Origin of the sequence: Kitasatospora sp. NPDC008115 (assembly GCF_042957205.1) — a bacterium.
GTDB lineage: Bacteria > Actinomycetota > Actinomycetes > Streptomycetales > Streptomycetaceae > Kitasatospora.
On the sequence record NZ_JBIBHU010000001.1, the window covers coordinates 415335 to 471164 of the forward strand.

Below are 55830 nucleotides of genomic sequence, written 5' to 3' on the forward strand. Positions count from 1 at the left end.
CCGGGGGGGAGAGCGGGGGTCGTCTATCCACGGCCCGACTCGGGGGGGAGGAGCCGGACCGGGTTAGCACGGTCGCGAACGATCCGTGACTTCCATGGTGTACCCGAGCGGCCAGAAACACAAACCCGCACGCCCACGAGTACGCCGAATGGCGGGCTGTTTTGCGGCGCCCTCTATCCTCGGTTCCCGTGGACACCACCGAGAACGCCGACGAGCACGCCGACGAGTCCCCGGACTCCACCGCCGCAGCCGCCGGAACCGACGGGACACCCGGGCCCGAGGGGACGGCCGTGACCGCCGCACGGCCCGGAGCGCCCGCCTCCGGCCCGTCCGGAACCCGTCCGCCGGCCGTTCGGCCGCGCACCGCGGGGCCCCGCACCGCCGCATTCTTCGACCTCGACAAGACGATCATCGCCAAGTCGAGCGCCCTCGCGTTCAGCCGTCCGTTCTACCAAGGCGGTCTGATCAACCGTCGGGCCGTCCTCCGAAGTGCGTACGCCCAGTTCGTCTTCCTGGTGGGCGGCGCGGACCACGACCAGATGGAGAAGATGCGGGAGTACCTCTCCGCGCTGACCCGGGGCTGGAACGTGCAGCAGGTCCGCGAGATCGTCGCCGAGACCCTGCACAACCTGATCGACCCGATCATCTACGACGAGGCCGCCTCGCTCATCGAGCAGCACCACGCGGCCGGCCGTGACGTGGTCATCGTCAGCAGCTCCGGCTCCGAGGTGGTCGAGCCGATCGGCGCGCTGCTCGGCGCGGACCACGTGATCGCGACCAGGCTGAAGATCGAGGACGGCTGTTACACCGGCGAGATCGAGTACTACGCCTACGCCGAGAACAAGGCCGCCGCGATCCGGGAGTTGGCCGAGGTCGAGGGCTACGACCTGGCCGAGTGCTACGCCTACAGCGACTCGTCGACGGACCTGCCGCTGCTGGAGGCGGTCGGCCACCCCTCGGCGGTCAACCCGGACCGGGCGCTGCGCAAGGAGGCGGTGGCCCGCGAGTGGCCGGTGCTGGTCTTCGACAAGCCGGTGGAACTCCGGCGCCGGCTCCCGGAATTCTCGGCGCCGAGCCGCCCGGTGCTGACGGCGGTGGCGGTCGGCACGGCCGCGCTGACGGCCGGGATCATCTGGTACGCGGCCCGGCGCCGCCGCCCGGCGGCCTGACCGCACACTTTGGACAAAACGGTCAAAAGCCGAAGACGTCGCTTTTCGGGTTCCCCTTTCGCCCGAAACGCGATACAAATGAAGCACGGCCCGCGAGACCCGGTCAGGACCGAAGAGGTCAAACCGACAACGCAGTTCAGGCCACACGGACCGTCGTGCAGATGACCGAGCACCCACATGCAGCCGACCCGCTGTCGGGCCGCCGGACCAGACGAACGGGCAGGATCCCCGTCTGATCGGCACTTCCGGTGCATGCATGGTCACCCGGCATCTGTGCCAGCGGCGGCACCTGGCAGGATCAGGTGCCGCCGCATCTCGTCGTCGGGCGGTCGATCAGCCGGACGGCCCGGACGCTCAGACCATGCCGCGCTGCATCGCCTCGCAGACCGCCGTGCTCTCCCGCACCCCGAGCCGCAGCGCCCGGCCGCAGTGGCCGATCCAGGCCGCCAGGCCCTCCGGGGTCCCCGCCAGATAGCCGGCCAGCGCCCGCCGGTAGGCGTCCGTCCCCAGCTCGACCAGGCCGACCTCGGCCGGGCAGATCGACTTCGGGTCGAGCCCCTCGGCGATCAGCACGATCCGCTGGGCGGCCCGGGCGATCAGGCCGTTGTGCGCGCCGAACGGCCGCAGCGCCAGCAGCTCGCCGTGCACCACCGAGGCGACCACCAGGGCGGGCGTCCCGACGCCCTGGCCCTCCGCGCGGGCCACCAGCAGCCGGGAGAGCTGGTCGAGCCGGGCGGCGACCTCCTCCGGACCGGGCGCCGCCGGCAGCGCGGGCACCGGCCCGTCCGCCACCGCGCCGACCGGTTCGGCCGCCGGGCCGTGGTCCGCCGCGACGCCCTCCACCGGCTTCAGCTCCAGCGGGAACAGGTCGTCGGCCGGCTCGCCGCCCTGTCGCGGGCGGCCCGCCGCCGGGTCGGTGTCCCCGAGCGCCAGCAGGTGCAGCCGCGCCAGCACCTGGAGCGGCGAGTGCCGCCAGACGCTCAGCAGCTGGCCCGCCTCGGCCGCGATCCGCAGCGCGGCGCCCATGCCGCGGGTCTCGGGGTCCGCGCCGAAGTCGCTGCGCCGCCGGACCTCCTCCAGCGGCCAGTCGGCCCCGGCCAGTGCCGCCGAGGCGCGCGCGCCGCGCAGGGCGGACTCGGAGGTGACCTCGGCCGCCCGGCGGCGCATCACCCGGTGGCCGTAGAGGCGGTCGACGGCCTTGCGCACCTCGGCCACCGCGTCCGGCACTCCGGGAAGCTGGGCCAGCGGGGCGAGGGGATCTGTTCCAGTGCTCACCTACCCGAGAGTAATGACCCGGGCGCCCCGGCCGGAACAGCAACCTCGCATCACCCGTTAGAGGCAATCGTCACTTCCCTCCTGCCGGCGACCCGAAACCCCCGATAGCATGACCGCTGTCGAAGACGATAACGATTTCCACCTCGGAAGATCGTCGGCCTCGCCGTGGCGCGCAGCCGCGACCGCGGCGGGCCCAGGAGCGAGAGCCGGAGTCCCAAGATGAAGATCGCCTTCGTCGGCAAGGGCGGCAGCGGCAAGACCACGCTGTCCGCGCTGTTCATCCGCCACCTGGCCGCCGCGGGCCGACCGGTCCTCGCCGTCGACGCCGACATCAACCAGCACCTGGGCCCGGCGCTCGGGCTGACGGACGACCAGGCCGCCGCACTGCCCGCGCTCGGGGCCCGGCTGCCCGAGATCAAGGAGTACCTGCGCGGCAGCAACCCGCTGATCCGTTCCGCCGAGGAGATGATCAAGACCACCCCGCCCGGCCGGGGCTCGCGGCTGCTGCGGATCGTCGAGGAGAACCCGGTCTACACGGCCTGCGCCCGCCCGGTCGCGCTCGACGAGGGCTCGGTGCGGCTGCTGGCGACCGGCGCGTTCACCGAGGAGGACCTCGGCGTCGCCTGCTACCACTCCAAGGTCGGCGCGGTCGAACTGCTGCTCAACCACCTGGTCGACGGCCGGGAGGAGTACGTGGTGACCGACATGACCGCCGGATCCGACTCCTTCGCCTCGGGGCTGTTCACCCGCTTCGACCTCACCTTCCTGATCGCCGAGCCCACCCGCAAGGGCGTCTCGGTGTACCGCCAGTACCGGGACTACGCGCGCGACTTCGGGGTGCGGCTTCGGGTGGTCGGCAACAAGGTGCAGGGCCCCGGCGACCTGGACTTCCTCCGCCGGGAGGTCGGCGAGGACCTGCTGACCTCCTTCGGGCAGTCCGACTGGGTGCGCCGACTGGAGCAGGGCGCCAGGCCGCCGCTGCGCGCCCTCGAACCCGCCAACCGCGCCGTGCTGGACGAGCTGCGCGCGGCCGCCGACGCCGCGTACGAGCTGCGGAACCCGCGCCGGTACACCGAGCAGGCCGTGCTCTTCCACCTGCGCAACGCCGAGAGCTGGGCCAACGCCAAGGTCGGCACCGACCTCGCCGCCCAGGTCGACCCGGACTACGTGCTCGGCGCCGACACCGCCGCCCCGGCCGGCGGCACCGCCCTGGCCGGCGAGCCCACCGCCGCCGGCGCGGCCGTCTGAGCCGGAGCCCCGCCGCACCACCCACGGGCCGCGGTCCCCCGCACGGGGACCGCGGCCCGCGCGCGTTCCCGGCAGGCCCGCCACCAGCAGATTCCCGTCCGTTCGACCACCACCCAATGGAGTGAATCAGGCCGTTATTCACTGGAGCTCCGGATGACGCTGTGCAAAGCTCTCATTACCCTCGGTTTACCGAGTCTTGATGTTCCGCTTCCGCCCCGGCGCCCCTTGCCGTGGGGCCTGGCTCCTCCCAGTGCCCCGCCGAGCGGCCGCCGGGCGGCCCGATGGACCAAGGCCCGGCCGGTGACACCCGCACTCCCGGCCCGACCGCGCCATCCCGCCACACCGTCGCGACCCACGACAGCCGATCCGCTTCATCGAGCCCGCGCCGGACTCACCGCCGGACCTGACTGCGTTCGTTCCCCCGGACAGACGGGAAAACCCATGACCCCCGACATCTCCAGCGCCCCCATCGCCTCCGACACCACCGACCACGCCCCACCGGGCCGACGTCCCCGCGCCGCCTGGGCGAGGGACCTCTCGGCCTCCCTGGTGGTGTTCCTGATCGCCGTGCCGTTCTCCCTCGGCATCGCCCTGGCCACCGGCGCCCCGCTCACCGCCGGCCTCGCCGCGGCGGCCGTCGGCGGCATCGTGGTCGGCCTGTTCGGCGGCACCCCGCTGCAGGTCAGCGGCCCCTCCGCCGCGCTCACCGTGATCACCGCCGGACTCATCACCCAGTACGGCTGGCGGACCACCTGCGCCATCACCCTCGCCGCCGGCCTGCTCCAACTCCTCCTCGGGGTGCGCCGGGTGGCCCGCACCGCGCTGGCAGTCTCGCCCGCCATCGTGCACGGCATGCTGGCCGGTGTCGGCCTCGCCATCGCGATCGCGCAACTGCACGTCGTCCTCGGCGGCTCGCCGCAGAGCTCGGCACTCGCCAACCTGCTGGCCCTGCCCGCCCAGTTGGCGACCCCTCACCCCGCCGCCCTCACCGTCGGCGCGGTCACCGTCGCGGTACTGCTCGGCTGGCCCCGGCTGGACCGGCTCCCCGGCCGGTACGGGGAGTTCGGCGGCCGGCTGGCCAAAGTGCCCGGCCCGCTCGCCGCCGTCGCCGCCGCCACCGCGCTCGCCATCGCACTGGACCTGCGGCTCGCCCGGGTCGAACTGCCCGCCTGGCAGCCGCACGGCCTCGCCCCCGACCTGCCGCACGGCCCGCCGCTCGCCCTCCTGGCCGCCGTGCTGACCGTCACCGCCGTGGCGAGCGTCGAGTCGCTGCTCTCCGCCGTCGCGGTCGACCGGATGTCGCGCCGCACCGGGGACCTCGACCGCGAACTGCGCGGCCAGGGCCTCGCCAACATGGTCAGCGGACTGGTCGGCGGGCTGCCGGTCGCCGGCGGCGCGGTGCGCAGCACGGCCAACGTCCGGGCCGGAGCGCGCAGCCGCCGGTCCTCGGTCCTGCACGGGGTGTGGGTGCTGGCGGCCGCGCTGGCCCTGAGCGGCGGCCTGCGCCGGATCCCGCTCGCCGCGCTCGCCGCGCTGGTGCTGGTCGTCGGCCTGCAGATGGTGAGCTTCGCGCACATCCGCAAGGTGCACCGGCACCGTGAGTTCCCGGTCTACCTGACCACCGTGGTCGCCGTGGTGCTGCTCGGCGTCCTGCCGGGGGTGGCGCTGGGCGCGGCAACGGCCGTACTGCTCGCGCTCTACCGACTGACCCGCGCCCATGTGGACGTCATGGCCGGCCCCGACGGCTCGTTCACCGTGGAGACGCACGGCCCGCTCACCTTCACCGCGGTGCCCCGGCTCAGCCGGGCGCTGGCCGGAATCCCGGCCGGCGCCGAGGTCACCGTCGTCCATGACGGCTCCTTCCTGGACCACGCCGCGTACGAGACGGTGCACAGCTGGCGCAGCGGCCACCAGGCGGGCGGCGGGCGGGTGTCGATGGTGACCCGCCGCCAGGACGACGAGGTGCTCGACCCGGACGGCACCGTCCGCGCCGGCAGCTCCCCCGGCCCGCACCGCTGCCGCGCCTGGACGCCCTGGGTCGGTCACCGCTGCATCGAGCAGCAGGAGGACCCGCACGGCCGGCTGCTGGACGGGGTCCGGGTGTTCCAGCTGCACACCGCCCCGCTGGTGCGGCCCGAGCTGGCCCGGCTCGCCCGGGAGGGCCAGACACCCTCGCAGCTCTTCCTGACCTGCGCCGACTCCCGGTTGGTCACCAGCATGATCACCAACAGTGGACCGGGTGACCTCTTCACCGTGCGCAACGTCGGCAACCTGGTGCCGGCGCCGCACGAGCCGGGCGCGGCCGACGACTCGGTGGCGGCGGCGGTGCAGTACGCGGTCGAGGTACTGGAGGTGCGGTCGATCACGGTCTGCGGGCATTCGGGCTGCGGGGCGATGAAGGCCCTGCTGGACGGCGTGCACGAGCAACCCGGCCGGCCCACTCCGCTGGCCCGCTGGCTGCGCAACGGCCGGGGCTCGCTGGACCGGCTGCGCCGGGCCCCGGCGGAGTTCGCCGACCGTCCGGCGGTCGACCTGAGCGAGCAGCTCTGCATCACCAACGTGGTCCAGCAGCTGGACCAGCTGATGGCCAACCCGGCGGTGGAGCGACGGGTGGCCGAGGGCACCCTGCGGCTGGTCGGCATGTACTTCGACTTCGCCACCGCGCAGGCCTACGTCCTCGACCGGGAGAGCGGCCGGTTCGGCCCCGTCGAGGCGGCCGCCCCGCGGCAGGAACGCGACACGCCCGGGCGCGCGAATGAATTCGAACAGGTTCCGGCCACCGGTACCGCCGTCGCGGATCCGGCCCGGGGCGGAGGAGGTCCCGGTCTGGCTGCCTGAGCGGCGGGCCCGCGTCCGCCCGGCGGGCCAAGGACGCGGGCCCGTCTCCCGCCCCGCCCCCGGAGCTCCGGCGACCTCGGGCGACCGTTCGACGCCCGATCAAAGGTCTACACCAATTACCCGGAGCCTCTTGTCAACTGACCTCTTCGCCTGGTGAGCTGTGCGCTGGGACACACGGGACAATCCCCACGCACGGGAAACGACCCCGATCATGACTCATGAGGAGTGCGCGTTGAGCAACGAGAGCCTGGCCAACCTGCTCAAGGAGGAGCGGCGCTTCGCCCCGCCGGCAGAGCTCGCCGCAGCCGCCAACGTCACCGCGGCCGCGTACGCTCAGGCCTCCGAGGACCGCCTCGGCTTCTGGGCCGAGCAGGCCCGCCGCCTCACCTGGGCCGTCGAGCCCACCCAGACCCTCGACTGGTCCAACCCGCCGTTCGCCAAGTGGTTCGCCGACGGCACGCTCAACGTGGCCTACAACTGCGTCGACCGGCACGTCGAGGCCGGCAACGGCGACCGGGTCGCCATCCACTTCGAGGGCGAGCCCGGCGACGGCCGCTCGATCACCTACGCCCAGCTCAAGGACGAGGTCTCGCAGGCCGCCAACGCGCTGCTGGAGCTCGGTGTCGCCAAGGGCGACCGGGTCGCGATCTACCTGCCGATGATCGCCGAGGCGGTCGTCGCGATCCTCGCCTGCGCCCGGATCGGCGCCACCCACTCGGTGGTCTTCGGCGGCTTCTCCGCCGACGCCGTGGCCTCCCGCATCCAGGACGCCCAGGCCAAGCTGGTCATCACCGCCGACGGCGGCTACCGCCGCGGCAAGCCGTCCGCGCTCAAGCCGGCCATCGACGAGGCGCTGACCAAGGTCGAGGGCGTCGAGCACGTCCTGGTCGTGCGCCGCACCGGCCAGGAGATCGCCTGGACCGAGGGCCGCGACGTCTGGTGGCACGAGGCCACCGCGCGCCAGTCCACCGAGCACACCCCCGAGGCGCACGACGCCGAGCACCCGCTCTTCATCCTCTACACCTCGGGCACCACCGGGAAGCCCAAGGGCATCCTGCACACCTCGGGCGGCTACCTCACCCAGGCCAGCTACACCCACCACGCCGTCTTCGACCTCAAGCCGGAGACCGACGTCTACTGGTGCACCGCCGACATCGGCTGGGTCACCGGCCACTCGTACATCGTCTACGGCCCGCTCTCCAACGGCGCCACCCAGGTCATCTACGAGGGCACCCCGGACACCCCGCACCAGGGTCGGTTCTGGGAGATCGTCCAGAAGTACGGCGTGACCATCCTCTACACCGCGCCGACCGCGATCCGCACCTTCATGAAGTGGGGCGACGACATCCCCGCGAAGTTCGACCTGTCCTCGCTGCGGGTGCTGGGCAGCGTCGGCGAGCCGATCAACCCCGAGGCGTGGATCTGGTACCGCGAGCACATCGGCGCCGGCAAGACCCCGATCGTGGACACCTGGTGGCAGACCGAGACCGGCGCGATCATGATCAGCCCGCTGCCGGGCGTCACCGAGACCAAGCCGGGCTCCGCCCAGCGCGCGCTGCCGGGCATCGCGGCCACCGTGGTCGACGACAACGCCGTCGAGGTCCCCAACGGCTCCGGCGGCTACCTGGTGCTCACCGAGCCGTGGCCGTCCATGCTGCGCACCATCTGGGGCGACGACCAGCGCTACATCGACACCTACTGGTCGCGCTTCGAGGGCCGCTACTTCGCCGGTGACGGCGCCAAGAAGGACGAGGACGGCGACATCTGGCTGCTCGGCCGGGTCGACGACGTCATGCTGGTCTCCGGCCACAACATCTCGACCACCGAGGTCGAGTCGGCCCTGGTCGGGCACCCGTCGGTGGCCGAGTCCGCCGTCGTCGGCGCCACCGACGCCACCACCGGCCAGGCGATCGTCGCCTTCGTGATCCTGCGTGGCAGCGCCACCGACAGCCCCGAGCTGGTCGAGGAGCTGCGGGCGCACGTCGGCCGCACGCTCGGCCCGATCGCCAAGCCGAAGCAGGTCAAGGTGGTCGGCGAGCTGCCGAAGACCCGCTCCGGCAAGATCATGCGCCGCCTGCTGCGCGACATCGCCGAGGGGCGCGAGGTCGGTGACACCACCACCCTGGCCGACTCCACGGTGATGAACCTCATCCAGGCCCAGCTTCCGGCGGCGGGCAGCGAGAGCTGACCCACGGCGGGCAGCGAAGGCTGACCCGCATCGGAAGACGTGCGTGACGGTGCCCCGGGCGGTCGTGACCGCCCGGGGCACCTCCGTGTCCGGACCACCACGCGCCCTCCCCGGCGCACCCGGGACCCACCCCGGCGCACCCGGCCGCCGTGCGCAACGGGCCGCAGGCGGCTAAGTCCTATAGGAGGACGATCCGGTTACCGCTTTGTCGCCACGCTACAATGTCAAAGACGCATCAAGATCCGCGTCACAGGGCGAGCCGGGAAGTCTGGTCGGCGGTGCACCACCGGTGCATCCTCACACCGTCCCCTTGCCCCCAGGAGGCCGCGCGTGGCCAGCCAGCCGCCCGTTCACGAGCCGACACCGACGCCGACACCGACGTCCCAGCGCCGCCAGTTCCTCGGCAGGCTGCCCCTCCCCGAGCGGAGCTACCTCGCCGACGCCCTGCGCACCGAGACGGTCGGCGGCGTCCTGCTGCTCGTCGCGGCCGTCGTCGCACTCGTCTGGGCCAACGTCTGGCCGGACGCCTACCAGTCCGTCCTGAACTACACCGTCGGTCCCTCCGCCCCGCTCCACCTGGACCTCACCCTGGGCACCTGGGCCAAGGACGGGCTGCTGACGGTCTTCTTCTTCGTGGCCGGCATCGAGCTCAAGCGCGAGTTCGTGGCGGGCGAGCTGCGCAACCCCCGCGCGGCGATGCTGCCCGTCATCGCCGCCGTCTGCGGAGTCGTGCTGCCCGCCGTGCTGTACACCGTCGTCAACGCCGGTCCCGGCGGGCACCCCAGCGGATGGGCCGTCCCGACCGCCACCGACATCGCCTTCGCGCTCGGCGTGCTCGCCGTGGTCGGCAGCCACCTGCCCTCCGCGCTGCGCGCCTTCCTGCTCACCCTCGCGGTGGTGGACGACCTGATCGCGATCCTGATCATCGCGGTCTTCTACAGCTCCGGCATCAAGTTCTGGGCGCTCGGGCTGGCCTTCGCCGGGCTCGCGCTGTTCTGGTTCCTGCACCGGCGCGGGGTGCACGGCTGGTACCTGTTCGTCCCGCTCGCCTTCGTGATCTGGGCGCTGATGCACGAGAGCGGCGTGCACGCCACGGTGGCGGGTGTCGCGATGGGCCTGATGCTCCGCTGCCACCGGGAGGGCGACGAGAAGCACTCCCCCGGCGAGCACATCGAGCACCTGGTCCGGCCGATCTCGGCCGGGGTGGCCGTGCCGGTCTTCGCACTGTTCGCGGCCGGGGTGGGGATCTCCGGCTCGGCCCTGCGCGAGGTGTTCACCCAGTCCGCCCCCTTCGGCATCGTGCTCGGCCTGGTGGTCGGCAAGTCCGTGGGTGTCTTCGGCGGCACCTGGCTGACCGCCCGCTTCACCCGCGCCGAGCTGAACCCGCAGCTCAAGTGGGCCGACATGTTCGCCGTCTCGGTGCTGGCCGGCATCGGCTTCACCGTCTCGCTGCTGATCGACGAGCTGGCCTTCCCGGACGACCCGGCGCTCGCCGACCGGGCCAAGGCGGCCGTCCTGGTGGGCTCGCTGATCTGCGCGCTGGCCGCCACCGTGCTGCTGAAGCTGCGCAACCGGCACTACCGCGAGCTCTGCGAGGAGGAGGACCGCGACCTCGACGGTGACGGCATCCCCGACGTCTACCAGCTCGACGACCCCGCCTGGCAGGCCCGCATGGCCGCACGGGCGCAGCCGGCGGAGGCACCGGCACAGCACACCGAGGCACAGCCCACCGAGGACCGACCCACCGAGGCACGGCCCACCGAGACCCAGCACACCGACCCGGGCCCGACACGCCCGGCCGTCGAACACCGTGACGAAGGCCGCGGCACAGCCCCCTGAGCGCCGCACCGGAGCCCCCTTGAGCGGCCCGCACGCCGGAACACGTCCCTCCGGCGGGGCCCCGGAGTGGTGTCCGCTCGTCCGGTAGGGGCATGATTCTGAACTGTCGACAGTCCACCGGAAGAGGAGAACCGCTGATGCCCGCAGGAGCCGCAGACCCGTCCAGCAACGGCCGGGCGCCCTACGAGGGCGAGCGTTCGGTGGGGCAGCTGTTCGCCGCGGCCACCGCCGACCTGTCCGCCCTCGTCCACGACGAGATCGCACTCGCCAAGGCCGAGATCCGCGCCGACGTCAAGCGCGGCGTCTCCGGCGGCGTCTCGCTGGGCGTCGCGGGCGTGGTCGCGCTGGCCGCCGTCCCGATGCTGAGCGCGGCCGCGGCGTTCGGCATCCACGCGCTGGGCCTGTCGCTCGGCTGGTCGTTCCTGATCGTGGCCGGCGCGTACCTGCTGCTGGCCGTGCTGCTGGGCCTGCTGGCACTGCGTTCGTTCAAGAAGATCGAGAAGCCGGTCCGGACCATCGAGGGTGCGCAGAAGACCGCCGACGTGCTGAAGAACGCGCGGCCGCGTCCCGCCACCAAGGAGGAGATCGACCGCGCCCTGGGCCGCATCCCGTAAGCCTCCTCCGCCCGAAGGCCTTCCCGCCCCGAAAGGCCACCCGCCCCGAAGGCCACCCTCGCACGCCAGGGGCGCGCCGGGAACGCGCCAGGCACGCGCCGGGGTCTCCGCGGGGGACGTGCGCCCGGTGCGCGGCGGGCCGGAGGGGCCCGAGTGCGAGTGCCGGGCGCGTGTCCGGCGCGCGGATGTGACACGCTCTCGGTATGTCGCTCGACCAGAAGCCCGTGCCCGCGCAGCCGTCCGCCAGCTCCGGCCTCAACACCCCCGGCGACGCCCAGGACACGCCCCCGGCCGCCTGGGACGTCCGGCAGGCCGGACCGTGGATCCACCGCGACCTCGCCGCCAACGGCGCGCGGTTCCACATCGCCGAGCTCGGCGAGGGCCCGCTGGTCCTGCTGGTGCACGGCTGGCCCGAGTACTGGTGGGCCTGGCGCCACCAGCTGACCGCGCTGGCCGCCGCCGGCTACCGGGCCGTCGCCGTGGACCTGCGCGGCATCGGCGGCAGCGACCGCACCCCGCGCGGTTACGACCCCGGCAACCTCGCGCTGGACATCACCGGGGTGATCCGCTCCCTCGGCGAGGACCGGGCGCACCTGGTCGGCCACGCCTCCGGCGGCACGCTGGCCTGGGTGGCGGCCGTGATGCGGCCCTCGGTGATCCAGAGCCTCACCGTGGTCTCGGCCGCGCACCCCCGTGACCTCCGCCGGGCGCTGCTCACCGACCGCAAGCAGATGGCCGCCTTCGAGCACGTGCTGGGCTTCCAGCGTCCGTGGATACCGGAGCGCCGCCTGGTCGCCGACGACGCCGCGCTGGTCGGCCGCTACCTGGACGCCTGGACCGGCCGCAACCAACTGGACCGCGCGACGGTGGCCGCGTACCGGCAGGCGATCCAGATCCCCAGCACCGCGCACTGCTCGATCGAGCCGTACCGCTGGCTGCTGCGCTCGATGGCCCGGCCGGACGGCATCCAGTTCGCCCGCCGGATGAAGAAGCCGATCACCGCCCCCACCCTGCACGTCCAGGGTGCGGCGGACCCGGTGCTGCTGTCGCACACCGCACTGGGCGGCGGCGAGTACGTGGCGGCGCCGTACCGCTGGCGGCTGCTGCCGGGGGTCGGGCACTTCCCGCACGAGGAAGCGCCGGAGCAGTTCACCGCCGAGCTGCTGGACTGGATCGGCCGGCACAAGGACTGAGGGACCAACGGCCTCCCCCGGAAGAGGGCACGGGGCCGAGGGTCCCGGCGCCCGGATGGGCGAACGGGGTCGAAGGTCCCAACTCCCTTGATATGACGTTCATATGACAAACGCATAGGCCACGTTGGTGGCCCACCGGGCGGTTACCCCCGTCGGCCCAGGGGCATCCATTGCGGTATGACCTGGATGCCCGATCGCGGCGGCGCCCCGCGCGGCCGACAGCACAGCAACAGCCCGCAGCGTTCCGCCGCCCACCGCCCCGAGTGGGCGGACGACCACGGTTACGACCGCAGTCACGACGGCGGCTACGACACCGGCTACGACGCCGGTTTCGAAGGCGACTTCGAAGGCGCGGGCGGCGGCCACCCGCGCACCGCGCAGCGGCAGCTCGGCATCCCGCACATCCTCGGCCGCCGCGCCCGCTGGGTGGGCGCCCGGCTCCGCCGCGACACCTGACCGGTCCCGGCTCCGCCCGGTTCCCCACCCTCCTCCACCCTCCTCGCCCGGCTGCCGGCCGACCACGACCGGCAGCCGACCGCCCGAGCTTCGGCCGCCGAACGCCGGCGCCCGACCGGACGACCGGACGACCGGACGACCGGACGAGGTCAGAGCGCGCAGCCCTGGGTGTCCACCCGGCCCGTCGCCGTACTGCCCTGCTCGGCGTCCTGCCGCACCTCGGCCGCGGTCAGCACGTACCCGGTGTCCGCGCTGTCCAGCGACTTCGCGAACACCATCCCGTACACCTGGCCGTCCGGCGTGAGCAGCGGGCCGCCGCTGTTGCCCTGGCGGACCAACGAGCGCACCGAGTAGACGTCCCGGACGACCTGGCCGCGGTGGTAGATGTCCGGACCGTTCGCCTGGATCCGGCCACGGATGCGGGCCGGCTGGACGTTGAAGGCGCCGTTCTCGGGGAAGCCCGCGACGATCGCGCTGTCATTGGTCTTCGCCTCGCCCGCGAAGGCGAGCGGCGGCGCGTTCAGCTTGGGCACGTCGAGGACGGCGATGTCGCGCTGCCAGTCGTAGCTGACCACGGTCGCGTCGTACAGCGGGCCGACGCCGCCGACCTGCACGGTCGGCTCGTCGACGCCGCCGACCACGTGGGCGTTGGTCATCACCCGGTGCGGGGCGTAGACGAAGCCGCTGCCCTCCAGCGTCTTTCCGCAGGCGGTGGCGGTGCCGACCACCTTGACCAGGCTCTGCCGCGCCTTCGCCACCGCCGGGCTGGCGGCCAGCGCCGGATCGGGGGAGTCGACCTGGGTGATCGGCTCGTGCTCGAAGGGGTTGAACACCTGGGGGAAGCCGTTGCGGGCGAGCACCTTGGAGAAGTCCGAGAACCAGTTGGGCGCGTCGGAGGGCAGCGCGTCCTGGACGCCGCCCAGCACGGCCGAGGTGCGGACCTGCTTGGAGACGGTCGGCAGGGACGTCCCGGCGAGCGCCGAGCCGATCAGCCAGGCCACCAGCAGCATCGAGATCACGTTGACCACGGCGCCGCCCGCCGCGTCCAGGGCCCGGGCCGGGCGGCGGTCGATGTGGCCGCGCAGCTTCCAGCCGAAGTGCGTGGTGATCGCCTGGCCGGTCGCCGCCAGCACGATCACCACCACCACGGCGATCACCGAGGCGGTCGTCCCGGGGCTGAGGTGGTCGAGCAGCAGCGGCAGCAGTTGGACGGCGAGCAGGCCGCCGCCCAGGAAACCGAGGACCGACAGCACGCCGACCACGAAGCCCTGCCGGTAGCCCGAGACGGCGAAGCCGATGGCGGCGGCGATCAACAGCACATCCAGGACGTTCACCCGAACACCCTCCCACGACGGACCACCCGACCGGGGGAACGAACGCCGAATCCGGCCGCGACCCCGCGGAGGCCGGCCCCGCCCGCCGCCGTAGCCCCGCAGGGAACGGCCCCGCCCGCCGCCCGGTGGTTCACAGCGCCCCGGCGTCGCGGCCGAGCAGCGCCCGGGACCGCTCCAGATCGCCCTGCACCAGCTCCAGCGCCTCGTCCGAGAGGTCGACGATCCGGTCCGCGTCCCACGGCCGCTCCAGGCCGCTGTGGTGCAGCACCCGGTCGATCACCCCGGCGGTGAAGCCCCAGACCAGCCGCCCGCCGACCGCGAAGGCCGGGCCGAGGTGCCCGGACGGGTGCCGCAGCCGGGCCCGGTTGCCGGGGTCGGTCAGCTCCGCGATCGGCACCCGGAACACCGCGCCGGTCTCCCCCAGGTCCACCGGGCGGACCGGCGACTCCTCTCGCCACCAGCCGAGCACCGGGGTCACCACGAACCGGCTGACCGGGATGTACAGCGCGGGCAGGGTGGCGAAGACCTGCACGCCGTCCGGCTCCAGGCCGGTCTCCTCCCAGGCCTCGCGCAGCGCCGCCGCCACCGGCCCGGGCCCCGCCGGGTCGCCGTCCTCCGGGTCCAGCGCGCCACCCGGGAAGGACGGCTGCCCGGCGTGCGAGCGCAGCGAGCGGGCCCGTTCGATGAGCAGCAGGTCGGGCCCGGACTCGGCCTCGCCGAACAGCATCAGCACGGCGGCGGCCCGGCCGCCCTCGGCGGGCGGCAGGAAGCGGCTCAGCTGCTCGGGCAGCACCCGCTCCGCGGCCTCCCGGACCGGCTCCAGCCAGGCCGGCAGCCCGTCCCGCTCGACCCGCTGGTCAACCCCTCGCTCAACGACTCGCTCAATCCGCCGCCCGACCTGCGGCTCCCCCAGCGGCTCCGCACGCCGTTCCCCGCGCCCGCTCATTCGGACACCGCCAGGTCGGCGACCTGGCCCTGGTGTGCGGCGGCGTCCGCGCGGGCACCGGCCTCGCCCGGGAAGTCGGCGGGCGGCCGCAGCCGCTGGCCCGGGTGACCGCCCAGCTCGTACTTCAGCAACTTCGCCGCCTTCTCCGGGTCGGTCTCGCCCTCCCCGTAGGAGGGGCAGAGCGGTGCGATCGGGCAGGCCCCGCAGGCCGGCTTCTGGGAGTGGCAGATGCGCCGGCCGTGGAAGACCACCCGGTGCGAGAGCATCGTCCACTCGGACTTCGGGAAGATCTCCGCGACCGCCGCCTCGACCTTCACCGGGTCGTCCTCGGCGGTCCACCCGAACCGGCGGGCCAGCCGCCCGAAGTGGGTGTCCACGGTGATGCCGGGGACTCCGAAGGCGTTGCCGAGGACGACATTGGCGGTCTTGCGGCCGACGCCGGGCAGGGTGACCAGGTCGGCGAGCCGGCCGGGGACCTTCCCGTCGAACTCGTCGCGCAGCGCGATCGACAGGCCGATCAGCGACTTCGCCTTGTTCCGGAAGAAGCCGGTCGGCCGGATGATCTCCTCCAGCTCCGCCGGGTTCGCCGCCGCCATGTCCTCCGGCGACGGGTACTTCGCGAACAGCGCCGGCGTCGTCTGGTTCACCCGCAGGTCGGTGGTCTGCGCCGACAGCACGGTGGCCACCAGCAGCTGGAAGGGGTTGTCGAAGTCCAGTTCCGGGTGCGCGTACGGGTACAGCTCCGCCAGCTCGCGGTTGATCCTCCGGGCCCGCCGCACCATCGCCAGTCGCGACTCCGGCTTGCGCACCACGGCCGCCCTGCCCGCCGGCTTCGCCGCGGACGCGGTCTTCCGGACCTTGCTCTCTGCCATGCGTGAAGGCTACGCCGGACGGCCGTGCTCCTGCGGCGGATCGGCCAGGCCCGCCGCCCCTCCATCGGCCACGCACCGGCCGCCCGTCGGTCGCGCCTCGGCCACCGCACCGACCGCGCGCCGACGGGCATGTGTCAGGGGCAGGTGACGACCTGCCCGGCCCAGGAGAGTCCGCCGCCGAAACCGAGCAGCAGGGCGGGGGCGCCACCGGGCACCTCGCCGCGTTCGACCAGCTTGGCGAGGGCGAGCGGGACGGAGGCGGCCGAGGTGTTGCCGGACTCGACGACGTCGCGGGCCACCACCGCGCCGGTGGCGCCGAGGCGCTCGACCAGGGCCTCGATGATCCGCAGGTTGGCCTGGTGGGTGACCACCGCGCCCAGGTCGGCGGGGGTGAGTCCGGCCCGGCGGCAGGCCTCCTCGGCGATCGGCGCCAGGGTGCCGGTCGCCCAGCGGTAGACGGTCTGGCCCTCCTGGCGGAACCGGGGCCGCCAGCCGCCGTCCAGCCGGACGGCGTCGCCCTTCGTCGGGTCGGAGCCCCAGACCACCGGCCCGACGCCCGGGCGTCCCCCGGTCGCGGTGTCCGGGCCGAGGACCGCGGCGCCCGCGCCGTCACCGAGCAGGACGCAGGTGGAGCGGTCCGTCCAGTCGGTGACGTCGCTCATCCGCTCCGCGCCGACGACCAGCGCGTACCGGGCGGCGCCGGCCCGGACGGCGTGGTCGGCGGTGGCCAGCGCGGTGCAGAAGCCCGCGCAGCCGTTGTTGACCTCGAAGCCGGCGGCCTCCGGGATGCCCAGCCGCCCGGCGACCCGGGCACCGGTGTTCGGGCAGCGCTCGATCGCGGTGCAGGTCGCGACCACCACCAGGTCGATCTCGTCGGGGGCCAGTCCGGCGGCGGCCAGCGCCTTGCCGGCGGCGGTGGCGGCGAGGTCGGTGACGCTCTCCTCCTCGGCGATCCGGCGGGTCACGATGCCGGTGCGCCGGCGGATCCAGTCGTCGCTGGTGTCGACCAGCCGGGCGAGGTCGTGGTTGGTCAGGACCTTCGCGGGCTGGTGGTGGCCCAGCGCGACGATGCGGGAACCCGGCATGGCTGCTCCTCGGCTCATGGGCGCTCCGTGATGGGGCGTCAGCATGCCGGACTATAGCGTCCGAACGGTCGGACGCTAAACCCCTCGCGCTCGCTACACTGGCGCGGTGAGCCCGAGAAGATCCGCCGCCGACACCCGCCGGACCCGTGCCTCGATCCTGGTCCGCGGCCTGGACCTCGCCTCGGTCGAGGGACTGCAGGGCCTGACCATCGGCCGGCTCGCCACCGACCTGTCGATGAGCAAGTCCGGTGTCCTGGGCCACTTCGGCACCAAGGAGAGCCTGCAACTGGCCGTCGTCGACGAGGCGGTCGCGCTGTTCGTCCGCGAGGTGGTGCGGCGCTCGGAGACGAGCGGGGCCGCGCCGGGCCTGCCGCTGCTGCTCGCCCAGTGCGAGGCCTGGGTCTCCTACCTGGAGCGCGACCTGCTGCCCGGCGGCTGCTTCTTCACCACCGTGACCGCGGAGTTCGACGACCGGGAGCCCGGGCCGGTCCGCTCGGCGGTGACGGCCCGCAACGCGCTCTGGCAGCGCAGGGTCCGGCACCAGGTGGAGCTGGCGGTGGCCGCCGGGCAACTGCCGGCCGGGACGGAACCCCGACAGACCGTCTTCGAGCTGACCGGCCAGGTGCTCGCGCTGAACCACGCCCGCCGGCTGTACGGCGACCGGGGCGCCGCCGACCGCACCCGGCGGGCGATGCGGCGACTGCTCGGACTGCCGGACCCGGGCGCCGGGCAGCCGACGGCGCTCGCCGAACTGCCCGCGCCCCAGGAGGCCTGACGCGCGCCCAGCCGGCCACCGCCCCCGTCAGCCCCGGAACAGCGCGTCGACGTCGCCGAAGCCCAGGGCACCGGCGGGCGCCGTCAGGGTGCCGGGGCCGAGCAGTTCCGCGGCGGCCCGGCGGGCGGCGGTGTAGGCGAGCTGCGCCACCGCCGTACCGGCGCTGATCCGGCGCACCCCGGCGGCGGCGAGTTCGGCGACGGACGGACCGCCGGCCACCGCCATCGCGTTGACCGGCAGCGGCGAGCGCGCGCAGAGTTCGGCCAGCGCGTCGAGGTCCAGCAGGCCCGGTACGAAGAGGCCGTCGGCACCCGCCGCCGCGTACGCCTCGGCCCGGGCCAGCGCCTCGTCGAGCCCGCCGAGACCGAACAGGAAGACGTCCGTGCGGGCGTTCAGCAGCAGCTCCGGCAGGCCCGCCGCCTCCGCCGCCGTCCGGGCCGCGCGCAGCCGGGCGGCCTGCTCGTCCACCGCGTACAGCGGGCCGCCGACCGCCGTCGAGTCCTCCAGGTTGACGCCGGCCGCGCCCGCCCCGACCAGCGCCCGGACGGTCCCGGCGACATCGGCGGGCGCGGGTCCGTAACCGCCCTCGGCGTCCACGGTGACCGGCAGGTCCACGGCCGCCGCCACCCGGTGGGCGGCCTCGACGGCGCTCGCCCGGTCGAGGCGCTGGCCGTCGCCCCGGCCCAGCGACCAGGAGACGCCGCCGCTGGTGGTCGCGATCGCGGCGGCGCCCGCGGCGGCGATCACGGCGGCGCTGCCGGCGTCCCAGGCGTTCGGCAGCACGAGCACGCCGTCGGCGACCAGCGCCCGCAGGCGTTCGGCCTTGGCGCGGAGCGCGGCGGCGGGCGGGAGCGGGAGCGGGGTGGAGGTGGTCATGCGGGGTCACCGGCCTTCGGGAATCGGCGTGGATGGTGCGGCGACAGCATCCTGCGCGCCCCGGGCGTCCCGGCTCCAATGATTAAGCTGGAGCCGAATCAAAGAGGCAGGGGGCACCGATTGCGGACCGAGCTGGCGCTGTCGGCGGACGACCTGGCGCGCACCAGGTTCGCCGTCTCCCCGATGTGGGAGGTGGTGACCAGCCTCCGGGTGCTCGCCCAGCCGGTCGTCCCCGCGCCGCACCGGCACTGGGCCGCGCAGGTCCGCCCCCGGCTGGCCGCCGCCGGGCCCGCCGTCCGGCGGCTGGCCGCGATGGTCCCGCCCACCGGTCACCTGCCGGACTTCCTCAACCCCGTCCCCTCCACCGCCGCACCCGCGCTCGCCGACGAGCTGGCCGCGATCACCGCGGCCTCCCCGGAACTGGTCCGCGCCGACCTCGCCGTACTGGCCGCCGAGCGGGGCGGCCGGCTGCCCGCCGAGCTCGAACCGCTCCACCGCGACCCGGCCGCCCGGCTGCCCCGGCTCGCGGCCGACATCGAGGCGTACTGGGAGCTCGCGCTGGCGCCGTACTGGGCCCGGATCCGCGCCCTGCTCGACGCCGACGTACTGCACCGCGCCCGTCAGGCGGTCGGGCACGGCACCGCCCGGGTGCTCGACGACCTGCACCGGACGGTCCGCTGGGACGGCCGCGGGCACGGGGCGCTGCGGCTGGAGCAGCGGCACTGCGCGGTCGAGCGGCTGGACGCCGGGGCCGGCCTGGTGCTGGTGCCCTCGGTGTTCGCCTGGCCACGGGTGCTGACCCGCGCGCTGCCGCCGGACCCGCCGCAGCTCGCCTATCCGGCGCGCGGGATCGCCACCCTCTGGGAGCCCCGCCCGGCCGCCGGCGCCCCGGACGCGCTCGCCGCCGTCCTCGGCCGCTCCCGGGCCCGGCTGCTCGCCGGACTCGACGCGCCGGCCTCCACGACCGAACTGGCGCGGCGCACCGGGCTCTCCGCCGCCGGCGCCTCCCAGCACCTCACCGCGCTGCGCGCGGCCGGACTGACCAGCGCGCACCGTGCCGGTCACGCCGTGCTGCACGCCCGGACGGCCCTCGCCGACGCCCTGCTCGACCCCGACCTGCCCTGACCTGCCCCGACCTGCCCTCTCCTGACCTTCCCTGGTCTTCCCTGGTCTTCCCTGATCTCTCCTGACCGGCCCCGACCTGCCCTGGCCGGTCCTCAGTTGACCGATCAAGACCGATCAAGACTGAATCGGATCGGATCCGACACGAACTCCGACCCGGCCCGATCGCCCCGGACCGAACCGCCCGGCCCAACCCACCGGCTGACCTGCCGGTTCGGCCCGCTCCCGGGACGAATCCGGCGGTACGAATGGCCCCGCGCAGCACACCTCCGCACACCCCCTCCTCATATGATCGGAGCGACATGCGCCATGCTTGGTGATGCAGAGCACTGTACGAACTTGTGCCGGAGGGCTTGACGGCCGGCCGGCCGAGAAGGAGGAAGCACGTGGACGACGTTCTGCGGCGCGCCGCACTCTTCGCGGCACTCGACGACGAACAGGCCGGCGAGCTGCGCGCTTCCATGACCGAGGTGACGCTCGCCCGCGGCGAGTCGCTGTTCCACGAGGGCGACCCGGGCGACCGCCTGTACGTCGTCGCCGAGGGCAAGGTCAAGCTGCACCGCGCCTCGCCGGACGGCCGCGAGAACATGCTCGCCGTCCTCGGCCCCAGCGAGATGATCGGCGAACTCTCGCTGTTCGACCCGGGTCCGCGCACCGCCACCGCGAGCGCGCTGACCGAGGTCAAGCTGCTCGGCCTCGGCCACGGCGACCTCCAGCCCTGGCTGCACGCCCGCCCCGAGGTCTCGATCGCGCTGCTGCGCGCGATCGCCCGCCGCCTGCGCCGGACCAACGACGTGATGTCCGACCTGGTCTTCTCCGACGTGCCCGGGCGCGTCGCCAAGGCCCTGCTGGACCTCTCCCGCCGCTTCGGCGTGCAGTCCGACGAAGGCATCCACGTCGCCCACGACCTCACCCAGGAGGAACTGGCCCAGCTGGTCGGCGCCTCCCGCGAGACGGTCAACAAGGCGCTCGCCGACTTCGCCGGCCGCGGCTGGCTGAAGCTGGAGGCCCGCGCGGTCGTCCTGCTGGACGTCGAGCGGCTCTCGCGCCGGTCCCGGTAGCCGCGCACCGCACCACGGGAAGGGCCCGTACGCTCCGGCGTACGGGCCCTTCACCTGTGCGGGCGTCAGTCCGGGATCAGCCCGTGGTCCCGGAGGTACCGCAGCTGGGCGCGGACCGACAGTTCGGCGGCCGGCCACAGCGAGCGGTCCACGTCCGCGTAGACCCGGGCCACCACCTCGGCGGCCGTGCGGCAGCCGGCCTCGACCGCCGTCTCCACCTGGGCCAGCCGGGCCGCCCGGTGCGCCAGGTAGTAGTCCACCGCGCCGAGCGCATCCGCGAGCACCGGCCCGTGGCCGGGCAGCACCGTGCGCACCCCGTGCTCGGCGGCCATGGTGTGCAGGTGGCGCAGCGAGTCCAGGTAGTCGCCGAGCCGGCCGTCCGGGTGGGCGACCATCGTGGTGCCGCGCCCGAGCACGGTGTCCCCGGTGAGGATCGCGCCGTCGGCCGGCAGGTGGAAGGTCAGCGAGTCCGAGGTGTGGCCGGGCGTGGCGACCACCCGCAGGTCGAGCCCGCCGACGTCCAGGCGCTCGCCGTGGGTGAGGCCCTCGGAGCCGAGCCGGTGCGCCGGGTCCAGCGCGCGGACCTCGGTCCCGGTCAGCTCCGCGAACCGGGCCGCGCCCTCGGAGTGGTCGGCGTGCCCGTGGGTCAGCAGGGTGAGCGCCACCCGCTGCCCCCGCTGCTCGGCGGTCTCGATCACCCGGCGCAGATGGCCCTCGTGCAGCGGGCCCGGGTCGATCACCACCGCGAGGTCCGAACCCGGCTCGGCGAGCAGCCAGGTGTTGGTGCCGTCGAGCGTCATCGGGGACGGGTTCGGCGCCAGCACGCAGAGCGCACGGGCGGTGGCCTCGCCGCCGATCGCGGCGGCGGGGTCACCGGGCAGGAGTCCGCTCACCGGCCGCCCTCGCCGTCGCGATGCAGCAGGCGCAGGGGCAGTGTCCGGGCGAGGGCGCGCTGGGCCACCTCGGTGAAGCGGACCTCGCCGCTGTCACAGGCCGGGGTGCGCGGGGTCAGGCTGCGGGCGGGCATCTCGGGTGCCGTCCGGCGAGCCACGTCGTTGTGGGTCATCGGGCGTCGGTCCTTTCCGGATGAAGGGGACAGGATGGAAGGGGCAGGATCAGGCGCGCGGCGTCAGCCGGTGCGCCCTGCGGGGAAGGTGCCGTCGATGGTCAGTTCGTCGTACCCCGGCCAGCGCACGGTCAGTCGCTCACCACGCACCTCGGCGCGGCCGAGCACCGGCTCCAGCGAACGCCCGGCCGCCGCGCGAAGCGCCTCGGCGGCGCTGCGCACCGGCAGCAGTTCGCGCAGCACGGTGACGGTCGGCGGCAGCATGCCGTACCGACCCTCCTCGTAGCCGCGCACGGCCTCGGCCGGGGTGAGCCAGGCGACCCGGTCGGCCTCGCCGACCTCACGGGCGGCGTCCTGTCCGGGCGGCAGGGCGGCCACGAAGAACCAGGTGTCGTAGCGGCGTTCCTCGAACGCCGGGGTGATCCAGCGCGCCCAGCCGGCCAGCAGGTCGCTGCGCAGCAGCAGGCCGTGGTCGCGCAGGAAGTCGGCGAAGGAGAGCTCGTGGGCCTCCAGCGCGGCGCGCTCGGCGCTCCAGTCGCGGGGTTCGGCGACGCTGCCGGCGTCGGGGCCGGCCAGCAGCACCCCGGCCTCCTCGAAGGTCTCGCGGACCGCGGCGCAGACCACCGCCTGCGCGGTCGCGGGGTCCACCCCGAGCCGCTCGGCCCAGGCGCGCGGGCCGGGGCCGGCCCAGCCGAGTTCGGCCTCGGCGTCCCGGCGGTCCACCCCGCCGCCCGGGTAGGCGTACATACCGGCGGCGAACGCCATCGAGGTGCGGCGGCGCAGCAGGTACGCCTCCGGGCCGGCGGCCGTGACCGCGCCCGCCCCCGTGACCGCGCCCGGGTCGACGTCCGCGCCCGGGTCCCGGAGCAGCACCACGGTGGCGGACGGCTTCGGCACGGGCGGGGTCAGCTCGCCGGCGTCGGCCGCCCTGATCCGGGCGGGCCAGCCGGGCGGCATCGGGAGCGTCGTTGCTCGCTGGTCCATGCCCGGATGCTAAGCGCCCGGGGGCGGGGTTGGACAGGGGTGATCCATTGTCCGGCCCCGCCCCCGGCGGGCGCGCGCGTCCGGGTGCGGCTCAGGCTCCGGTGCGGACGCGGACCTGAAGCTCGACCTCGACCGGGGCGTCCAGCGGAAGCACGGTGACGCCGACCGCGCTGCGGGCGTGCACACCGGCGTCGCCGAGGACCTGGCCGAGCAGCTCGCTGGTGCCGTTGATCACACCGGGCTGGCCGGTGAAGTCGGGGGCGGAGGCGACGAAGCCGACCACCTTGACGACCTGCTCGATCAGGTCGAGGTCGCCGATCACCGACTTGACGGCGGCCAGCGCGTTCAGCGCGCAGATCCGCGCGAGCTCCTTGGCCTCCTCCGGGGTGACCTCGGCGCCGACCTTGCCGGTGTTCGGCAGCTTGCCGGCCACCATCGGCAGCTGGCCGGAGGTGAAGACGAACTCACCGGTGCGCAGCGCGGGCACGTAGGCGGCGACCGGGGCGGCCACCGGCGGAAGGGTCAGGCCCAGCTCGGCGAGCTTCTCCTCGACCTTGCTCATGCCTGCTTCTCCCGCTTGAAGTAGGCCACCAGCTGCTCCGGGTTCGGGCCCGGTACGACCTGGACGAGCTCCCAGCCGTCCTCGCCGAAGTTGTCCAGGATCTGCTTCGTGGCGTGCACGAGCAGGGGTGCCGTCATGTATTCCCACTTGGTCATGGCCAGACTCTAGACGCTCCGTCCCGGCGGACCGGCACGGTCCGCGCCCGGGCGCGCTCCGGCGTGTGAGGTGGCCCACAAACCGGGCATGATTCAGGTCCGGCCCCCGGGGTAGTCCCGGCATCCGGCGCGGTCCCTGGTTACCCTCGCGGAAGGGCACCCGTGTGGTGCCGGCCCTCGGAGACGGACGGAGACGGAGCGTGGCACGCACCCCCGGCCAGGCGGCCCGGCGCGATCCCGACTGGGAGGGCGTGCGGTTGCACGTGGTCAGCGGCAAGGGCGGCACCGGGAAGACCACGGTGGCCGCGGCGCTGGCGCTGGCGCTCGCCGCGGAGGGCCACCGGACGCTGCTGATCGAGGTGGAGGGCCGGCAGGGCATCGCCGAGCTGTTCGGCATAGCGGCGCTGCCGTACGAGGAGCGCCGGATCGCCTCGGTCACCCCGGCCCAGCTGGGCCTGCCGGCCCAGGACGGCTCCGCGAACGCGGGCGGGGAGGTGCACGCGCTCGCCATCGACACCGAACAGGCCCTGCTCGAGTACCTCGACATGTTCTACAAGCTCGGCCGGGCCGGGAAGGCGCTGCAGAAGGTCGGCTTCGTCGACTTCGCCACCACCATCGCCCCCGGCGTCCGGGACGTCCTGCTGACCGGCAAGGCCTGCGAGGCCGCCCGCCGCAAGGGCCCGGACGGGCGGCGGCGGTACGACGCGGTGGTGATGGACGCGCCGCCGACCGGGCGGATCACCCGGTTCCTGAACGTCAACTCCGAGGTGGCCGGACTGGCCCGGATAGGCCCGATCCACAGCCAGGCGCAGGCCGTGATGCGGGTGCTGAAGTCGGCGGAGACCGCCGTGCACCTGGTCACCCTGCTGGAGGAGATGCCGGTCCAGGAGACCGTCGACGGCTTCGCCGAGCTGCATGAGGCCGGGCTACCGGTGGGCGGGGTGCTGGTCAACATGGTCCGGCCGCCGGTGCTGGACGCGGCGGCGGTGGCGGCCGTGGACGGCGACCACCGCGAGGAGGTCGCGCTGGCCCTCGGCGAGGCCGGCCTCGGCGGGCGCTCGCGCAAGCCGGAGACCGTCCGGGCGGCGGTCGAACCGCTGCTCGACCCGCTGCTGGAACAGGCCAGGGAGCACGCCGAGCGGGTGGAACTGGAGCGCGCGCGGCGCGCCGACCTGCAACAGCTGAAGCTCCCGACGTACGAACTTCCGCTGCTGGGCGAGGGTGTGGACCTCGGCGGGCTCTACCGGCTGGCAGGCGAACTGAAGCGGCAGGGGGCGGCGTGAGCGGGCGCACGAGTGTGAACAACGACGGCGGCCGACTCGCCGTGGACGAGCTGATCGACAGTCCGAAGACCAGGATCATCGTCTGCTGCGGCTCCGGCGGCGTCGGCAAGACCACCACCGCGGCGGCGATCGGTCTGCGGGCCGCCGAGCGCGGCCGCAAGGTGGTCGTGCTGACCATCGACCCGGCCCGCCGGCTGGCGCAGTCGATGGGCCTGACCGAACTCGACAACACCCCGCGGATCGTCAAGGGCGTGAGCGGCGACGGCGAGCTCCAGGCCATGATGCTCGACATGAAGCGGACCTTCGACGAGGTCGTGCTGGCCCACGCCGAGCCCGAGCGGGCCCGGGCGATCATGGAGAACCCGTTCTACCAGTCGCTGTCGGCCGGCTTCGCGGGCACCCAGGAGTACATGGCGATGGAGAAGCTCGGCCAGCTGCGGGCGGCCGAGGAGTGGGACCTCATCGTCGTCGACACCCCGCCGTCGCGCTCCGCGCTGGACTTCCTGGACGCGCCGAACCGGCTCGGGTCGTTCCTCGACGGCAAGGTGATCCGGATCCTGACCGCGCCGGCCAAGGTCGGCGGCCGGTCCGCAATGAAGTTCCTGAACGCCGGGATGGGCCTGCTCACCGGCACCCTCGGCAAGATCTTCGGCGCCCAGCTGCTGACCGACGTGCAGACCTTCGTCAGCGCGATGGACTCGATGTTCGGCGGCTTCCGCGAGCGCGCGGACCGCACGTACCAGCTGCTCCAGGCGCCGGGCACGGCGTTCCTGGTGGTGGCCGCGCCGGAGCGGGACGCGCTGCGCGAGGCGGCGTACTTCGTGGACCGGCTGGCCGCCGACCGGATGCCGCTGGCCGGGCTGGTGCTCAACCGGGTGCACGGGACGGGCGCGCCGCAGCTCACCGCCGAACGGGCGCTGGCGGCGGCGGAGGCGCTGGAGGAGAACGGTTCGGAGCACACCTCACCGGAGGCCGAACTGGTCGCGGCCGGGCTGCTGCGGCTGCACGCCGAGCGGATGCAGGTGATGGTGCGCGAGCGGCGGACCCGCGACCGCTTCGTCTCGGTCTACCCGGACGTGCCGATCGTCGAGGTCGCCGCGCTGCCCGGGGACGTCCACGACCTGGACGGACTGCGGGCGATCGGCGAACGGCTCAGCGGCTCCACCGGCTGAGCCGGTCCACCGGTCCGGCCCGGGCCCCCCAGCCCGGGCGGACCGTCGCAGTGCGGGCCGCGAGGGGCTCAAGCCACGTCGGCGCTCAAGCCACGCTGGAGCTCAAGCCATGTCGGCGCTCAAGCCGCCGGGGGCTCAGCCCGCCTGGGCGTAGTCCGTCAGTATCACGCCGGTGGCCAGCGAGGCCTCGTACTCCGTGCGCGCCGTCTCCAGCAGCCGGCGCCACGAGATCACGGTCGGCCTGCGGCGCAGCAGCGCCCGGCGCTCGCGCTCGGTCATCCCGCCCCAGACCCCGAACTCCACCCGGTTGTCCAGTGCGTCCGCCAGGCACTCCGTGCGCACGGGGCACCCGCTGCACACCGCCTTGGCGCGGTTCTGCGCCGCCCCCTGGACGAACAGTTCGTCCGGATCACTCGTGCGGCAGGCGGCCTGCGCACTCCAGTCGTCTACCCAGCCCATGCCGGCGCCGTCCTCTCCCGAATCGAGGCTCCCCCACGGCGGCAACGGCATATTCACCGTTGCCAGTTGAGGACGTTACGGAAGAACGACAGCTTGCAACAGCCCCTTCGGGCTCAATCTCGAATGACCCAATTGGACTATGGGTGGCGATCAGCTCACTCGTTGGAGTGATCGCAGGTCGCAAGCCTTGCCAGGGCCACGGGCGCCACTCTCGCCACGCGGGTCGTCACGCTGTGCTACCGGACACAGGGGTGCAGCCAGCAACAGCTGCCTCAAAAGCACACCAGGAGCGGGCAATTCGGGCAATTCTCATCACTCACAAGAGTGATCGATGCTGACGCAGCGAAGCTGTCGCAAGCTTGTGACAAGCGTAGGCGAACACCTGCCCCGGTGTGTGGCATTCGGCAACGTAGGGTTCTCCTCATGGCACCGAAGCTCCCCCAGGCATCCCCGCCCCCCGGCAACACCGGAGCTCCGCGCGGCAAGCGCCGCGGGTCACCGCTGGACTACGCGGGACACGGAGTGAAGTTCCTGGGGGTCAGCGTGCTCTCCGGCGTCCTGCTGGCCGGCATGGCCCTGCCCGCCGTCGGCGCGCTCGGCCTCACCGCCAAGAACACGGCGGAGGGCTTCTCCAACATCTCGGACGACTTCAAGACCCCGCCGCTCACCCAGGCGACCCAGATCTTCGACGCCAAGGGCGGGCTGATCGCCAAGGTCTACGAGCGCGACCGCACCGTCCTCACCGCCGACCAGATGTCGCCGTACATGCGGCAGGCCCAGGTCGACATCGAGGACGCCCGCTTCTACGAGCACGGCGCCGTCGACCTCAAGGGCGTGCTGCGCGCGATCAGCAAGAACGCGGAGAGCGGCACCGCCTCCCAGGGCGCCTCGACGCTGACCCAGCAGTACGTGAAGAACGTCAACGTCGAGAAGGCCGGCGACGACCAGGCCGCCGTCCTGGAGGCCCAGCGCAAGACCCTGGGCCGCAAGATCCAGGAGCTGAAGGTCGCGATCAAGCTGGAGGAGGACCTGACGAAGGACCAGATCCTCACCAACTACCTCAACATCACCTTCTACGGCCACCAGGCGTACGGGATCGAGGCCGCGTCCCAGCGCTACTTCAGCAAGACCAACAAGGACCTCACCGTCGCCGAGGCCGCCACCCTGGCCGGCCTGGTGCAGAACCCGTCGCAGTACGACCCGGTGCGCTTCCCGGACAACGCGGTGAAGCGGCGCAACGTCGTGCTCGACAAGATGCTCGAGAACAAGCACATCACCGCGGACCAGGCCAAGGAGGCCAAGGCCGCCCCGCTGGGCCTGAAGTACAAGGACCCGCAGAACGGCTGCATCACCGCCCAGGCGGGCATGGGCTTCTTCTGCGACTACGTCCGGCACGTGGTCAAGCAGGACCCGGTGTTCGGCAAGAACGCCGCCGAGCGCAAGAAGTTCTGGGACCAGGGCGGTCTGAACATCTACACCACGCTCGACCCGGACAAGCAGGCCGCCGCCCAGGCCGCGGTCACCAGCAAGGTCAAGGTCACCGACCCGGTCTCGGCCGCCACGACCATGATGGAGCCGGGCACCGGCAAGATCCTGGCGATGGCCCAGACCCGCCCGTACGGCCTGGAGCCGGCCAAGAACCAGACCGTCGTCAACCTCAACGTCGACGCCGCGATGGGCGGCGGCAACGGCTTCCAGCCCGGTTCGACGTTCAAGCCGATCATCGCCGCGGCCGCGCTCGAGAACGGCATGCCGCCCACCAAGTCGTACCCGTCGGAGAACCGCATCGAGTGGCCGACGATGAAGACCTGCGAAGGCACCTGGAAGAACAACGAGAAGGGCGACAAGCGCTACGTTCCGAACGAGAGCAAGAGCGAGGTCGGCCCCTACGAGCTGAAGCAGGCGATGGCCCTCTCGGTCAACACCTACTTCGTCCAGATGGAGCAGGAGATGGGGCTCTGCCCCGTCAAGCAGATGCTCGACAAGCTGGGCATCACCACCACCGCCGCCGGCGACAAGATCGAGGTCGTCCCCTCGATCACCCTGGGCACCAAGGAGATGTCGCCGCTGACCATGGCGAACGTCTACGCGACCTTCGCCGCCCGCGGCAAGCACTGCACGCCGATCTCGATCAACAAGATCACCACGGTCGACGGCACGGACGTCAAGGTCCCGCAGACCAGCTGCACCCAGGCCTTCTCCGAGCAGACCGCCGACGCGATGAACACCGTCCTGCTCAACGTGACCGAGAAGGGCACCGGCGCCACCCTCGGCCTGGAGGACGGCCGCCAGATCGCCGGCAAGACCGGTACCACCGACAAGAAGAAGGCCGCCTGGTTCAGCGGCTACACCCCGCAGCTCGCCACCGCGGTCTGGATCGGCGGCCCGACCGGCGGCGTCGAGATGAAGAACATGAAGATCGGCGACACCTACTACGGCGCCGACGGCGTCTTCGGTGCCACCGGTCCCGGCCCGATCTGGAAGATGGCCATGGACGGCGCGCTGAAGGGCTCGCCCAAGGAGACCTTCCAGACCATCGACATCCCGGACCCGGCCCCCAAGCCGGACCCGAACGCCACCCCGCCGGCCACGCCGCCGACCGACCCGAACGCCGGTGGCAACCCGCCGCCCGCGCCGAACCCCGGCATCCCCGGTACCAACGCGGGCGGTGTGATCGGCGGCGGCTTCACCTTCCCGCCGGGCGTCATCGGCGGCGGTGACGGCGGCAACGGGAACGGCAACGGGCGCGGCCGCCACTGAGCGGACGCCCGGTGAACGACGAGGGGCGCCCCCGAGCGATCGGCTCGGGGGCGCCCTCTTGTGTGCTGTCCTGTCTGCTGTCCCGTGTGCTGTCCCGCCCGCTCAGCCGGCCAGAGCGGCCTTCACCGCGGCGGCCACCCGGCCGCCCTCGGCCAGGCCCTCGACCTTCGGCCGCACCAGCTTCATCACGGCGCCCATGCCCTGCGGCCCGCTCGCCCCGCTCTCCGCGACGGCGGCGGCCACGATCGCCGTCAGCTCCTCGTCGGACAGCTGCTTGGGCAGGTACCCGGCCAGCACCTCGCCCTCGGCCAGCTCCCGCGCGGCCTGCTCGGCCCGTCCGGCGGCACCGAACGCCTCGGCGGCCTCCCGGCGCTTCTTCGCCTCCCGGCCGATGACCTTCAGCACGTCGGCGTCGGACAGCTCGCGCTTCGTCTTGCCCGCCACCTCCTCGCTGGTGACGGCGGCCAGCGTGAGCCGGATGGTGGACGAGCGCAGCTCGTCCCGGTCCCTGATGGCAGCCGTGAGGTCCTCCTGCAGCTGCTCCTTGAGCGTGGTCATGGCCCCGAGTCTCCCATCCGCGAGGTTGCGCCGCCCGCCATTAACCCGCGCCCTCCCCTCCCTCCCCATCCCCATTTAAAGTGGTTACATGACCGACGAGCGAGCCCCCGGCCTGGTCCTGCACACCCCCGGCGGAGCACGGTTCCACTTCGACCCCGGCACGCTCTGCCTGGAACTACTGCCCACCGGCGGCCCCGGCCGGTACGCCCGGTACGAGGTGCTGCACCGCCCCGTCGACCTGGCCGACTGGGCCGGCCGGTCCCGGCTGGGCCTGCCGGCCGGCGCCGTGCGGATCACCGACGACCAGCTCACCGCCGCCCGCACCCTGCGGGACGCCCTCTGGCGGCTCACCGCGGCCCGCGCCGCCCACGGCGCGGACGCCGGGGACCCGGCCGACTACGCCGTGCTCAACCGCGCCGCCGCCCGTCCCCCGCTCGCCCCGCAGATCACCACGGACGGCACCGCGGCGGCGCCGCTGCCCGGCGACGGCGAGCAGCTCGCCTCCACCGTCGCCCGCGACGCCATCGCCCTGTTCACCGGCCCGTACGCGGACCACGTCCGCGAGTGCGGCGCCGACGACTGCCGCCTGCTCTTCGTCGACACCTCGCGGCCCGGACGGCGGCGCTGGTGCTCGATGGAGCGGTGCGGCAACCGCCACAAGGTCCGCGCCCTGCGCGCCCGGCGCGAGCAGCAGGGGGAGTGACCCGGAGCCCGCCGTCCCGGGCGGGCAACCCTGCGCGCACCGGCAGTTCACCTGCTGATCCGCCGTCTGAGAGCATGGAACGATGCGACCGCTGTACTCCGTTCCCCTCGGAATCGCCGCCACCGGCGCCGCCTGCCTCGCCTACTCCGCTGGGTACGAGGTCCGTTCCTTCCGCCTCCGGCGGGTCGAGGTCCCGGTCCTCCCCCGAGGCGCCCGCCCCATCCGGGTACTGCAGGTCTCCGACATCCACATGGTGAGCAACCAGGGCAGGAAGCAGCGCTGGCTGCAGAGCCTCGCCGGCCTGCGCCCCGACCTGGTGGTCAACACCGGCGACAACCTCTCCGACCCGCTCGGCGTCCCGGCCGTCCTGGACGCGCTCGGACCGCTGATGGAGTTCCCCGGCGTCTACGTCTTCGGGTCCAACGACTACTACGGCCCCGCCCGCAGGAACCCGGCCCGCTACCTCAAGGCCATGCGCAGCGGCGTCCACGGCATGAACAACCCCGACGGCACCGCCGCGCGCGGCATCTCCGGGGCCGTCCACAACCCGTGGGAGAAGCTGCGCGACGGCTTCGACGCGGCCGGCTGGCTGGACCTCACCAACACCCGGGGCCGCCTCACCGTCGCCGGCCTCGACCTGGAGTTCACCGGCCTGGACGACCCGCACATCCGCCGCGACCGCTACAGCGAGGTCGCCGGCGGCCCCTCCGCCGACGCCGACCTCTCCCTCGCCGTCGTGCACGCCCCCTACCTCCGCGTCCTCGACGCCTTCGCCGCCGACCGCTACCCGCTGATCCTCGCCGGCCACACCCACGGCGGCCAGCTCTGCGTCCCCTTCTACGGCGCCCTGGTCACCAACTGCGACCTCGACGCCAAGCGGGTCAAGGGCCTCTCCACCCACCAGGCCGGCGGCAGCCGCTCCCACCTCCACGTCTCGGCCGGCTGCGGCACCAACCGCTACACCCCCGTCCGCTTCGCCTGCCCCCCCGAAGCCACCCTTCTCACCCTCACCCCGACCACGCGCTGACCCACCCGCCCCGCTCGCCGAGAAACCGGATTTCGTCTCTCGGCGAGCGTCCGGTAGAGTTCTACTCGTCGCGAAGGAGACGGAGCGGCAAACAGAAAGACCGGGGTGTGGCGCAGCTTGGTAGCGCGCTTCGTTCGGGACGAAGAGGCCGTGGGTTCAAATCCCGCCACCCCGACCCAGTCCAGAGGGCCCATCGGAGAAATCCGGTGGGCCCTCTGGCGTTGTGCGTGCCCGTCCGGTGTTGACCGGGCCTCAGGGTCAGGACCGCCGACCGTTCTTCCGGGCGCGCCTGCCCACCTGGCTCCAGACGTGCCGGTGGCGGGCGACGGTGAAGATCAGATCCACCCGGCCCGGGGACAGCACCGCGGGACCGCCCCTCAGGATCGAGGCGATCCGGTCTCCGTCGATGACCGCCACCCCGGGCGTGGCCCCGTGGGTGATCCTCCGAGCACCCACGACGGCGATGACAGGGCGCACGGGGACGTCGAAGCCGCACCACTCCGTCAGCAGTCCGGCCGTGCGGCTGGCCTCGAACTCGGAGTTCTCCAGGTACGGAAAGCCGTTCCGGTTGACCTTCACGACCCTGTCGCCGACCCACACCGTGGCGCCGGGGTGATGCTTCGAGTTGATCGTGAAGACCCCCGGCGGTCCGATCACCACATGGTCGATGTCGGCCCCGGAGGGCAGCGGCACACCGTGGAGCACCTTCCAGCCGGCGGCCTTCAGCGGCTCCAGGCGGGCCCCGACGATCCGTTCGCCCTCCAGGCCGCGCAGCGTGCTCGAATCGCCGAGGCGCTGGCGGGAGACCTTCGCGGCGAGACGCACGAGAAGGCTGTACCTCTCCTCCCCCTGACGCACCAGGCTCTCCAACCCCGCCCCCGGCCGGTTGCGCGCGAGGTCGTCCCCCTCCCCCATCGGCGGAAGCAACGGAACCGCCGGCCCCCGGGATTCGCCCCTGCGCAGGACCGTGCGCGGCGGAACCTGCTGCCCTGAGGAACGGCACCACTCCTCGACCTTGGCCAGCGCGAGAACCTCCAGCTCGGGGACGTTGACCGTGACGACCCCGGTCCTCAAGTCCAGCCACGCAACCGAACCGTCCCGCACTCCGGCCCTGTTGACGTAGAGCCGCTCCTTCCCCGGCACCCGCCACGGCTTGACCACCAACTCCGCCATACGGCCCTCTCCCCGGTCCCCCACCCGCCCGGAATCAGCATGCCCACGCACCGATGCGGCGGAACACAGCACCTCGACCGGCCGGACCGATCCGGCCAGGGCTGTGCGGGTCGAGGCTGACGCTTGGGCCTGCAGCCCGCTGCGGCATAAATCGCATACAGGTTGTTGTCGCGCCGTGCGAGTCTGGCTCCATGATTGGTGAGCCGCCCGACGCTTACGTCGGCCAGGAGTTCAGTACCCGCCGCTTGGCCCATGAGGCGGGGGTGCACCGTCCGCTACAGGCCGGCATCTGTGGCACGAAGGCGACCGGCGCTGAGTCGATCGTCCTCTCTGGTGGCTACAAGGACGACGAGGACTACGGAGACGTAGTTGTCTACACCGGCCACGGCGGACAGGACACATCGAAGAACCAGGTTGCTGACCAAACCCTGGAAGATCCGGGAAACGCAGCCCTGGTCACCAGCTACCTGGAAGGCCTTCTCGTTCGAGTGCTGCGCGGGGCGCACAAGGGTTCCCAGTATGCGCCCAAGTCGGGTTACCGGTACGACGGACTGTTCCGGGTCACGAGCTACGGCAGCAAGCTCGGCATAGACGGTCACTTGATATGGCAGTTCCGCATGGAGGCGCATGAGGGCACGCCGATCCCCGCTGCCATAGCGACGGCACAACTGCCGGAGGTCGACGAACTCCCGATCGAAGACGACTCTGAACAGCCCGCCGCTGGCACTGAGACGCCCGAACGGGTACCCACCACAGTGCAGCGCATCGTCCGTAGTAGCGCTGTGAAACGCCAGGTCAAGGCCTGGCACGACAACCAGTGCCAGGTCTGCGCCTTGCGCATTGAGGTTCCCGGCGGCAGCTACAGCGAGGGAGCCCACATCCAAGCCCTTGGCAGCCCCCACAACGGACCTGATATCGCCGCGAACGTTCTCTGCCTCTGCCCGAACTGCCACGTCATGCTTGACGCAGGTGCCTTCGTCCTGAGCGACGATCTCGTGATCATCAAGGGAGGCGTCGAGATGGGACCCCTGCGGACGCACCCCCAACACAAGATCGACCTCAACTGTGTACGACAGCACCGCGCCCGTTGGCGTCAGTGAGGGGTTCCGGTCGACGGAGCAGTACCGGACCGCTGGGCGCTCAGGTTTGCTTCAGGGCTGAGGGGCCAGGGGGTTCAGATCCCGCCACTTCGACCCAGTAGGACCAACTCAGGGCCGGTCTCCCGCAAAGGAGACCGGCCCTGACCGATTTCGAGGCTGCGAGATGAAACCGCACGGCGCTGGAGCCCGAGCCTCACCCATCTCGGCCGTGGTGTGGTTGGGCAGCGGCATCTGAGCGGCTGCCTGACGTGGTGTAAGGACAGGCCGGTTGTCGGCCGGGGCGCTCTGTCACGGCACTGGTGGTCCTGCGGCCGGCCGCGGCCCCCGCTGGTTAGTCAAGGACAACCGGCGGGGGGTGATGGGGGTGAGTGGGGGGAGGTGGGATTCGAGGGTTTGGGCGGCTTGGAGGGCGAGGTCTTCGCGGTAGGGGCGGGTGATGAGTTGGACGGCGGTGGGGTGGTGGGGGTGGTGGGGGGTGAGGCCGGTGGGGAGGGTGAGGGCGGGGAGGGCGGCGAGGCTGGTGGCGGTGCAGAGGTTCATGGCGGTGGCGACGCGGTCGCGGGAGGCGGGGTCGCGGGATTCCAGGCCGGGGGTGGGGATCGGGTCGGTGTAGACGGGGGCGAGGAGGAGGGGAAGTCGTCGAGGAATTCGGCCCAGGCCCGGCGGATGGCGAGGCAGGTGGCCATCAGGGTCATGAACTCGGCGGAGGAGGCGGGCCGGGTGCGGGCCATGACGGGTGAGAGGTAGCGGTCGCCGCCGGGGCCGAGGAGGGGGCGGACGGCCGGCCAGTTGGGGGCGAACTCGGTGACGGTGAGGAGGTCGTAGGCGGCGAGGGTCTCGTCGAGGAGGGGGACGTCGGGGACTTCGCGGACGTCGTAGCCGGCGTTGGCGAGGACGTCCGCGGCGGTGGCGACGGCGGCGCGGGCGGTGGGGTGGACGCCGTGGCCGCCGGGGTCGGCGACCACGGCGACCTTGACGGGGGTGGGCAGTGGTTCGCCGTCCAGGGGGGCCGGGACGGCGCGCGGGTCGCGGGGGTCGGTGCCGGCGAGGAGTTCGAAGGCGAGCCGCAGGTCGGCGACGCTGCGGGCCAGCGGGCCTTCGGTGACCAGGAGTTGGGAGGCCGGGCCGGGGTCGGCCGGGCCGAGGACGCGGTGGTCGGCGGGGAACCGGCCGTAGCTCGGCTTGAGGCCGGCCACGCCGCAGAAGGCGGCCGGGACGCGGAGGGACCCGCCGGAGTCGTTGCCTAGGCCGAGGGCGGCCATGCCGGTGGCGACGGCGACCGCGTCGCCGCCGCTGCTGCCGCCCGGGGTGACCGACGGGTCCCAGGGGTTGACGGTGTCGCCGAAGAGTTCGCTGCGGGTGTGCATCCCGGCCAGGACGAGGGTGGGGATGTTGCTGTGGCCGATCGGGATCCCGCCGGCGGCGCGCAGGCGGGCGACCGGGGGCGCGTCGGCCGGGGCGACCAGGTCGCGGAAGCGCGGGACGCCGAAGGTGGTCGGGACGCCCTCGATCGGGGTGGTCTCCTTCACCGTGAACGGCACGCCGGCCAGTGGGCCGAGCGGTTCGCCGGCGGCGCGGCGGCGGTCGGTGGCGGCGGCCTGCGCGCGGGCGCGGTCGGCGAGGAGCTGGGTGATCGCGTTGACCTCGGGGTTCACCTCGGCGATCCGGGCCAGATGGGCCTCGATGAGGTCGGTGGCGGAGATCTCGCCGGTGCGGACGGCGTGGGCCTGGGCGGTGGCGGTGCGGGCCCAGGGGAGGTGTGCGGGTGCGGTGTTCGGCACGGGGACTCCAGGGAGAGGACGCGGGACACGTAGTGATGCGCTCGTATCGGAAGCGTAGTGTAGGAAGTGATACGGGTGCATCGGAATACGGAGGAGGCCGGACGTGCCCAGGCAGGTGGACCTCGACGAGCGGCGGCGGGTGATCGCCGGGGCGGTCTGCCGGCTCGCCGACGAGAGCGGGCTGGAGGGCGTCACCGTGCGGGACGTCGCCGAGCGGGCGGGACTCTCGATGGGGGCCGTCCAGCGGTGCTTCCGCACCAAGGAGGAGATGCTGGTCTTCGCGCTCCGGCACGTCGGCGGGCGGATCGAGCGGCGGGTGCGGGAACGGCTGGGCGGCAGCCCGGCGCAGTCGGCGGCGAGCGCGGTCGGCTACGCGGCCGAGGAGTTGGCGCTGCTGCGGGCCGAGTACCGGTCCGAGGCGCGGGTCTGGCTGGCCTTCGTGGCGCAGGCGGCGGTGAGCGAGGCACTGGCCGGGCCGCTGCGGGCCGCGTACGCGGCGTCGGAGGAGCTGTTCCTCGGGCTGCTGGCCGAGGCCGGGGCCGACGAGGGGGCGCGGGCGGTCGAGGTGCGGACTCTGCTGGCACTGGTGGACGGGCTGACCGCGCACGTGCTGGTCGGGCGGCTGACGGAGCGGCAGGCCGGGGAAGTGCTGCACGCCCACCTGGAGCGGTTCTGGGAGCGGTGAGCCGTGCTCAGCAGAGGCCGGCGGCGGCGTGGAGGGCCTCGTGGACGGCGTGGGCGGACGCGTGGTCGGCGCGCCAGATCAGGCGGAGGCGGAGTGGAGGGACGGCTGGGCTGCCGAGGGGGTGGAGGGCGCCGGCGGTGAGGTGGGCCCGGACGGCGGACTCGGGAAGCAGCGCCATGCCGAGGCCGCGTTCGGCGCAGGCGCGGGTGGCGGCGATGTCACCGGTGTGAAGGCGCTCCGCGCCGGGGCCGAAGAGGCGGTCCCCGGCGAGGCGGAAGGAGCAGCCGGGGCCGTTCACCAGCAGCCGCTGACCCGAGGACGGGGAGCCGGGGGCGGCGACCAGGGCGAGCGGCACGTCCTCCAGGTCGAGGTGGGCCAGTTGGACCGGCGGCAGGGCGAAGCCGAGTGCGCCGAGCGGGCCGGGGGCGTCCAGGAGGAGCGCGGCGTCCAGGCTCCCGGCGGCGACGCCGTGCAGCAGGCGGTCCCTGGCCGGGTCGGTGTGCAGGGCGACGTCGAGGCCCGGACGGCGTTCGGCGAGCCGGGCGAGCACCGCGGGCGCGTGGGTGACGGCGACCGCGCCCAGGGCGCCGAGCCGCAGGACCGGCCGGACGTCGGCGACCTCACGGCGGGCCTGTTCGGCCTGGTCCAGCAGGCGGCGGGCCCAGGGCAGCAGACGGTGGCCGGCCCGGGTCGGCGTCATGCCGCGCGGCGAGCGCTCGAACAGGGCCGTGCCGAGCGAGCCCTCCAGGGTGCGGAGTTGCCCGGCGACCGAGGCGGGCGCGAGGCCGAGGGCGATCGCGGCGCCGGCGACGGTGCGGTGGACGACCACCGCCTCGAAGGTGCGGAGCTGTCCGAGTTCCATGCGCGGTCCGTCCCCCTGGTGTCCGACGCGGGAGTCCAGGGTACGGCGGCCAAGGCTCCGGTTTCGGCCCGTCCATGGGCGTCCGGAAGGCGAACAGCAAATAACATAGAGGTCGTTCTTTTTGTTTGCCGAGGCATTTGGAGCCACTCGTGGCAAGGGCCATGCAGGAACGAGCCGTGCGCACCCGCGAGTCCATCCTGCGGGCCGCCGCGCAGGTCTTCGACGAGTACGGCTTCACCGGGTCCAGCGTCAGCAAGATCATCAACCGGGCGGGGACCACGCAGGGGGCGATGTACTTCCACTTCAAGTCGAAGGAGGACCTCGCCAGGGCGGTCATCGACGAGCAGACCTCCGACCTCGACCTGCCGCAGCGGCCGGAGGGACTGCGCCAGCTCATCCGGACCAACCTCTACCTGGCCGACGAGCTGCGGGGGAACGTGCTGCTGCGCGCCGGCGTGACCCTCGCCGTCGAGCAGGGACAGCTGGGGCTGCGCGACTTCAGCCCGTACGAGATGTGGGCCGACCGGTTCCGCGCCGAACTGGAGGCCGCCCGGCGGGCCGGCGAACTGCTCGACGACGTCGTCGTCGAGGAGCTCGCCCAGGTGCTGGTCGCCTCCTGCACCGGCTCGCAGATCATGTCCCACCTGCGCACCGGGCGGGCCGACCTGCCGGAGCGGATCGTCCGGCTGTGGTGGTTCCTGCTGCCCGGCATCGCGCCCGCGCCGCTGGCCGGCGAACTGCGCGTGTTCGTCCGCGAGCACGGGTGCGGGAAGCGGTAGGGGCCGCGGCCTCAGGCCGGCACCGACGCCTCCCGCCGGGCCACCTCGACGATCCCCGCCAACGCGGCCCGGCTCGCTCCGAGCGACAGCATCTGCCGGTCGAGCAGGTCGAGCCGCTGCTCCAGCACCTCCAGCATGCAGGGGGCCACCGCGCCGTCGCCGTCCACGCAGGGCAGCACGTCCCGGATGGCGCCGGTGGACAGCCCCGCCCCCAGCAGCGCCCGGATGTTGCGGACCACCGTCGGCGCGTCCTCGCTGTACCGGCGGTGCCCGCCCTCCGGACGGCGCGCCTCCAGCAGGCCCTGCTCCTCGTAGTACCGCAGCAGTCGGACACTGACCCCGGTCCGCGCCGCCAGCTCACCGATCCGCATGTGACACCCCTCACATCCCCTTGAATCTCACACGGATGAGAGATTGTAGCGTGACGGGCATGACGAACACCGAGACCAGCACCGACCGGATCGACCGTCAGACCTTCGCGATCGGCGGTGACTTGACGGTCCGCCGGATCGGCTACGGCACCATGCGCCTGGCCGACACCCCGGACATCAAGCCCGCCGACGCCGTCATCTGGCACGCCCCCACCCCGCGCTCCGCCGCCCTGGACGTGCTGCGCGCCGCCGTCGGGAACGGCGTCCAGCTCATCGACACCGCCGACTCCTACGCCCTCGGCGGCGGCGAGGAGCTGATCGCCGAGGCGCTGCACCCGTACGCCGAGGACGTCGTGGTCGCCACCAAGGTCGGCGTGACCCGCCCGAGCCCGACCGAGTGGGTCCCGCTCGGCCACCCCGCCTACCTCCGCCAGCAGGCCGAGCTGAGCCTGCGCCGGCTGCGGGTCGAGCGGATCGACCTGCTCCAGCTGCACCGGATCGACCCCGGGGTTCCGCTGGCCGACCAGATCGGCGCGCTCAAGCAGTTGCAGGACGAGGGCAAGGTCCGGCACATCGGCCTCTCCGAGGTCACCGTCGGGGAACTGGAGCAGGCCCTGGAGATCGCCCCGATCGCCACCGTGCAGAACTGGTACAACCTGGCCGCCCGCCGGCACGACGAGGTGGTGGACTTCACCGCCGAGCGCGGCATCGCGTTCCTGCCGTTCTTCCCGATCGCCACCGGCGGCCACGCGGGCGCGGACGGCCCGGTCGCCGAGGTCGCCCGCGAGGTCGGCGCCACCCCGGCGCAGACCGCGCTCGCCTGGCTGCTGCACCGCTCGCCCAACATCCTGCCGATCCCGGGCACCACGTCCGGGAAGCACCTGGCGGAGAACCTGGGCGCACTGGCCGTCGGGCTGACCGACGAGCAGTACGCCCGCCTGGACGGCATCGCCGCCGCCGAGGCCGCGGCGAGCGAGGCTTCGGCGAGCGAGTGACGCCCGGGCGGGGCCGCGGGCCGATCATCTGTGGGGGTGGATCCTCGGGAGGCCGGCTGCGCATGTGGGGCAAGTGGATCAGTTGCGAGGTGCCGTCCGAGGACGGCCGGACGCGGTTCTCCGACGCCCAGCAGGCCTGGTCGGCGATCGGGGACCAGCCGGGGCTGGTCGGGCAGGTGGGCGGCTGGGACGGCGGGTGCGCCCGGCTCCTGGGCCTGTGGGACGACGAGGAGACGTACGGGCGGTTCCTGCGTGAGCGGCATGACGCCGTGCTCGGCGCGAGCGGCCAGGGCGGGACGTACGACGCGATCGAGACCGCCGCCGGGGCCGTCGTCCTGGAGATGCCCGGCGACGCGGGTGGTCTGCCCCGTGCGCTCGAAACCGCGACCCTGCTGCGCGTCGCCGACTGCCGGCTGCGGCCGGGCCGGGCGGCGCACTTCCTCGATGTGCAGCGCCGGGTGTGGGCGCCCGGCATGGCGGCGGCCGGGGGCATGCTGGGCGGAGTGGTCACCCGGCTGGAGGCGGAGCGCTGCCTGGTCACCACCCTGTGGTCCGGTCCCGCCGCCCACCGGCGTTACGCCGAGGAGCAGTTGCCCGCCCTGCGTGAGCGTGCGGCGACCGAGGAGGACCTGTGCGGGTTGACCGGCCGGTCACTTGCCCTGGAACCGGCGTGGACCGTGCTGCCGGTCAGGCCGCCAGGGCCTCGTTGATCCTGCGGGTCATCTCGGCCATCGCGGGGCTGGGCTCGCCCTTGCGGGACCGGGTAGCGGTGGTGAGGGCGATGTTGACGATGCCGCGGAAGTTGTCGGCCTCGGCCGGGTCCTGGGCGTCGAGCAGGGTCGCGGCGGCCGTCAGCGCCGGGAGGACGTGGTCGGCGAGTTCGGCGACGGTCCTGCCGTCGAGGCCGTTCACGGCGGACTTCTCGGCGAGCACGTGCCCGACCGGGCCGGTCGCGGTGGCGAGGGCGATGGAGCCGTTGGTGGCGATCCGGTGCGGCGAGCCGGCGGCATCGGCGGCGGCCAGCAGCGAGACGGCGCCGTAGGCGGCGGTGCGCAGGGTGGACTTGTCCTGGTCGGTCAGGGTGAGAGCCATGGTGGTGTGATCCTTCGGTGTGGTGGGGCGTGGTGGGGTGGGGCGTGGTGGGGTGGGGCGTGGTGGGGTGGGGCGTGGTGGGGTGGGGTGGTTCAGGCGTCGACGGACTGGTAGACGGTGGTCCAGAAGTCGTGGATGAGCCGGGCCGCGTTCGGAACGGTCATCCCGACCTGGGTGAGCAGGATGCCGGTGATCCCGTTCTCCGGGTCGGCGTAGGTCGAGGTGCCGCTGCCGCCGTCCCAGCCGAACTGGCCGATGGGCGCGTAGTCGCCCCGGTAGGTGCGCACCGCCATCCCGAGGCCCCAACCGCCGTGCTGCCCCTGGCCGTACGAGAGGTGGACGTTGTCGCGGGCCAGGGTCTCGCGGGCGGCGGTCTGCTCGGCCGTGAGGCGGTTGGTGGTCATCAGCTCGACGACCGGGCGGGACAGGATGCGCTCGTCGCCGTGCTTCCCGTGGTTCAGCAGCATCCGGAAGTAGGCGTGGAAGTCGTCGGCGGTGGAGACCAGCCCGCCGCCACCGCCGGGGAACGCCGGGGGCTTGCTCCAACGGCCGTCCGCCGGCGCGTCCCAGACGTGGAACTCCCCGGTCCGCGGGTCGGGGGCGTAGAGGGGCGGCAGGCGGTCGATCCTGTCGGCGGGCACGTGGAAGCCGGTGTCCTGCATGCCCAGCGGGCCGAAGACGCGCTCTTGGAGGAAGTCCTCGAACGGCTGCCCCGTGACCCGGGCGACGAGCACGCCCAGCACGTCGCTGGCGATCTGGTACTGCCAGCGCTCGCCGGGGTGGTTCATCAGCGGGAGCGTGCCGAGGCGGCGGATCCACTCGTCGGGCTCGGGCATCGGCTGCGGGAGGTCGGGGGTGAGGCCGTTCTCGATGATCGCGGTCATGATCGGGGTGCCGAGCGCCGTGATGTCCATGCCGATGCCGAAGGTGGACGTCAGCACGTCCCGGACGGTGATCGGCCGGCGGGCCGGAACGGTGTCGTCGAGCGGGCCGTCGATCCGCTTCAGCACCTGGCGGTCGGCGAGTTCGGGCAGCCAGGTCTCGACGAGGTCGTCCAGCCGGATCCGGCACTCGTCGAGCAGGATCGCAGCCGCGGCCATGGTGACCGGCTTGGAGGTCGAGGCCATCCGGAAGATCGTGTCGCGCGTCATCGGCGCCCCGCCGTCGTGGCTCATGGTGCCGACCGCCTCGACGTGGGTCTCGTCGCCGTGGCCGACGAGGGCCACGACGCCGGGGACGCTGCCGGACTCGACGTGACGCTCCAGGACGGTGCGCAGCTTGCGCAGGTTGTTCTTGTCCATCATGAGTCTCCCCACTCAGTGCTGTTCGAGAACCTCTGAACAATGACGAAGCTACATTGCATTCAGAGATTCGTCAACGCGCAATGGGCGGGAGGTGCAAGGGATGTTGGGCTTTTATTGCAATGAGAGTGAGCCTGAACGCAATGGGGGGCGGGGCTGCCTTTGCAATGAGTTCCGAGTGAATGCATACTTCGCAGCACGTGGTCGACAGACGGAGGACGAGGACCGATGCCCGGAGGCAGACTCACCAGCGAGGACCGTCAGCGCATCGCCGCAGGCCTGGCCGAAGGACTGGGGTACGCCGAACTCGGGCGGCGACTGGGGCGGCCGGCCTCGACGATCATGCGCGAGGTCACCCGTAACGGCGGCCCGGAGGGCTACCGAGCGGAGCGCGCGGAGGAGGACACCGCGACGCGGGCCCGCCGGGCGAAGAAGGCCCAGCCGGTGGCACCGGCCGTGCCCGACAGCGGGTACGGGCGGGATGCGGAGGCGGTGCAGGGGTTCATGGAGACCTTCACCGCGATGCTCGCGCAGTCGGGTCTCCCGAAGATGGAGGCGAGGGTGCTGGCCGCGATCTTCACGACCGACGACGGCGCGCTCACCGCGGCCGACCTGGTCCAGCGGCTTCGCGTGAGCGCCGCGTCCGTCTCCCATGCGGTGGGCTTCCTCGAACAGCAGGGGCTGGTCAGGCGGGAGCGCGTGCCCGGCGAGCGCCGCGAGCGCTATGTCACCGACGACGAGATCTGGCTCCGCTCCCTCCTGGGGGCGGCGGAGATGAACGAGGCCCTGGCGGGCATGGCTCGCCAGGGTGCCGGTGTTCTGGGCGCGGACACGCCCGCGGGCGCCCGGTTCGCCTCGTCGGCCGAACTCTTCGTCATCATCGGTCAGTCCATGCGGGAACTGCTGGAGCGGTGCCGGCAGCACCTGGCCGCGCAGAAGGTCGAACGGGAGACGTGAGCCTCGTGGCGGAGCAGGAAGTCGGCCGGGCCGACTTCCTGCTCCGCACCCGGGTCAGCCGTGACGGCGCCGGCGGCGGCTGAGGGCGACGGCGAGGCCGCCGAGGATCAGCAGCACACCGCTGATCGTCGCCGTGGTCAGCGTGGTGGAACCGGTGCTGGCGAGGGCTCCCGAGGACTGCGGGGACGGCGCGGCCGCCGGAGCGACCGGGCCCCGCGAGGCCGCCGGGAGCGCCGGGGCCGCCGAGGTCTGCGAGGCCCTCGGGGTCTGCGGCGTCTGCGGCGTCTGCGATGCGGACGGAGTCGACGAGGTCCCCGGGGTCACCGGCGCCGTGCTCGACGCGGTGGGGTCGGGGGTCTGGCCGCCGGTGGTGGACGTCTGCGTCGGGGTGGGCGTGGCCGTGGGCGACGGGGTGCCCGCGGCCGCCACGGTGTGGTCGATTCCGCAGCCCTTCTCGGTGGCGCAGGTGCCGCGCTTGGCGTCCGACGTGGTGACGGCGCTGTGCAGCTTGCTGTCGCCCTTGCCGTTGACGGTCACGGAGTAGGTGATCGTCGCGCTGCCGTCCTGCGGCAGGTCGCCGGTCCAGGTCAGCTTGCCGTCCTTGACCTCGGCGGTGCCGGAGGTGGCCTTGGCGTCACCGTTGTAGGCGGCGTCGTCCAGGACCTTCGAGAGGTCGTCGGTCACGGTCGCACCCTTGACGTCGCCCGCGCCCTTCTGGGCGACGGTCACGCTGTAGGTGACCTTGTCGCCTGTCTTGACCGTCGAGCCCGAGGCGGGGTCGGCGGTCTGGGAGAAGACGTACGAGCCCTCCTCGTAGGTGTACTTCCCGCCCGCCTTGCCGGTGCCGCCGGGGGTGGTGACGGTGACGTCGACCCTTCCGGGGGTGGTCGCGGCGGGGGCGGTGGCGGTGATCCGCGTGTCGCTGTCGACGGTGAACGCGGTGGCGGGCGTGGAGCCGAAGTTCACGGCCGTGGTCCCGGTGAGGTGGGTTCCGGTGAGGGTGACGGTGGTACCGCCGGCCAGCGGGCCGTGGTCGGGCGCGAGGCCGGTCACGGCGGGAGCCGGGGCCTCGATCCGCGTGCTGAGGGTGTCACTCCCCACCTGCTTGACGCCGGTGTAGTCGAGGGCCTTGACGTCGGTGGTGACGGTCCCGCCTGCGGTCGGCATGACGGTGAGGGTGATCGACACGGGGTCGGCGAAGCCGGCGAGGTGCCAGCACGCGCCGGACGATCCGGCCGCGAAGTTGCAGGTCCACATCTCGTTGGACGCGTTCGCGGACGTCACCTTGGCGGCGGCGCCGGACAGCGCGATCTCAAGGTAGTTGCTGTTGGCATTGCGCGCCGGGTTGGTGTTGGGGACATTGAGGGTGACGGTGTAGGGGTTGTTCACCGGCAGGGGCCCGGCCGGGCCGGCTATCTGCACGACGGAGTCGGCGTGAGCGGGGCTTGCCACGGTCAGCAGTCCGAGCGTGGCGGTCGCTGCGGTGAGCAGAGCCGCGGTGCGGCGGGCCGACGTCTCGGCGAGGACGGAGCGAAACATGGACGCCCTTCAAAGGGAGTTGGGCCGCGCCACGACGGGCGATCCCGGTCCGGCGCGGGCGAAGCGGGGGCGCGCGGTGGCGCGGTCGCCCGCTGAACGGCAGTCGTCGGTGGGAGCCCACCGCACTCGGCCGCAGGTGGTCACGCCGGAAGAGCGGCTGTGTGGGGTGTGCTACCGACGGCGATCATCGCACAGTATTCACAAGTGGACTCCGCTTTCCGCAAATCCCGGCAGGACGGCGACGGCGTATACAGCGAGGCCCTGTCAGGAGCCGAACCAGCGGAACCAGATGGGCTTACGTGCGCCCGCGTCCCAGTTCGTGTGAGCGGCGAGGTACTGCTCGCGAGTGGTGATCACCTCCGCATGGGCGAGCCAGTCGAGGTACCACTCCGCGAACGTGGCGGCCTGGCCGTCGTCGTTCAGGAGCGGGTTCAGGCTCTCGGTGACCGCGCGCCCGTCGAACCACATGGCCCCGCGCATGGGGCCGCTGACCACCAGGAGCGTCTGGAATCCACAGCCGTCGTCGGTGAGGCAGACAACCCCGGTGGCCCGGTCCTCCTCGGACGCGTCCGCAGCCTCCCGCCAGACGAAGTGATCGGCTTGGTAGGCGGCGTCGGAGGCGTAGTCCCCCGGCTGCGGTTGGCGATCCCAGACCTCATCACTCGCCGCTTGGGCCGTGTCGTGATCGGGGAAGTCGACATGCATCCTCGTGTGGGCGCTGGGCAGCGCACCGTTCCAGTCCCAGCGTGACCCGTCGAACCGCAGTGTCCGCATCCGGCCGCCGCCGGCGCTGACGCGAAGCAGGTACTGGCGGTAGTCGTCGGGGAACACCACGCCGAACTGCGCCTCTGCATCGCGCACTTGCTTCTCGCTCAGGGCGTCCGGAGGGCCTGAGCCGGCGCCCCGTCGCGCGTAGAGGGCGATGGTCCGCTCCCGCACCTCGTCCCAGTCAACTGATCGCATGATCGACAAGCTAGCCGGTCGCCGTCCTCCACCGAGCCTCGGCGGAGGACGGCAGGGCCCTCGGCGGTCAGATGGCGCCGAACTCGCCCGCCTGCACGGCGGTGACGAAGGACTGCCACGCGCCGGAGGGGAAGACGAGTGCGGGGCCGGAGGGGTCCTTGGAGTCACGGACAGGGACGAGGCCGGGGAATTCGGGGGCTACCTCGACGCAGTTCCCGCCGTTCTGGCTGTAGCTGGACTTCAGCCAGGCAGCGCCGATCAGGTCTACGGGGACGGTGCGGCTCATGGTCGGAGGTCCTTCCGGGCTGCGCGGATCATTTCGAGGGATGCCACATCCGAGCTGGATCCCACCTGGAGCCGATCGTAGTCTCTGGCCCACAGGGTGACTGTCTGGGATTCCCTGGTGAGGAAGCCGCGCTCTTGGGATTCGGTGTACCCCAGCATGCTGCGGTCTGCCATGGTCAGCAGAACGACTGGCAATGCGAGGGATCGGCGCTCGCCCATCGAGAACGGCGCTACCTGAATGATAGTCCGGGGGCGGTCGGCCAACTCCTCCAGATGTTCGAGCTGTTCGCGCATGACCCGTGCACCGCCGACGATGCGACGAAGGCAGCTTTCGTCCAGAACGGTGTGGACAAACGGCGACGCGGGACCGTTGAGCCGCTGCTGTCGAGTGAGGAGGTAGGAGACCCTCCCGTCGGCGGCCTCTTCCGTGATGACCCCTCGCCGAACATCCGCTGCCGCCATCGTCTCAGCGTAGGTCTTGGTCTGGAACAGCCCTGGGATGACACCGAGCTCGAACTGGCGGAGCTCGACGGCCTTCGCCTCGTGCGCCACATACTCCGGGAATCCTTCCAACAGGGAAGGCCCGCTGAGACTCCAGTACATCAGTTCTAGAGTCCCACCGGTCTCCAACACCTGGTCGGCCACTCGGACCCAGTCGAGTGTGGGAGTACGTGTACCTCTTTCGAGGTTCGAGATCTGGCTGTCGCTCAGGTTGGTGAGCTGCCCAAGCTCGACCTGGCTAAGCCCCGCCGCCTTCCGTGACCTGCGAAGTTGAACGCCGAAGGCCGAAAGGGGAGATGCTGCCGGGTCCAGTTCCGTCTCACGCATGATCAGACCTCTTCGATCCCTGAATCCCATGGGGATATCTGTCAAGTGGGGATGCCTTCCGATCCTAGGGCCCCGAAGTCCACCATGGCTACACCCCGTAAGAAAACGGGAACCCTGCGCAATCAATGGAGCCCCCATGCCCATTTACTCCCCCACCGTCGGCGAGGTCGTCCGGGACCTCGGGCACCGCGACTTCACCGGCAAGCCGATCGAGGCCGTCTACATGGACACCCTCGCCAAGCTCGCCTACCTCCGCCCCGAATCCGGCGGGTGCGAGTGGACCACCAAGCCCGAACACATCCAGCCCCTCGCCGAACCCCGCTTCATCAACGTCCAGCACCCCAGCCGGCCCCGCACCGCCGACGTGGCGTGAACCGCACCCTCAAGCTGGTCGCCACCGCCATCGGCGTCCCCACGCTCTCCGCCCTCGCCGCCGCGCTCGTCTGCTGGCCGATCCACGACGGGCCGCTCGGGCCGCAGTTGCTGATCTTCGGGCTTATCCTCTCGGCCGGAATCTCCGCCGGACTGCCCGCCTGCTTCACCTGGATCGCATCCGAAAGAGACTAGGAGCCTCCATGCTCAACCAGCTCCCCGCCATCCTCACCACCCCGCCCCGCCGACGCCTCGGCCACCAGGCCCTCATCCTCAACCGCGACGGCGCCGTCCTCCTCGTTGCCACCGCCTACAAGTCCGGCCTCATGCTCCCCGGTGGCAGCGCCGAGGCCAACGAACTCCCCCACCTCGCCGCCCGCCGGCACACCGAGACCGAAACCGGCCTCGTCCTCCCCCTCCGCCGCATCCTCGCCACCGACTACGTCGACGCCCGGACCCTTCCCGAAGGCGTCAACTTCGTCTACTGGGGAGGCCGCCTCACCTCCGCCCAGGAAACCACCGTCGCCCGCCACCGACCCCCCGCCACCATCACCGGCGTCCACTGGCTCCACCCCGCCCAACTCCCCGACGCCATGCCCCCCGACCAGCACCGCCGCACCACCCAAGCCCTCGAAGCCCTCACCCGGGGCACCCACCTCCCCTTCCTCCTCCGCGGCATCCCCGCCGAATAGCCCCGGATCACTCGTTCGGGTGAGCCCACCGCGACTGCCGCCGTACCGGCACGGAGCCCAACTAGCCTGCGGTTCATCCGAAGTCCGCACCCAGGGAGCCCCGTGTCCGACAAGGCCTACGCATACGTCAACGGGAACAACGCCGAGATCTACCTCCCGCCCGGCATCACCGCCGCCGTCAAGGTGAGGACCAACTCCCACCTCACCCAGAAGGTGGCGCTCACCCGCAACGACGGCACGGTGGACCACGTGTTCTCCGGCACCGGCGAGCACAACACCCAGATCGGCACCGCCACCGTCGAGGGCGGCGAGAGCGTCCTCGCCGCCACCTTCGAGTACAGCAGCGACGACGGCGCCTTCAAGCCGAGCCGCCTCAACTCCGGTGGCCCGTACGAGATCGGCACCTACAACCTTCTCGTGATCGTCGCCGAGAACGGCGACGACGCCGACTACAACGACGCCATCCTCGAATTCAGCTGGTACACCCCTCGCGCGTAACAAGAGCCGGTCCCTGCCGCCCTCCTCACCCCGGGGCGGCAGGGACCTTCTTCACGTGCTCAGAACAGCGCCGCCAACTCAGTCCGCGAGGCGATCCCCAGCTTCGGGTACGCCTTGTACAGGTGGTGCCCTACCGTCCGAGGGCTCAGGAACAACTGCGCCGCAATGTCCCGGTTGGTCAGCCCCCGCGCCGCGAGCCTGGCGATCTGCAACTCCTGCGGGGTGAGCCCCGCGAGCGCCCCCGCCGGGGCAGCAGCCGGGACCGGCGCAGCAGTTCCGGTGGCGGTCAGCTCGTTGCGGGCACGCTCCGCCCACGGCGCGGCACCCAATCGCTCGAAGGTCCCCAGCGCCGCGCTCAAATACGGCCTCGCGTCCGTCCGCCGCCGCTCCCGCCGCAGCCACTCCCCGAACAGCAGCGCCGTCCGCGCCTGTTCGAACGGGCGATGAGTGCCCTCGTGCAGCTCCAGCGCCGCCCGGTACGCGGCCTCCGCCAACTCGTCCGGCCCCAACAGCGCCTGGCAGCGCAGCCGCAGCGCCTCCGCCCACGGCGTCCCGGCCGCGCCCGTCCAGCGGGCGAAGCGCTCGTACGGCTCGGCCGCCCGTTCCGGCTCGCCCAGCCGGACGGCCGCCTCGACGAGGTCGGGCACGGCCCGGGTCACCCCGATGTGGTGCCGGTACGGCCCGGTGGTGAGCGTGTGCAGCCGGTCGACGGCACCGGCAACGCGGCCCCGCCCGAGGTCCAGCAGCGCGAGCGCCCAGTGCGCCCACGCCTCCCCGGCGGCGGGCGCGGCCGAACCGGAGACGAGAGCCTCGGCCGCCATCTCCACACACCGCTCGTCGTCCCCACCGAGTGCCGCCAAGCAGGCCAGCATCGCCGCGAGTTGGCTGGTCCACTGGTGCTGTCCGGTGTCCCGCGCCAGCGCGAACCCCTCCGCCGCCGTCACCTCCGCGTCGCGGTGCCTGCCGTGGAACAGCTCCGCCTCCGCGAGGAAGAACTGGAGCGTGGGCAGCACCCCGACCGTCCCCTTCGCCCGGCCCTCCGCGATCAGCTCCCCGGCCAGCTCCAGCGTCTCGTGGTCGCGCCCGAGGACGAGCGCCGCGCCGCACAGCTGCACCAGCTCGACGGGGCTCTCCGCCCCCGCCTTTCGCGCCGCCTCCACCGTGACGCGCACCTCGGGCACGGCCCCGGCCGGACGCCCCAGGACCGGCAGCACGGCGGCCGGCAGGTGCCGGGCCAGCGGGGCGAGCGGCTCATCGGGGCCGAGCGGAAGGGCGGCCAGCCGGTCGAGCACGACGGCCACCTCCTCCTCGCCGACGTACCAGGCCGCGTGAAAGGCCTGGATCAGCATCCGGGCGGCGTGCGCGGGCTCGATGTCGGTGGCGGCGGCGTCCAACAGCAGCCGGTAGGCGGCCGGGTAGGCGCCGCGCCAGAAGTGGGCAACCGCCCGGACCTGGTCGAGCAGGGCGTGTGCGAAGACGCTGTCGGTGCGCGCCCCGGCCCGGTCGGCGAGCGCCTCGGCCTGCGCCAACTTGCCCTCCTCGGTGGCCGCTTCGGCGGCCAGCACCAGCCGACGGGTGGCGCCGTCGCGGTCCGGGGTGAGCCCGGCCGCGCGCTCGTACGCGGCCGCCGCGCCGCCGTGGGCGCCGCGTGCCTCGGCCCGCAGCGCCGTCCGCTCCAGCGCGTCGGCGAGCCCGGCGTCGGGCGCGGTGGCGGCGAGCGCGAGGTGCCAGGTGCGCCGGTCGCCGTCCTCCAGTGCCTCGCCGATCGCCCGGTGGACGGCCAACCGCTGCTGCAGGGGAGCCCGTTGGAGGACGGCGGCGCGCAGCAGCGGGTGCCGGAAGACGAGCCGGCGGTCGGCGCCGACGGTGACCAGTCGGGCCCGTTCCGCGGGCGCCAGCGCGCCGGCATCGACACCGAGGAAGCCGGCCGCCGCCAGTACGACGTCCAGTTCGCCGTTCTCCTCGGCGGCGGCGACCAGCAACAGCGTCTGGGTGACCGCCGGCAGCCCGGTGACCTGGCCGTGGAAGGCGATCTGCAGGCGGCTGGTGAGCGCGAGCCCACCGCCTCCGAAGTCGGCTCCCGAGAAGGGGAGTTCGACGAGCGCCAGCGGGTTCCCGGCCGCCTCGTCGAGCAGTCGCCGGCGGGCCGGTCCGGCGAGTTCCCCGCCCGCCCGGTCGGCGAGCAGCCGGACGGCGTCCTCGTCCGCGAGCCCGGTCAGCCGCAGCTCCGGAAGTCCGGCGAGCGGCAGCGCGTCCGCGCCGGCCCCCGCTTCCCGGGCGGCGAGCAGCAGGGCGACGCCCTCCGCCTGGAGCCGGCGGGCGGCGATCAGCAGCGCGTCCAGCGAGGAGCGGTCCAGCCACTGCACGTCGTCGACGACGCACAACAGCGGCTGTTCGGAGGCGAGTTCGGCCAGCAGGCCGAGCGTGGCCAGCCCGGCGAGCAGCCGGTCGGCGCCGCCGGTCCTCTCCCCCAGGCCGAACGCGCCCTCCAGCGATCGCCGTTGTGGCCCCGGCAGCGCGTCCAGCCGGTCGAGCCCGGGCGCCAGCAGCAGGCTCAGGCCCGCGAAGGGGAGTTCGGCCTCGTACTCGACCCCGGTCGCCCGGATCACCCGGACGCCGCCGCCGGCCGCCGCGACCGCGTACTCCAGCAGCGCCGTCTTGCCGATCCCCGGCTCGCCGCGCAGCACCAGCACCCCGCTGCGACCGTCCCGCGCCCCGGCGAGCAGCGCGTCCACGGCGGCCCGCTCCCGTTCCCGCCCGTACAGCACCCCGGTCCCCCTCCCGTCGCTCCGACCCTACTGGCGGCGACGTACGTACGCCCTACCCATCCACGACGGATTCGCTTGCCGACCGCCGTCCGTACCTTTTCGACCAGCGGGAACAGCCCGCCAACAGCCCCATCGGACAAGGGAGAAGACCATGACCGCCGCCCGGCCGACCGAGCTCCAGCCGACCGGCCTGCAGCAGCTCGCCGCCCGCTACCTCGCCGCCTGGAACGAGACCGACCCGGCCGCCCGCCGCAAGCTGGTCGACGAGGCCTGGGCCGAGGACGGCACCTACACCGACCCGCTGGCCGCCGTCACCGGCCGCGAGGGTGTCGACGCGCTGATCGGCGCCGCCCAGGCTCAGTTCCCCGGGCTCGTGTTCACCCTCGGCCCGGTCGACGCCCACCACGACATCGCACGTTTCACGTGGAACCTCGGCCCGGCCGGCGAGGAGCCGCTGGTCATCGGCTTCGACGTGCTGGTCGCGGACTCCGAGGGGCGGATCGCCTCGGTGTACGGCTTCCTCGACCGCGTCCCGGGCGCCTGAGCCGACACCACCCCGCTCGACCACCGGGGCGGGCGCCCCGGCGCCCGCCCCGGCCATCGCCCGGTTCAACGCCTTACAGGAAGTGAAGAGTTGTCCAGCACGATCACCGCCCGCCCGGCCGCCCCGGCCACCGCGCCCGCCCCGCGCGGCCTGCTGCCGGTCCTGCTGACCGCGACCTTCATGACCGCCCTCGACATCTTCGTCGTCAACGTCGCCATCCCCTCCCTCCAGACCGACCTGGGAGCAGGGCCGGCCGCCGTCCAGTGGGTGGTCGCCGGTTTCAACCTCGCCCTCGCCACCGGGCTGATCACCGCCGGCCGGCTCGGCGACCGCTACGGCAGGCGCCGCGTCTTCGGGCTCGGCCTGGCCCTGTTCACCCTCGCCTCGACGGCCTGCGGACTGGCCCCGACGGCGGGTGCGCTGGTCGCCGCCCGGATCGCCCAGGGCCTGGCGGCGGCGCTGATGGGCCCGCAGGTGCTGGCGATCCTGCGGACCGCGTACAGCGGCCCCGCACAGGCCCGGGCGTTCTCGACGTACGGGCTGACCATGGGCCTCGGCGCCGTCCTCGGACAGCTGATCGGCGGGGTGCTGATCCGCGCCGACCTGTTCGGCCTGGACTGGCGCACCTGCTTCCTGCTCAACCTGCCGGTCGGCCTGGCCGCCCTGGCGCTGGTGCGGCGCTGCCTGCCCGAGTCCCGCGCCCCGCACCGGCCAGGCCTGGACCCGGTGGGCGTCGTGCTGGTCACCGTCGCACTGACCGGTCTGGTGCTGCCGCTGATCCAGGGCCCCGACGCCGGCTGGCCGTTGTGGACCGGGCTCTGCCCGGGCGCCTCGGCCGCGCTGCTCGCGCTGTTCGCCGTCCACCAGCACCGCGGCGGCCGGGCGGGCGGCTCGCCGCTCGTCGACACCCGGCTGTTCGCCGACCGCGCGTTCACCACCGGCCTCCTCGCCCAGCTGGCCTTCTGGCTCGGCCAGGCCTCGTTCTTCCTGGTGCTCGCCCTCTACCTGCAACCCGGCCGCGGCCTGGACGCGCTCGGCGCCGGCCTGGTCTTCACCCCGATCGGCGTCGGCTACCTGGTGACCTCCAACGCCGCGCACCGGGTCGTCGCCCGGCTGGGCCGGCAGGCGATCGCGCTCGGCGGACTGCTGATGGCCACCGGACTGGGCCTGCTGTGGCTCGCGGCGACCGCCGCCGGCTCCTCCGGCAGCGTCTGGTGGCTGGCGCCGGGCCTGTTCGTCGACGGGCTCGGGATGGGCCTGGTGGTCGCCCCGTTGACGTCGGTGGTGCTGGCGGGCGTCGACCCGCGGCGGGCCGGCTCGGCGGCGGGCCTGGTCGCCACCGTGCAGCAGGTGGCCGGGGCGCTCGGGGTCGCGCTGATCGGCATCCTCCACCACGCCGCCGACGCGTTCGGGCACAGCCTCACGGCACTGGCGGTGCTGGAGCTGCTGCTGGTGGCCCTGGTGCAGCTGTTGCCCCGCCGGAGGGGCTGAGCCCACGCGGCGGCGCGGTGGGGAAGGGCCGCGTGACGGTCCTCCCCGCTTCCGTTCCGCCCTCCCGTTCCGTTTCCTCCCCCCGATCGGGTTGGATGGGTGGATGAGCGAGGAGAAGAGCGCCGTACCGGCGTGGGAGCAGCGGTTCAGGGCGGCACGGGTCTCCCTGCCGGACTGGGCGGAGGACGCCCCCGACCGGGCGCTGTACGTGTCCAACGCCAGCGGCACCTACGAGGTCTACGCGTGGGACCGCGCCACCGACACCCACCGGCAGGTCACCGACCGCCCCAACGGCACCACCGACGCCGAGCTGTCCCCCGACGGCGAGTGGATCTGGTGGTTCGACGACAACGACGGCGACGAGTTCGGCATCTGGCGCCGCCGGCCCTTCGCCGGCCGCCCCGAGGGCGCCGAGGGCCCCGACGAGGAGGCCGTCCCCGGCCTCGCCCCGTCCTACGAGGCGGGCCTCGCCCTGGGCCGGGACGGCACCGTGGTGGTCGGCCGGTCCACCGACGACGGCGGCACCACCCTGCACCTGCGCCGCGCCGGAGCGGCCGAGGCCGTCGAGATCTACCGGCACGCCGAGTACGGCGGCGTCGGTGACCTCAGCCGCGACGCCACCCTGCTGGCCATCGACCACACCGAGCACGGCGACGCCATGCACGGCGCGATCCGCGTCGTACGGCTGCCCGCCGAGGGGGACGCCGTCTCCACGGTGGCGGAGCTGGACGAGGTCACCGGCCGCGACGAGCCGCGCGGGGTGGCCTGCCTGGGCTTCGCGCCGCTCGACGGCGACACCCGGCTGCTGGTCGCCCACCAGCGCACCGGCCGCTGGGAGCCGATGATCTGGGACGTCGCGACCGGCGTCGAGACGGCGCTGGTGCTCCGCGACGAGCAGGGCCACGAGCTGCCCGGCGACCTCTCCGCCCAGTGGCGGCCGGACGCCCGGTCGCTGCTGATCGAGCACGAGTACGAGGCGCGCAGCGAGCTGTTCTCGTTCTCCCTGGACGAGGGCGTGCTCACCCGCCTGGAGACCCCGCGCGGCACCGTCGGCGGCGCCACCCCGCGGCCGGACGGCACCGTGGAGTTCCTCTGGTCCTCCGCCGCCGAGCCGTCCGCCGTGCGCTCCACCGCCGGCGCCGTGGTGCTGCGGGCGCCCGGTACCGTCCCGCCCGGCTCGGTGCCGGTCGAGGACGTGTGGGTGGACGGGCCCGGCGGGCGGGTGCACGCGCTGGTCCAGCGGCCGGCCGGGGCCGGCGAGGGGCCGTTCCCGACCGTCTTCGAGGTCCACGGCGGCCCGACCCACCACGACAGCGACTCCTTCGCCGCCGGGCCGGCCGCCTGGCTGGACCACGGCTTCGCGGTGGTCCGGGTCAACTACCGCGGTTCCACCGGCTACGGCCAGGCCTGGACGGACGCGCTGCGCGAGCGGGTCGGGCTGATCGAGCTGGAGGACATCGCCGCCGTGCGGGAGTGGGCGGTGGCGAGCGGGCTGGCCGACCCGGAGCGGCTGGTGCTGTCCGGCGGCTCCTGGGGCGGCTACCTCACGCTGCTCGGGCTCGGGACGCAGCCGGAGCTGTGGAGCCTCGGCGTCGCCGCCGTGCCGGTCGCGGACTACCTGACGGCGTACGACGACGAGATGGACGCGCTGAAGGCGATCGACCGCACCCTGTTCGGCGGCACGCCGGAGGAGGTGCCCGAGCGCTGGACGGCGTCCTCGCCGCTGACGTACGTCGAGCGGGTGCGGGTGCCGGTGTACATCAGCGCCGGGGTGAACGACCCGCGCTGCCCGATCAAGCAGATCGACAACTACGTCGAGCGGCTGGAGCGGCTCGGCAAGCCGCACGAGGTGTACCGGTACGACGCCGGGCACGGGTCGCTGGTGGTGGACGAGCGGATCAAGCAGCTGCGGCTGGAGATCGACTTCGTCCGCCGGCACCTCGGTGGTCCGGCCGTGGGCGAGAATCAGGCGCGCACGGAGTAGCAGCAGGGACGTAGGAGAACGGGGGGTACGGCGTGAGGCGTCTGTCGGTGATCGTGGGGGCCGGGGTGGCCGGGGTGCTGGTGCTCACCGGCTGCTCGGGGCAGGACGACGACGAGGGCGGGGGCGGGAGCGCGGCCTGTCCGCCGCCGTCCTCGCCCTCGGCCTCCTCGTCGCCGTTCCCCTCCCCCACGGTGGGTTCCACGGCGGTGAAGGCGGCGTTCCGCACGACGGAGGAGGGCGTGGTGGTGCTCGCCAAGTCGGGCTCGAAGGGGTCCGGCGGGTCGAGCGGGTCGAAGGGGTCGAAGGGGTCGAAGGGCGGCCGCAAGACGCGGCACCACACCGACACGTACAACTCCAGGAACAACGGCAGCGGCGACGACGGCAGCGGCCGTAGGTGCGACAACGCGCCGCCGACCGCCTCGCCGTCGTCCGGTGTTCCGTCGTCCGGTGCGTCCTCGCCCGGTGTTCCGTCTGCTGTGCCGACGCCGGCCGTCCCGTCCGCGCCGGCGCCCGCGCCGGGCAAGCCGACCGTTCCGCCGGTGAAGCCCCGCTGATCAGCGGCGCGTCAGTCCAGGACCGGGTCCAGTCCGAGGGCCCGGTCCTGCTCCGCCTCCGCCTCGCGGCGCATCAGGCGGAACCACATGAAGACGACGAAGCCGCCGAAGACGAACCACTCCAGCGTGTAGCCGAGGTTCTGGAACGCGCGCAGGGAGAGGCCGTCGCCGCCCTGCGGCTGCACGGTCGGCACGGGGGTGAGGCCGTCCGCCGCGGTGTCGGTGGAGACCCAGCCGTCGTACCAGCCGTCCAGTTCGAGCTTGTTGACGAGCGCGGCCCGGTTGATCGTGCCGAGCTGGCCGTCCGGGAGGCCGCCGGCCACGGCGCCGCCGCTGCCGCTGTTCTCGCCGGCCTGGAGGCGGCCGGTCACGGTCACCTCGCCGGTCGGCGCGGATGCGGTCGCGGTCGCGGCCGCCCCGGCCGGGGGCGCGCCGGCGGCCCAGCCACGGACGACGGCGGCGGTCCGGCCGTCGGCGGTGCGCAGCGGGGTGAGCACGTAGTAGCCCTGCTTGCCGTCCAACACGCGGTTGGGGACGAGCAGTTGGTGCTGCTCGTCAAAGGTGCCGGTGACCGTCACGGCGCGGCCGACGGTGTC

Annotated in this window: 54 protein-coding genes, 1 tRNA gene and 1 pseudogene (1 of these 56 cut by a window edge); 31 read left to right on the plus strand and 25 right to left on the minus strand. The window is 73.1% G+C overall.

Annotation, left to right across the window (positions count from 1 at the left end):
• The first annotated feature begins 188 nt into the window (after positions 1–188).
• The gene (locus tag ACFZBX_RS01780) at positions 189–1169 is read left to right on the plus strand and encodes an HAD-IB family hydrolase (RefSeq protein ID WP_391530805.1); all 981 of its coding nucleotides are present in this window, start codon (positions 189–191) and stop codon (positions 1167–1169) included.
• Between the two features lie 354 nt (positions 1170–1523).
• Here ACFZBX_RS01780 and ACFZBX_RS01785 read toward each other — a convergent pair whose 3' ends face one another.
• Positions 1524–2444 (minus strand): oxidoreductase, encoded by a 921-nt coding sequence (locus tag ACFZBX_RS01785; protein ID WP_391530807.1) that lies wholly within the window; start codon positions 2442–2444, stop codon positions 1524–1526.
• Between the two features lie 219 nt (positions 2445–2663).
• Here ACFZBX_RS01785 and ACFZBX_RS01790 point away from each other — a divergent pair, with 219 nt between their 5' ends.
• The 7 genes from ACFZBX_RS01790 to ACFZBX_RS01820 all read left to right on the plus strand — a co-directional run bounded on the left by ACFZBX_RS01790 (position 2664) and on the right by ACFZBX_RS01820 (position 12820).
• On the plus strand, positions 2664–3692 hold the full coding sequence (locus ACFZBX_RS01790) for an ATP-binding protein (RefSeq protein WP_391530809.1): 1029 nt from the start codon (positions 2664–2666) through the stop codon (positions 3690–3692).
• A 441-nt stretch (positions 3693–4133) separates the two neighbouring features.
• Positions 4134–6530, plus strand: coding sequence for a SulP family inorganic anion transporter (locus ACFZBX_RS01795; protein ID WP_391530810.1), 2397 nt, complete (start codon positions 4134–4136; stop codon positions 6528–6530).
• Between the two features lie 211 nt (positions 6531–6741).
• Complete coding sequence (gene acs, locus ACFZBX_RS01800) at positions 6742–8718, plus strand: acetate--CoA ligase (RefSeq protein ID WP_391530811.1); 1977 nt, start codon at positions 6742–6744, stop codon at positions 8716–8718.
• A 330-nt stretch (positions 8719–9048) separates the two neighbouring features.
• Complete coding sequence (gene nhaA / locus ACFZBX_RS01805) at positions 9049–10557, plus strand: Na+/H+ antiporter NhaA (protein ID WP_391530812.1); 1509 nt, start codon at positions 9049–9051, stop codon at positions 10555–10557.
• Between the two features lie 137 nt (positions 10558–10694).
• Positions 10695–11171: a phage holin family protein gene (locus tag ACFZBX_RS01810; protein WP_350558600.1), complete on the plus strand. Its 477-nt coding sequence runs from the start codon at positions 10695–10697 to the stop codon at positions 11169–11171.
• Between the two features lie 203 nt (positions 11172–11374).
• A complete protein-coding gene (locus ACFZBX_RS01815; RefSeq protein ID WP_391530813.1) occupies positions 11375–12364 on the plus strand; it encodes an alpha/beta fold hydrolase in 990 nt (329 codons plus the stop codon).
• A gap of 177 nt (positions 12365–12541) precedes the next feature.
• Positions 12542–12820: a hypothetical protein gene (locus tag ACFZBX_RS01820; protein WP_391530815.1), complete on the plus strand. Its 279-nt coding sequence runs from the start codon at positions 12542–12544 to the stop codon at positions 12818–12820.
• Positions 12821–12969: 149 nt separating this feature from the next.
• Here the strand turns inward: ACFZBX_RS01820 and ACFZBX_RS01825 are convergent, their stop codons facing one another.
• The 4 genes from ACFZBX_RS01825 to ACFZBX_RS01840 all read right to left on the minus strand — a co-directional run bounded on the left by ACFZBX_RS01825 (position 12970) and on the right by ACFZBX_RS01840 (position 17057).
• On the minus strand, positions 12970–14154 hold the full coding sequence (locus ACFZBX_RS01825; RefSeq protein WP_391530817.1) for a MarP family serine protease: 1185 nt from the start codon (positions 14152–14154) through the stop codon (positions 12970–12972).
• 130 nt (positions 14155–14284) lie between these two features.
• Complete coding sequence (locus tag ACFZBX_RS01830) at positions 14285–15100, minus strand: NUDIX hydrolase (protein ID WP_391530818.1); 816 nt, start codon at positions 15098–15100, stop codon at positions 14285–14287.
• Positions 15097–15972: an endonuclease III gene (gene nth, locus ACFZBX_RS01835; protein WP_391530820.1), complete on the minus strand. Its 876-nt coding sequence runs from the start codon at positions 15970–15972 to the stop codon at positions 15097–15099. Before nth ends, ACFZBX_RS01830 begins: the two co-directional genes overlap by 4 nt.
• Positions 15973–16106: 134 nt before the next feature.
• On the minus strand, positions 16107–17057 hold the full coding sequence (locus tag ACFZBX_RS01840) for a beta-ketoacyl-ACP synthase III (RefSeq protein WP_391530822.1): 951 nt from the start codon (positions 17055–17057) through the stop codon (positions 16107–16109).
• Between the two features lie 106 nt (positions 17058–17163).
• Here ACFZBX_RS01840 and ACFZBX_RS01845 point away from each other — a divergent pair, with 106 nt between their 5' ends.
• Positions 17164–17832: a TetR/AcrR family transcriptional regulator gene (locus tag ACFZBX_RS01845; RefSeq protein WP_391530824.1), complete on the plus strand. Its 669-nt coding sequence runs from the start codon at positions 17164–17166 to the stop codon at positions 17830–17832.
• 27 nt (positions 17833–17859) lie between these two features.
• Here ACFZBX_RS01845 and ACFZBX_RS01850 read toward each other — a convergent pair whose 3' ends face one another.
• Positions 17860–18708: an isocitrate lyase/phosphoenolpyruvate mutase family protein gene (locus tag ACFZBX_RS01850; RefSeq protein WP_391530826.1), complete on the minus strand. Its 849-nt coding sequence runs from the start codon at positions 18706–18708 to the stop codon at positions 17860–17862.
• A gap of 120 nt (positions 18709–18828) precedes the next feature.
• Between ACFZBX_RS01850 and ACFZBX_RS01855 the strand changes: the two genes are divergently transcribed.
• The gene (locus ACFZBX_RS01855; protein ID WP_391530828.1) at positions 18829–19833 is read left to right on the plus strand and encodes a DUF5937 family protein; all 1005 of its coding nucleotides are present in this window, start codon (positions 18829–18831) and stop codon (positions 19831–19833) included.
• Between the two features lie 383 nt (positions 19834–20216).
• Positions 20217–20891: a Crp/Fnr family transcriptional regulator gene (locus ACFZBX_RS01860; RefSeq protein ID WP_030060009.1), complete on the plus strand. Its 675-nt coding sequence runs from the start codon at positions 20217–20219 to the stop codon at positions 20889–20891.
• A 65-nt stretch (positions 20892–20956) separates the two neighbouring features.
• Here the strand turns inward: ACFZBX_RS01860 and ACFZBX_RS01865 are convergent, their stop codons facing one another.
• The 5 genes from ACFZBX_RS01865 to ACFZBX_RS01885 form a co-directional block, all read right to left on the minus strand.
• Positions 20957–21784, minus strand: a complete 828-nt coding sequence (locus tag ACFZBX_RS01865; protein ID WP_391530830.1) for an MBL fold metallo-hydrolase — start codon at positions 21782–21784, stop codon at positions 20957–20959.
• Complete coding sequence (locus ACFZBX_RS01870; RefSeq protein WP_391530831.1) at positions 21781–21957, minus strand: hypothetical protein; 177 nt, start codon at positions 21955–21957, stop codon at positions 21781–21783. Before ACFZBX_RS01870 ends, ACFZBX_RS01865 begins: the two co-directional genes overlap by 4 nt.
• Before the next feature lie 63 nt (positions 21958–22020).
• Positions 22021–22941: an NUDIX hydrolase gene (locus ACFZBX_RS01875; protein WP_391530833.1), complete on the minus strand. Its 921-nt coding sequence runs from the start codon at positions 22939–22941 to the stop codon at positions 22021–22023.
• A 91-nt stretch (positions 22942–23032) separates the two neighbouring features.
• Entirely contained in the window at positions 23033–23503 is a 471-nt protein-coding gene (locus tag ACFZBX_RS01880) for a RidA family protein (protein WP_391530834.1), read from the minus strand.
• The gene (locus tag ACFZBX_RS01885; RefSeq protein ID WP_350541473.1) at positions 23500–23658 is read right to left on the minus strand and encodes a DUF4177 domain-containing protein; all 159 of its coding nucleotides are present in this window, start codon (positions 23656–23658) and stop codon (positions 23500–23502) included. The genes ACFZBX_RS01880 and ACFZBX_RS01885 overlap by 4 nt, the downstream gene beginning before the upstream one ends.
• Positions 23659–23858: 200 nt before the next feature.
• Between ACFZBX_RS01885 and ACFZBX_RS01890 the strand changes: the two genes are divergently transcribed.
• Together ACFZBX_RS01890 and ACFZBX_RS01895 are read left to right on the plus strand one after the other, a co-directional pair.
• Positions 23859–24941: an ArsA-related P-loop ATPase gene (locus ACFZBX_RS01890; protein ID WP_391530835.1), complete on the plus strand. Its 1083-nt coding sequence runs from the start codon at positions 23859–23861 to the stop codon at positions 24939–24941.
• Positions 24938–26113 (plus strand): ArsA family ATPase, encoded by a 1176-nt coding sequence (locus ACFZBX_RS01895; protein WP_391530837.1) that lies wholly within the window; start codon positions 24938–24940, stop codon positions 26111–26113. The genes ACFZBX_RS01890 and ACFZBX_RS01895 overlap by 4 nt, the downstream gene beginning before the upstream one ends.
• Positions 26114–26248: 135 nt before the next feature.
• Here the strand turns inward: ACFZBX_RS01895 and ACFZBX_RS01900 are convergent, their stop codons facing one another.
• Positions 26249–26572 carry a WhiB family transcriptional regulator gene (locus tag ACFZBX_RS01900; RefSeq protein ID WP_344338874.1) on the minus strand — a complete coding sequence of 108 codons (324 nt, stop codon included), beginning with the start codon at positions 26570–26572 and terminating at the stop codon, positions 26249–26251.
• 423 nt (positions 26573–26995) lie between these two features.
• Between ACFZBX_RS01900 and ACFZBX_RS01905 the strand changes: the two genes are divergently transcribed.
• Positions 26996–29332 (plus strand): transglycosylase domain-containing protein, encoded by a 2337-nt coding sequence (locus ACFZBX_RS01905; RefSeq protein WP_391530838.1) that lies wholly within the window; start codon positions 26996–26998, stop codon positions 29330–29332.
• 102 nt (positions 29333–29434) lie between these two features.
• On the opposite strand, the gene ACFZBX_RS01910 is transcribed toward ACFZBX_RS01905, so the two are convergent.
• Positions 29435–29890 carry a GatB/YqeY domain-containing protein gene (locus tag ACFZBX_RS01910; RefSeq protein ID WP_391530840.1) on the minus strand — a complete coding sequence of 152 codons (456 nt, stop codon included), beginning with the start codon at positions 29888–29890 and terminating at the stop codon, positions 29435–29437.
• Between the two features lie 88 nt (positions 29891–29978).
• Here ACFZBX_RS01910 and ACFZBX_RS01915 point away from each other — a divergent pair, with 88 nt between their 5' ends.
• From ACFZBX_RS01915 to ACFZBX_RS01925, 3 genes are all read left to right on the plus strand, one after another.
• On the plus strand, positions 29979–30593 hold the full coding sequence (locus tag ACFZBX_RS01915) for a CGNR zinc finger domain-containing protein (RefSeq protein ID WP_391530842.1): 615 nt from the start codon (positions 29979–29981) through the stop codon (positions 30591–30593).
• Positions 30594–30675: 82 nt separating this feature from the next.
• Entirely contained in the window at positions 30676–31620 is a 945-nt protein-coding gene (locus ACFZBX_RS01920; RefSeq protein ID WP_391530843.1) for a metallophosphoesterase, read from the plus strand.
• A 101-nt stretch (positions 31621–31721) separates the two neighbouring features.
• Positions 31722–31795, plus strand: a tRNA-Pro gene (locus ACFZBX_RS01925).
• Between the two features lie 83 nt (positions 31796–31878).
• Here ACFZBX_RS01925 and ACFZBX_RS01930 read toward each other — a convergent pair.
• Positions 31879–32865 (minus strand): nuclease-related domain-containing protein, encoded by a 987-nt coding sequence (locus tag ACFZBX_RS01930; RefSeq protein ID WP_391530844.1) that lies wholly within the window; start codon positions 32863–32865, stop codon positions 31879–31881.
• A 119-nt stretch (positions 32866–32984) separates the two neighbouring features.
• On the opposite strand from ACFZBX_RS01930, the gene ACFZBX_RS01935 reads away from it, so the two are divergent.
• Positions 32985–33893: a YDG/SRA domain-containing protein gene (locus ACFZBX_RS01935; RefSeq protein WP_391530845.1), complete on the plus strand. Its 909-nt coding sequence runs from the start codon at positions 32985–32987 to the stop codon at positions 33891–33893.
• Between the two features lie 288 nt (positions 33894–34181).
• On the opposite strand, the pseudogene ACFZBX_RS01940 reads toward ACFZBX_RS01935, so the two are convergent.
• Positions 34182–35674: pseudogene (locus tag ACFZBX_RS01940) on the minus strand (amidase).
• Positions 35675–35777: 103 nt separating this feature from the next.
• Between ACFZBX_RS01940 and ACFZBX_RS01945 the strand changes: the two are divergent.
• Entirely contained in the window at positions 35778–36359 is a 582-nt protein-coding gene (locus ACFZBX_RS01945; protein WP_391530847.1) for a TetR/AcrR family transcriptional regulator, read from the plus strand.
• A gap of 7 nt (positions 36360–36366) precedes the next feature.
• Here ACFZBX_RS01945 and ACFZBX_RS01950 read toward each other — a convergent pair whose 3' ends face one another.
• Entirely contained in the window at positions 36367–37221 is an 855-nt protein-coding gene (locus ACFZBX_RS01950; RefSeq protein WP_391530848.1) for a LysR family transcriptional regulator, read from the minus strand.
• A 176-nt stretch (positions 37222–37397) separates the two neighbouring features.
• On the opposite strand from ACFZBX_RS01950, the gene ACFZBX_RS01955 reads away from it, so the two are divergent.
• Entirely contained in the window at positions 37398–38000 is a 603-nt protein-coding gene (locus ACFZBX_RS01955) for a ScbR family autoregulator-binding transcription factor (RefSeq protein ID WP_391530849.1), read from the plus strand.
• Between the two features lie 11 nt (positions 38001–38011).
• Here the strand turns inward: ACFZBX_RS01955 and ACFZBX_RS01960 are convergent, their stop codons facing one another.
• Entirely contained in the window at positions 38012–38371 is a 360-nt protein-coding gene (locus tag ACFZBX_RS01960) for a MerR family transcriptional regulator (protein ID WP_391530851.1), read from the minus strand.
• 59 nt (positions 38372–38430) lie between these two features.
• On the opposite strand from ACFZBX_RS01960, the gene ACFZBX_RS01965 reads away from it, so the two are divergent.
• Both ACFZBX_RS01965 and ACFZBX_RS01970 read left to right on the plus strand, forming a co-directional pair.
• Complete coding sequence (locus ACFZBX_RS01965; protein WP_391530852.1) at positions 38431–39366, plus strand: aldo/keto reductase; 936 nt, start codon at positions 38431–38433, stop codon at positions 39364–39366.
• 62 nt (positions 39367–39428) lie between these two features.
• On the plus strand, positions 39429–40076 hold the full coding sequence (locus ACFZBX_RS01970) for a DUF4937 domain-containing protein (RefSeq protein ID WP_391530853.1): 648 nt from the start codon (positions 39429–39431) through the stop codon (positions 40074–40076).
• Here ACFZBX_RS01970 and ACFZBX_RS01975 read toward each other — a convergent pair.
• Both ACFZBX_RS01975 and ACFZBX_RS01980 read right to left on the minus strand, forming a co-directional pair.
• Positions 40054–40458, minus strand: coding sequence for a hypothetical protein (locus tag ACFZBX_RS01975; protein WP_391530854.1), 405 nt, complete (start codon positions 40456–40458; stop codon positions 40054–40056). The two genes, ACFZBX_RS01970 and ACFZBX_RS01975, sit on opposite strands and share 23 nt — an antisense overlap.
• 92 nt (positions 40459–40550) lie before the next feature.
• Entirely contained in the window at positions 40551–41759 is a 1209-nt protein-coding gene (locus ACFZBX_RS01980) for a serine hydrolase domain-containing protein (RefSeq protein ID WP_391530855.1), read from the minus strand.
• 228 nt (positions 41760–41987) lie between these two features.
• Between ACFZBX_RS01980 and ACFZBX_RS01985 the strand changes: the two genes are divergently transcribed.
• Positions 41988–42716: a helix-turn-helix domain-containing protein gene (locus tag ACFZBX_RS01985; RefSeq protein ID WP_391530857.1), complete on the plus strand. Its 729-nt coding sequence runs from the start codon at positions 41988–41990 to the stop codon at positions 42714–42716.
• A 54-nt stretch (positions 42717–42770) separates the two neighbouring features.
• On the opposite strand, the gene ACFZBX_RS01990 is transcribed toward ACFZBX_RS01985, so the two are convergent.
• The 4 genes from ACFZBX_RS01990 to ACFZBX_RS02005 all read right to left on the minus strand — a co-directional run bounded on the left by ACFZBX_RS01990 (position 42771) and on the right by ACFZBX_RS02005 (position 46331).
• Positions 42771–44255 carry an IPT/TIG domain-containing protein gene (locus ACFZBX_RS01990; protein ID WP_391530859.1) on the minus strand — a complete coding sequence of 495 codons (1485 nt, stop codon included), beginning with the start codon at positions 44253–44255 and terminating at the stop codon, positions 42771–42773.
• 264 nt (positions 44256–44519) lie between these two features.
• Positions 44520–45218 (minus strand): SMI1/KNR4 family protein, encoded by a 699-nt coding sequence (locus ACFZBX_RS01995; protein WP_391530862.1) that lies wholly within the window; start codon positions 45216–45218, stop codon positions 44520–44522.
• 67 nt (positions 45219–45285) lie between these two features.
• Entirely contained in the window at positions 45286–45504 is a 219-nt protein-coding gene (locus tag ACFZBX_RS02000) for a DUF397 domain-containing protein (RefSeq protein ID WP_391530864.1), read from the minus strand.
• Positions 45501–46331: a helix-turn-helix domain-containing protein gene (locus tag ACFZBX_RS02005; protein ID WP_391530865.1), complete on the minus strand. Its 831-nt coding sequence runs from the start codon at positions 46329–46331 to the stop codon at positions 45501–45503. The genes ACFZBX_RS02000 and ACFZBX_RS02005 overlap by 4 nt, the downstream gene beginning before the upstream one ends.
• A 136-nt stretch (positions 46332–46467) precedes the next feature.
• Between ACFZBX_RS02005 and ACFZBX_RS02010 the strand changes: the two genes are divergently transcribed.
• The 4 genes from ACFZBX_RS02010 (at position 46468) to ACFZBX_RS02025 (ending at position 47893) form a co-directional block, all read left to right on the plus strand.
• A complete protein-coding gene (locus ACFZBX_RS02010; protein ID WP_391530867.1) occupies positions 46468–46704 on the plus strand; it encodes a hypothetical protein in 237 nt (78 codons plus the stop codon).
• Positions 46701–46898 carry a hypothetical protein gene (locus tag ACFZBX_RS02015; protein WP_391530868.1) on the plus strand — a complete coding sequence of 66 codons (198 nt, stop codon included), beginning with the start codon at positions 46701–46703 and terminating at the stop codon, positions 46896–46898. The genes ACFZBX_RS02010 and ACFZBX_RS02015 overlap by 4 nt, the downstream gene beginning before the upstream one ends.
• Before the next feature lie 8 nt (positions 46899–46906).
• Positions 46907–47395 carry an NUDIX domain-containing protein gene (locus ACFZBX_RS02020; RefSeq protein ID WP_391530870.1) on the plus strand — a complete coding sequence of 163 codons (489 nt, stop codon included), beginning with the start codon at positions 46907–46909 and terminating at the stop codon, positions 47393–47395.
• 102 nt (positions 47396–47497) lie between these two features.
• Positions 47498–47893: a fucose-binding lectin II gene (locus tag ACFZBX_RS02025; RefSeq protein ID WP_391530871.1), complete on the plus strand. Its 396-nt coding sequence runs from the start codon at positions 47498–47500 to the stop codon at positions 47891–47893.
• Between the two features lie 59 nt (positions 47894–47952).
• Here the strand turns inward: ACFZBX_RS02025 and ACFZBX_RS02030 are convergent, their stop codons facing one another.
• The gene (locus ACFZBX_RS02030; protein ID WP_391530873.1) at positions 47953–50661 is read right to left on the minus strand and encodes an AAA family ATPase; all 2709 of its coding nucleotides are present in this window, start codon (positions 50659–50661) and stop codon (positions 47953–47955) included.
• A 151-nt stretch (positions 50662–50812) separates the two neighbouring features.
• On the opposite strand from ACFZBX_RS02030, the gene ACFZBX_RS02035 reads away from it, so the two are divergent.
• From ACFZBX_RS02035 to ACFZBX_RS02050, 4 genes are all read left to right on the plus strand, one after another.
• Positions 50813–51205, plus strand: a complete 393-nt coding sequence (locus ACFZBX_RS02035) for a nuclear transport factor 2 family protein (RefSeq protein WP_391530875.1) — start codon at positions 50813–50815, stop codon at positions 51203–51205.
• A gap of 90 nt (positions 51206–51295) precedes the next feature.
• The gene (locus tag ACFZBX_RS02040; protein WP_391530877.1) at positions 51296–52696 is read left to right on the plus strand and encodes an MFS transporter; all 1401 of its coding nucleotides are present in this window, start codon (positions 51296–51298) and stop codon (positions 52694–52696) included.
• Between the two features lie 103 nt (positions 52697–52799).
• On the plus strand, positions 52800–54680 hold the full coding sequence (locus ACFZBX_RS02045) for a prolyl oligopeptidase family serine peptidase (RefSeq protein WP_391530879.1): 1881 nt from the start codon (positions 52800–52802) through the stop codon (positions 54678–54680).
• A 32-nt stretch (positions 54681–54712) separates the two neighbouring features.
• Positions 54713–55234, plus strand: a complete 522-nt coding sequence (locus ACFZBX_RS02050) for a hypothetical protein (protein ID WP_391530880.1) — start codon at positions 54713–54715, stop codon at positions 55232–55234.
• A gap of 11 nt (positions 55235–55245) precedes the next feature.
• On the opposite strand, the gene ACFZBX_RS02055 is transcribed toward ACFZBX_RS02050, so the two are convergent.
• Positions 55246–55830, minus strand: partial view of an SURF1 family protein gene (locus tag ACFZBX_RS02055; RefSeq protein WP_391530882.1) — the 3' portion only. The gene runs 222 nt beyond the window's last position; 585 of the gene's 807 nt are visible here — the last part of the coding sequence; its start codon lies off the right edge, out of view; the stop codon is at positions 55246–55248.

Coding starts and splice junctions, on each gene's coding strand:
- ACFZBX_RS01935 (WP_391530845.1), top strand. CDS start 32,985: ATGATTGGTGAGCCGCCCGACGCTTACGTCGGCCAGGAGTTCAGTACC.
- ACFZBX_RS02005 (WP_391530865.1), bottom strand. CDS start 46,331: ATGCGTGAGACGGAACTGGACCCGGCAGCATCTCCCCTTTCGGCCTTC.
- ACFZBX_RS02035 (WP_391530875.1), top strand. CDS start 50,813: ATGACCGCCGCCCGGCCGACCGAGCTCCAGCCGACCGGCCTGCAGCAG.
- acs (WP_391530811.1), top strand. CDS start 6,742: ATGACTCATGAGGAGTGCGCGTTGAGCAACGAGAGCCTGGCCAACCTG.
- ACFZBX_RS01875 (WP_391530833.1), bottom strand. CDS start 22,941: ATGGACCAGCGAGCAACGACGCTCCCGATGCCGCCCGGCTGGCCCGCC.
- ACFZBX_RS01795 (WP_391530810.1), top strand. CDS start 4,134: ATGACCCCCGACATCTCCAGCGCCCCCATCGCCTCCGACACCACCGAC.
- ACFZBX_RS01915 (WP_391530842.1), top strand. CDS start 29,979: ATGACCGACGAGCGAGCCCCCGGCCTGGTCCTGCACACCCCCGGCGGA.
- ACFZBX_RS01980 (WP_391530855.1), bottom strand. CDS start 41,759: ATGGACAAGAACAACCTGCGCAAGCTGCGCACCGTCCTGGAGCGTCAC.
- ACFZBX_RS01960 (WP_391530851.1), bottom strand. CDS start 38,371: ATGCGGATCGGTGAGCTGGCGGCGCGGACCGGGGTCAGTGTCCGACTG.
- ACFZBX_RS01850 (WP_391530826.1), bottom strand. CDS start 18,708: ATGACCACCTCCACCCCGCTCCCGCTCCCGCCCGCCGCCGCGCTCCGC.
- nth (WP_391530820.1), bottom strand. CDS start 15,972: ATGGCAGAGAGCAAGGTCCGGAAGACCGCGTCCGCGGCGAAGCCGGCG.
- ACFZBX_RS01950 (WP_391530848.1), bottom strand. CDS start 37,221: ATGGAACTCGGACAGCTCCGCACCTTCGAGGCGGTGGTCGTCCACCGC.
- ACFZBX_RS01965 (WP_391530852.1), top strand. CDS start 38,431: ATGACGAACACCGAGACCAGCACCGACCGGATCGACCGTCAGACCTTC.
- ACFZBX_RS01885 (WP_350541473.1), bottom strand. CDS start 23,658: ATGACCAAGTGGGAATACATGACGGCACCCCTGCTCGTGCACGCCACG.
- ACFZBX_RS01970 (WP_391530853.1), top strand. CDS start 39,429: ATGTGGGGCAAGTGGATCAGTTGCGAGGTGCCGTCCGAGGACGGCCGG.
- ACFZBX_RS01820 (WP_391530815.1), top strand. CDS start 12,542: ATGACCTGGATGCCCGATCGCGGCGGCGCCCCGCGCGGCCGACAGCAC.
- ACFZBX_RS01830 (WP_391530818.1), bottom strand. CDS start 15,100: ATGAGCGGGCGCGGGGAACGGCGTGCGGAGCCGCTGGGGGAGCCGCAG.
- ACFZBX_RS01990 (WP_391530859.1), bottom strand. CDS start 44,255: ATGTTTCGCTCCGTCCTCGCCGAGACGTCGGCCCGCCGCACCGCGGCT.
- ACFZBX_RS02020 (WP_391530870.1), top strand. CDS start 46,907: ATGCTCAACCAGCTCCCCGCCATCCTCACCACCCCGCCCCGCCGACGC.
- ACFZBX_RS01840 (WP_391530822.1), bottom strand. CDS start 17,057: ATGCCGGGTTCCCGCATCGTCGCGCTGGGCCACCACCAGCCCGCGAAG.
- ACFZBX_RS01920 (WP_391530843.1), top strand. CDS start 30,676: ATGCGACCGCTGTACTCCGTTCCCCTCGGAATCGCCGCCACCGGCGCC.
- ACFZBX_RS01900 (WP_344338874.1), bottom strand. CDS start 26,572: ATGGGCTGGGTAGACGACTGGAGTGCGCAGGCCGCCTGCCGCACGAGT.
- ACFZBX_RS01905 (WP_391530838.1), top strand. CDS start 26,996: ATGGCACCGAAGCTCCCCCAGGCATCCCCGCCCCCCGGCAACACCGGA.
- ACFZBX_RS02010 (WP_391530867.1), top strand. CDS start 46,468: ATGCCCATTTACTCCCCCACCGTCGGCGAGGTCGTCCGGGACCTCGGG.
- ACFZBX_RS01870 (WP_391530831.1), bottom strand. CDS start 21,957: ATGACCCACAACGACGTGGCTCGCCGGACGGCACCCGAGATGCCCGCC.
- ACFZBX_RS01790 (WP_391530809.1), top strand. CDS start 2,664: ATGAAGATCGCCTTCGTCGGCAAGGGCGGCAGCGGCAAGACCACGCTG.
- ACFZBX_RS01985 (WP_391530857.1), top strand. CDS start 41,988: ATGCCCGGAGGCAGACTCACCAGCGAGGACCGTCAGCGCATCGCCGCA.
- ACFZBX_RS01810 (WP_350558600.1), top strand. CDS start 10,695: ATGCCCGCAGGAGCCGCAGACCCGTCCAGCAACGGCCGGGCGCCCTAC.
- ACFZBX_RS01995 (WP_391530862.1), bottom strand. CDS start 45,218: ATGCGATCAGTTGACTGGGACGAGGTGCGGGAGCGGACCATCGCCCTC.
- ACFZBX_RS02000 (WP_391530864.1), bottom strand. CDS start 45,504: ATGAGCCGCACCGTCCCCGTAGACCTGATCGGCGCTGCCTGGCTGAAG.
- ACFZBX_RS02045 (WP_391530879.1), top strand. CDS start 52,800: ATGAGCGAGGAGAAGAGCGCCGTACCGGCGTGGGAGCAGCGGTTCAGG.
- ACFZBX_RS01910 (WP_391530840.1), bottom strand. CDS start 29,890: ATGACCACGCTCAAGGAGCAGCTGCAGGAGGACCTCACGGCTGCCATC.
- ACFZBX_RS01975 (WP_391530854.1), bottom strand. CDS start 40,458: ATGGCTCTCACCCTGACCGACCAGGACAAGTCCACCCTGCGCACCGCC.
- ACFZBX_RS01880 (WP_391530834.1), bottom strand. CDS start 23,503: ATGAGCAAGGTCGAGGAGAAGCTCGCCGAGCTGGGCCTGACCCTTCCG.
- ACFZBX_RS01815 (WP_391530813.1), top strand. CDS start 11,375: ATGTCGCTCGACCAGAAGCCCGTGCCCGCGCAGCCGTCCGCCAGCTCC.